The organism is Helicobacter sp. MIT 03-1616 (genome assembly GCF_000765685.2).
Lineage (GTDB): Bacteria > Campylobacterota > Campylobacteria > Campylobacterales > Helicobacteraceae > Helicobacter_C > Helicobacter_C typhlonius.
Map to the genome: position 1 here is coordinate 1 of NZ_JROY02000003.1, position 57,075 is coordinate 57,075.

Below are 57,075 nucleotides of genomic sequence, written 5' to 3' on the forward strand. Positions count from 1 at the left end.
CCCCAAAGGCTTTACGCCCTTGGGGGTTTAAAACTCAAAACTTCCTAAAATCTTTTAAATTTTCTAAAGACTTTTGATACTTTTTTGTTTGGAAACTAAAATCTTAATCTCCGTGATAGCCCTCAGTCTTGCCTGTATTTTGTAAATGAATCACTAGCTCATCATAAGTTGTTTGTGCATCTTGTAATGTATCTTGCAAAAGCTTGAGTGAGGCATTCATACCGCCTTGTTTTTCTGCCTGAACGAGTTTGGCATAAATATCATTCAAAAACGCCACACCCTGCTTACTTGGGCGGCGGCGCACGGAGTAATAACCGATGATTTTATTGTTATCATCATAAGAGGGTGTAATATTTGCGAACACCCAATAAATGTTATTGTTGCGTGATAAATTCTTTACAAATGCGAAAAACTCCTTGCCATTTTGGATATTATCCCACAGGAGCTTAAAAGCGATACGAGGCATATCTGGGTGGCGGATAATATTATGCGGTTTGCCTAAGAATTCATCTTCGCTAAAGCCGCTAAATTGCACAAAATCGCTATTGCCATAGGTGACGCAACCTTTTAAATCTGTTTTGGAAGTAATGAGTGTGTCATTTTGGAGAAATATTTCTTGTGCCATATCAATCCTTAAAACATCAAATAAAGCTTGATTATTACACAAGGACTATAAAATCTCCCTTAGAATACTGCTATAATACGCGCTTTTTACATAGCGTTTGCCCTGTCTCTATTTAGAGTCTTGTAGAATTTATTTAATGTTAAAAGGATAAATAATGAGTGTTTCAATGCTTATAGCTGCCTATAAGCCGCCATTTATTAGCTCAAATAGGTTTCTTTACACACTCAAAAAACAATTTTCTTGTAAAAAGGGCGGATTTCTTGGCACGCTTGACCCATTTGCCAAAGGCACACTTGTGATAGGCTTTGGCAGCTATACAAGGCTTTTTAGCCATTTGGTAAAATCTCCTAAAGTCTATCGTGCAACTTTGTGGCTAGGGGCACACTCACAGAGCCTTGATATAGAAAATATAGAATCTGTAAGCACACTTAGGGCTTTTACTATGCACGACATACAATCCGCGCTAGATTCTATAAAAGGCACTATTACCTATGCGCCGCCACGTTTTAGCGCAAAGCATATTAATGGCAAGAGGGCGTATGAACTTGCACGAGCGGGGGAGGAGTTTAGCCTCAAAAATATACAAATGACAATTTATTACATAAAGCTTTTATCGTATCGCCACCCATTTGTGAGTTTTGAAGTAAGTGTGAGTGAGGGTGGATATGTGCGAAGTATTGGTGAGATGATAGCCCAAAATCTTGGTGTAGAAGGCACATTGTCCTCTTTAGAACGCGTGAGTGAGGGGGCAATGAGTGTTAGTGCAATAGAGGGGATTAAGATGTTAAATCCGCTTGATTATTTACCTTATCCCTTACTTAGTAATAGCGATATAAGAGCGAAAGATATGTATCTTGGTAAGAAAATCGTATGTAAAAATATACAAAAAGGCAAATATAAAGTGTATTTTGATGATTTTTTCTCTATAATTGAGGTTTGTGAAAATGGTAATGTAAAATATATCTTAAATAGGATTGAATATGCTAATTCTCTCACGCAAGCAAGAAGATAGTGTTATTATAGGCGATGACATAGAAGTAAGGGTGATTTCTATTGATAAGGGTAGTGTGCGCCTAGGTTTCTCTGCTCCAGAAACTTGCGTAATTTTACGCGGTGAGCTAAAAGAGGCTGTGAGCCTAGCAAATAAACAAGCCTCACAGGCTATTGATAAGCAATCGCTCACACAGATTCAAAAATTATTAAAAGCAAAAAATAGAGACGCAAGTGATTTGTAAGATTTATCCAAAACTCAATATTTTTTTGAAAGTTATTGGATATGAAAATGGCTTTCATCAGCTCAATTCACGCTTTGTGAGGGCGTATGGGAATCTTTATGATGAAATGGAGATAAGGACACATTCTTGTTTTGTACTTTTGGGTGATTTTGGCTGTGCTGTGGAGGATAATCTTATTTTTAAGGCAAAATGTGCTTTGCAAGAGTATTTGGCGAGTTTAGGCAAAGGAGCTGATATTTTAGAAACCATAAAGGTAGAGGTGCAAAAGTCTATCCCGCAGGGCGCAGGGCTTGGCGGAGGAAGTGCGAATGCGGGGGAGTTTTTGCGTGTGATAAATGAAATGGGCGAACTGAATTTGAGTGATAAGGAGCTTATGGGTATCGCACAAGGTATAGGTGCAGATGTAAGTTTTTTTGCGAGTGGGGAGGAGAGCGCGAATGTATCGGGCAAGGGGGAAAAAATAGAGGCATTTATGGAATCTAGCGCGTTATATGAGATTCACACGCCCAAATTGTTTTGTGATACGACAAAAGTCTATCAAGCCTATGCAGATTTTATACATAAGTGCAAAGCCGCGTATAGCACACCCACAAAAGAATGGTTTAAGCTTACAAGCAGAGAGTTATTAGGGCAAAGTCATAGTAGGGAAGTGATGAATGATTTATTTCTTAGCGCAGTGAGTGTGTATCCTGTGCTACAAGAGATTGCACAAGAGCTAGGCAGTGAATGGTATTTTAGTGGAAGCGGGAGTAGCTTTTTTCGCTTGAAAAATATGCAGGGCGCGGGAAATTTGCAGAGTGCGCTAGATTCTAAAGTTACAGAATCTAGTATGAGATTTGGCAAAATAGGCGGATAGTATGCAAAAAAAAATCTTTGCTAAAAACAAAAAAGCCACATTTGATTACGAAATTTTAGAGACAATTGAAAGTGGCATAGTTTTAGTTGGAAGTGAGGTCAAGGCAATACGCGCAGGGCGTGTGAATCTCAAAGATAGTTTTGTGAAAATCATCAAGGGCGAGGCGTTTTTGTTTCATATGCATATTTCATTTTTGGAGCATACCTACTCGTATTTTAAGCCAAATGAACGTGCGCCACGCAAGCTTTTGCTTCATAAAAAAGAGATTGATAAGCTTTTTGGAAATGTGAGCACGCAGGGCTTAAGCATCGTGCCATTAAATATTTATTGTAATCAAAGAAATAAAATCAAGCTGACAATCGCACTTGTGAAAGGGAAAAAACTTTATGATAAACGCGAAAGCATAAAGAAAAAAATGCTAGAGCGCGAGGCGAGGGCGAATATGAAAAACTATGGTAAAAAAATATAGGGGTGAGGCAGTGAAAGAGATTGTAGATTATGGGGTGCTTGGTTTTTTGATTTTTTTGAGTGTAGTTGCGCTTGGCGTGACATTTGAGCGTATGTGGGTGTATTATCATATTGATGTGGCGAAGTTTGATGATAAAAGAATCTTGGAGCTTGTGCTCCATAAGCGTCTAACAATTATCGCAACGATTGGTTCAAATGCACCTTATATTGGTCTTTTGGGAACGGTGTTTGGGATTATGGTTACATTTGTGGAGATTGGCTCAAATGCACTTATTGATACACAAAGTATTATGGTGGGACTATCTCTCGCACTTAAGGCAACAGCAGCGGGGCTTATCGTGGCGATTCCATCGATTGTGTTTTATAACTTTTTGTTACGCAAAACAGAGGTGATTTTATCGCTTTGGGATATTGAGCATAACCCCCCTACAAAAGTCAAAAACCCCACAAAGTATAATGTATGAAAAAGATAGATTCGCTTAATCTTATCCCTTTTATTGATATTATGCTTGTGTTGCTTGTTATTGTGCTTACGAGCGCGTCATTTGTGGTGCGCTCACACATACAGGTTGATGTGCCTCGTCTTGAGGACACGCAGGGGCAAAATGCACAGCAAAAGAAAACGCATTCAATCACCATTGACAAGGAGGGGCGGTTTTTTCTCGATGACAAGCTGTTAGGCTTAGGTGAGCTTAAAGCAGAGATAAAGAGCTTTGAGAAGGATACGCAGGTGATTATTCGTAGCGATAGACAGAGTGATTTGGAGTATTTTTTGGAGGTTGCCACGACTTTACGAGATAATGGCATTGATGATGTGTATGTAACAACGGAGCAAAAATAGCATTTAAGGAGGATATATGCAAGAACTTGTTTGGCTTGTGAACATTTGCTTTACGATTTTAATGGTAGGGCTGTTTGTATGGGATTTTAGAAGCTTTGGTGAGCCTACGCATAAGGACTTTAAGGCAATTATTATGAGCACTGGTGTGCTGGGGACATTTGTGGGGATTTTTATTGGGCTTATTGGTTTTGATACGCTTGCCTTACAAGATTCTGTCCCCTTACTCTTAAATGGGCTAAAGACAGCGTTTTACACCTCTATTTTGGGTATGGGTTTGGCAATAGCACTCTCAATCACACAGAGGGTAAAGGGTATAAAAAGCGCACAAGATATGAATATGGACTATGTGGTAACGCAAATAGGACAGCTAGACCATTTGCGAGGTATTTTGGAGCTTAATAATAAGATTGTGAATCTGCCTACACTAGAGGATACACGCACATTGAATAATGAGACAAATGCACTTTTGCAAGATATTAATTCGTCTTTACAAGCGACAATCAAGCAATTAGCCTCTGGCGCTTCTAGGGAACTTATTAGTGCGCTTGAACTTGTGATTAGGGATTTTAATCATAACTTACAGAATCAATTTGGCGAAAATTTTAAGGAACTCAATAGCGCGGTGGGCAAATTACTCACTTGGCAGGAGCAATACAAGCAAAATATTGAACATACACAAGAACTTCTTACGCAAACGCATAAGGCGATGAGCGATAGTGCGAATGCAATGAATAGCACACAAAATACTTTAGAATCCATAGTAGCGCAAAATGCGAATGCTATGGCATTTTATACAAAGAGTATTGAAGTTATGGAGGATATGCGCTCTCGTGGCGAAATGCTGAATGCAAAACTGCAAGAAATCGCCACACTTGGTGCGCACGCACAGCATTGTTTGGATAGTATGGATAAATTTTTTATCACCGCTACGCAGCAAATGGGTGAACTAGAAAATACGACAAATAAGCATATTGATTTGTTAAAAAATCAGGTGGAGAGCTATTTTGCAGAGCTAGATTCACACGCTAAGGGGCAAATGGAGCATTTGGGTACATTTATTGCCCAAAGCACCGATTCGGCTAGGGAGCATATAGGCACGATTTTAGAATCTAATGCCACAGGCTTTAACTCGCATTGTAACAATCTTGTAGAGCGTAGCAGTGGGTATTTTGATGAGATTACAAATAGCGCAAGTGCGCATATCATAGCCCTTGGTAAAATGTTGGAGCAAAATATCGCGCAAAATACACAATCAAGCAATGAAAATGCGCAGGAATTTGCGCGCTTACGAGAGCATATAGCTAAAAATCACAATGCAATCGTGGAGAGTTTAGAATCTAGCCTTTCTTATCTCACTTCGCATAATGAAGTGATTATGCAGGATATGGCAAAGGATATGAAGGCTATGCAGGAGCAATACCTCACATTAGCACAAAGCAATATGGAAAGTATGCTTATTAAAGAGCAAGAGATGACAAGAGCACGGCTTGAAGCTTTGAGTGAGCTAAGTGCAAAAAGCGATGAATATGTGAATGCGCAATACGAGCAAGTGAGCGGATTTGTCAAAAAACTTGCGAGTGAGTATCTAAAAATTATACAAAAGCTTACCAAAGATTCAGTAGCCATTCCCAAAGATATGGGCGCGCAGGTGATAAAGGATTTTGGCACTTTGCAGCATAATTTACTTTCGCATTTAGGAAATCTCAATGCGCAGATTCAGCATAATAGTATGCAGCTCATTGAGCTTTATCGCAATGTGCAAAATACAATTAACGAAAACATTGAGGGCAACAAGCATTTACAAAATGAGATTAAGGATACATTCAGCACACTTGATACGCAAATGAGCGCGAGTATGGAGAATTTCAAGGAGAATTACGAGTGGTTTTTGCGCCGTGTGCGTGAAATTATTGGCTCGAGATAAGATAAAGGGCAACTATGAGAGATAATCAATGGATTAGTATTTCTGATATGATGGCAGGCATTATGATGATTTTTCTGCTTATTATGGTGTCTTTTATGCTGATTACGCAAAAAACGCAAGAGGATTTGAAGATTCAAAATCAAAAGCTTTTAGAACTCAATGATGCTATGAGCAGTATTGCAAAGAATTATTCTAATTTACAGCAAGAGCTGTATGAGGCGTTACTCAAGGAGTTTGGCAAGGATTTGAAGGCGTGGGAGGCATCTATTGATGAGGATAATACGATTAGATTCAATGAACCCGAAGTGCTTTTTGATACTGGGGCAAAGCAGGTGAAAAAGCGTTTTAAGGATATTTTGGACGATTTTTTTCCACGTTATGTAAAGATTCTATCTTTGGAGAAGTTTAAGGGGAATATTGAGGAGATTCGCATAGAGGGACATACTTCACAGATTTGGTTTTCAGCTCATAGTTTAGAGGAGAGATATTTAGGAAATGCCGAACTTTCACAGGCAAGGGCATTAGAGGTGCTGAAGTATTGTTTTAATCTCACAAGCATTGATGGGTATAAAGAATGGCTCATTAAGGTTTTTCGTGCCAATGGGCTTTCTTTTGCCAAACCACTTGAGGACGATGACAAATCGCGCCGTGTGGAGTTTAGGGTCATCACAAAGGCAAATAAAGATTTGCTTAAAATCCTTGATATTAGTAAAGAATTTGAGCCAAAATAACCTATTTTTAAGCATAAAATCGGCATAATCGCCAACTTATTTTACACTTAAGGCTAGAAATGAAAAGAACTTATCAACCTCACAATACACCCAGAAAACGCACTCACGGCTTTCGCGCAAGAATGAAAACAAAAAATGGTCGCCGCGTGGTTAATGCTAGAAGAGCGAAAGGGCGCAAGAGACTTTCTGTGTAGGCTTAGTATGTATGAAGTTAGATTCACTAAAAACAAAGGCTGAATTTGACTTTATCTACAAAAATGCGAGGCGATTTTTTCATAAATCCTTTGTGCTTTATGCACTTAGAATCTCGCACTACAAACCCAAACATTTCAAAGACAAACGGATTTTAGAAGGCATAAAATCTCATCAAGCTACACTCTATCTCGGGTTAAGCATTTCGCGTAAAATCGGCAAGGCAAATAAGCGTAATCTTATCAAAAGACGCGTTAGGGCGATTGTGTATGAAAATCGTGCCACATTCGCGGATTTTATTTTTGTTTTTGTGGCAAAAGAGGGCATTACTAATGTTGATTTTGCAACTTTGAGGGCAGATATACTTTTTAGTTTTGTAAAAATTTGTGAAATGTATGCCAAAGCACCCAAAGCCCCAATAAGCAGGATAGAATCTTAAATGTGTCTTTTGTATAGAGTATCCCACATTGTGCATTATGCTGTGTGCAGTGTTTTGCATATTTTGCGCCAGATATTTATCTTAAGTGTAAGATTCTATCAAAAGAGTCTTTCATCGCTAAGTGTTGGGGCGTGTAGATATTATCCAAGCTGCTCGGAATATACTTTGTGGCTGTTATATTTTGATAATCCCTTTATTGCCTTATATAAATCATTACTACGAATTCTAAGCTGTAATCAATTTTTTGTAGGGGGTATAGCATATCCTAAGGCACGCCTCAAGTTTAAAAATATTGTGTTTGTGCGCAAAAAGGTAAAATATTGGTTTGTCCCTACCGCAAATACAAGTTTTTTAGATATAATGCGCGTTTCTAGTCAAACTTACATTATGCGAGTTTATATTATTAAATCAATTTTTTAAAGGTTATATCGATGTATCGTCCAAATGAACAAGATAGTGGCATATCACTTTCGCGCGTACTCATAGCAGTTGGTTTATCAATCGCGTTTTTTGCTGTGTATGCGTATTTTTTCCCTCAAACGCCCACTCAAGTCGCCGAGAAAACACAAGCTACTTCAAGTGAAGTGAGTGGTGCAGATGTGGCAGGTATAGAATCTCAAGATAGTATCTCATCTCCTCACACTCCTAGCAAAAGCAGTGCTACACAGGCGAGTAGCACTTCTGCGCTACCTACTTCACAACCCCTCAAACAGACTATTATCGCGCATATTCAAAGCGATGCCTTTGAAATTGAAATTGACGCATTGGGGCGGATTAAGCAAGTTTATCTTAAAGATGAGCAATTCACGCGCGGAGAACAAAAAAGCCTCTTTGGTATGGTGGGCGAGGTTTTGGGATTCAAAACTTCCCATAGAGAGGCAGTAGAAAAGCTCCCATTGTTTGATAATGGCGGACTACACACAATGGAGGTGCGCTTTAGCGATAGCAATCTTAACCAAAGAGCCTTTAATACCCCTTATACGACAAACCTTAAGCATATCGAGTTGGAAAGTGCACCGATTGAAATTGTCCTCACACAGGATCTTGACGATGTCGTGCTGACAAAATATCTTACAATACACCCAAATTTGCGTTACGATGTGCGCATAGAGCTTGATAAGCCAAATGTAGAATATTTTGTAAGCAATGGTATGCGCCCCACTGCCGACCCTGATACCTACGCATTTCGCGGTGTAGTAACGCGTAATGCCTTTGATGGCGTTTTGACAAAAATCGAGGATGGTGATGCAAGTAGTGATTATCTTGCAAAAACTGCCGTAGATATGCGTAATTCAAGCTTTATAGCAAGTGTGGATAGATATTATACAAGCCTATTTTTTACTAAGGAATCGCAAGGATTTTATGTTGTGATGAGTGGAGACAATGCACATAATCCTATGCCCTATGTGCGCTTTGAGGGGAATGCGAATTTTGCCGGATACATAGGACCAAAGATTTATAAAGAGCTACAAAGGATTGATGAGAGCCTTACTGATGTGGTAGAGTATGGGCGCATTACATTTTTTGCTAAGCCACTTTTTGTGCTGCTCGAATATTTGTATAATCTATGTGGGAATTGGGGCTGGGCGATTGTATTCTTGACGCTGATTGTGCGTATTGTGCTGTATCCTCTCACTTATCGTGGTATGATGAGTATGCAAAAACTCAAAGACTTAGCACCTAAGATGAAAGAATTGCAGACGCGTTATAAAGACGACCCGCAAAAGTTGCAAATGCATATGATGGATTTATACAAAAAACACGGAGCAAATCCGCTCGGTGGCTGTTTGCCTCTGCTCCTACAAATTCCTGTGTTTTTTGCAATCTATCGTGTGCTACATAACGCGGTGGAACTCAAAAGCTCGGAGTGGATTCTATGGATTAGCGATTTATCCGCTATCGACCCGTATTTTGTATTGCCTGTGCTTATGGGAGGGAGTATGTATATCTCTCAAAAGCTTACACCCTCAAATTTCACAGACCCAATGCAGGAAAAGATTTTCAAAATGTTGCCTATCATTTTTACAATATTTTTTATTATCTTTCCTTTTCCAGCGGGGCTCGTGCTGTATTGGACGATTAATAATGTATTTTCGATTTTCCAGCAAATGTTCTTAAATAAAATTATGGAAAAGAGAAAATTCAAAGAAATAGAGCAACATCAACATCATAATGAAACATCTCATAAACAAAAGGGGATAAAGTGAAAAAGATTGTAGAAAAAAGTTTAGAAGCGGCTTTAATCAAGGCTTCTACGGAGCTTGGTTGCTCGGTGGTTGATTTGGAATATGAAGTGGTGCAAAATTCTAGTAATGGTTTTTTGGGGCTAGGTAAGAAAGAGGCGGTTATTATTGTTGATACAAAAAATAAGACTACGCAAAAAACAGAATATGCAAAACCAAAAGAATATAAAGAATACAGCCATCATAAACCATACAAGGATTCATATAAAGATTTTGAATCTAAAGAGGTAAGAGAGCCTAAGCTTCCTAAGGAAGTGGGAGAATCTAACATAGCATCACGTACAGACTATGAGGACTATCACGCGGAGCAAGATTTTTCACAAGATATTTGGGGTAAGCAAACCCCCTCTACACAGCAAGATGATGATAATGTAGCGCAGATTCGTGCAGAAATTGAATCTTTGTTTGCGATGTTGCCATTTGAGATTGACACATTTGAAGTGCATCTTGAGGACGATAATACGCTCTCTGTCTATATTGATGGGCGTGATTGTGCGTTGCTTATTGGTGAGCGAGGTTATCGCTACAAGGCACTTTCTTACTTGCTTTTTAATTGGATTAATCCTCGATATGGTTATACATTACGCCTAGAGATCGCAGAATTTTTGAAGAATCAAGAAGAAATGATAGATGTGTATCTTAAGGATATTGTGCGGCTTGTAAGAAGCAATGGCAGGGCGCAGACAAAGACACTTGAAGGGATTCTTGTCTATATTGCGCTGAATAAATTGCGTGATATTTTCCCAGATAAATATGTCTCTGTTCGACAAAATGAGGCTGATGAAAAATACATTATCATCAATGACTTTAGACGATAGCACCATTGTTGCCATTGCCACACCTGTGGGTGTGGGGGCGATTAGCATTGTGCGACTAAGTGGTAAAAACGCTTGTGAAATTATTTTACGCCTAACACATAGAGATTCGCTTAAAGCGCGTTACGCGCATTTATGCCGTATTTATGATACACAGGGGGCGAGTATAGATGAAGCCATAGTGCTCTACTTTCCAGCTCCACGCAGCTACACGACACAAGATGTATGCGAGGTGCAGTGTCACGGCGGGATTGTGAGTGCTCGGGCGATTGTCGAGCTATGTGTATTTTTGGGTGCTAGAGTGGCAAATCCGGGGGAATTTACCAAACGCGCCTTTTTGGGTGGGCGGCTTGATTTGTCTCAAGCACAAGCGGTTGCAGGGCTGATTACCTCGCAAAGCCTCGAAGCAAATAAGATTCTAATGCGTCATCTAAAGGGCGATGTGGGAGCTTTTGTAGAGCATACAAGAGAATCTTTGCTCGAAGTCCTTGCTTTTATCGAGGTCAATATTGATTATAGCGAGGAGGTGGAGGAGGATTATAGTAATGATATACTCACTCGCTTAAAGCGCATAGAGGATACTTTGTGTAGGGTATATGAATCTTCTTTAGCACGCAGTGGGCTAGTTGATGGATTCACACTTAGCATTGTTGGTAAGCCAAATGTTGGTAAAAGTTCCCTGTTGAATGCGCTATTAAGCTATGAGCGCGCCATTGTGAGTAGCATAGAGGGGACGACTCGCGATACCATAGAGGAGAGTTTCTATGTCAATGGTGCGTTGGTGCGTATCATTGATACTGCAGGTATTCGCCAGAGCGATGATGAGATTGAGCGGCTTGGCATACAGAAGTCAATAGAGGCGTTGCAACGAAGCGATATTATCCTCGCACTTTTTGATACTTCACGTCTATTTGATGACAAGGATATGCAGGTGCTTGATATGCTCAAAAACTTTAGCGACAAGCATATACTCATTGTTTGCAATAAAGCCGACCTCCCCCAAAGTTTTGAGCAGGAGAAAATCGCGCAGTTTATAAATGCGTGTGATAAGGCTATACTTCCCACACCACTCTACATCAGCGCACACAATGATGGGGCACAGAAAGTTATAGAATCTTTGAAAGACATTATCAACACGCAAAGTGGTGATGAGAGCTTGATACTTACAACCAGCTATGCGATTGAATGCGTAAAAAATACGCTCGATTCTATATGTGAAGCAACTAAGGTGCTAAAAAGCGGTGAGTTGGAGTTATGTGCGTATCATATAAGGGACGCACTCGATTTACTTAGTCGTATTACTCATTCGTTTGAAAGTGCGGAGCTGCTCGACAAACTTTTTGGCACATTCTGCCTAGGCAAATAATGCTTGATTTTTCGCTCTCTATAATGGAGCAGAAGCGATTGTTTGGGCGCACATTGTGGCTTAAACGCGATGATTTAATCCATCCTATTTGCAATGGCAACAAGGCGAGAAAATTTGCATATTTATATGAATCTAACCCAGACTTTGCGGAGGTTACCCAGCAGTGTGGGGATTCTCACTTGAACCTTGCCCCACAGAGCGTGGATTCTTGTTTGTGTTTTACCTCGCAGGTAGATTCTCTCAATTTAGAATCTATTAAAGTCCCACATAAAACTTGGATAAGCTATGGGGGCAATCAGTCTAATGCAATGTTCGCTTTGGCTTATCTTGCTAATCTTAAAGGCGTGGCTTTTAAGTATGTAATGCCTATGCTACCACCACATTTAGAATCTTTGGGTGAGGGGGCAGATTCTCTTTTGATGCAAAATATGCAAGATTTTATACATCTCCTTTCTATGAGCGCAGATACCACGCGTGAGGAAATTGATAAGGATTTGCTTGTTAGACTTGATTTTATACGAGATTCTATAAATGCGCAAAATCTCTCGCACAAGGGCAATCTTTACTATGCGTTCAAATATGGTATGTCCGCCTTTGCCTTGCCGGTGGGGAGCAATCGCGCGAGTTTAGAATCTTATGCGAAAAAGCTTGTCGATAAAAATAGCCTTTTTATTCCACAGGGTGGAAGTGTGGAAGATGCTATGAGTGGTATGAATGCGCTTGCAGGAGAGTTAGCCCAAAGTATTGGTGGCGCACCTGTGATTTGTTGTAGTAGTGGGAGTGGAGTAGGGGTAATTGCTTTGCGCAAAGCTTTAGATAGATTCTTGCCAAAGGCTACTTTGGTGGCTCTTAATATTGCGGGGAGTGAGGCGGAGCTAAGGGCAAAGTGCAAGACGCACAATGTAGCACATATACAGATTTTGCAATCACCTTTCACATTTGCTAAACCTCACAAGGAGATATGGGCGATGAGGGCATATCTGCTAGAAAATGGAGTGAGGGCGGATTTGGTCTATGACAGCCCCGCATTTTGCCTTTTGCAAAGGCATTTAGAATCTTTCAAGCATAAGGAGATTGTGTTTATCCTCTCTGGCGGACTGCTCGGTGATATAACACAGCTTGACAGGTATGCGAGGATTCTAAAAACTCGCTTGGTTTCAAAGCATTAGTAATTTCTAGGGCTTTTATAGACAAAGTGTAAAGAGTGTGCTAGAATCGCGCTTATGTGTAGTTTGTGATATGCGTAGGTTTTTCTATGGATTCTAAATATTTTAGAATCTTAAGGTGCGTCCATAAAAATATAAAATATAAATTACGCAAAAGCTCTTCCAAAGGTTGTTTATGAAATCTCATATTCGTAATTTTTCGATTATTGCCCATATTGATCACGGCAAATCTACCCTCGCAGATAGACTCATACAGGAATGTGGGGCGGTAAGTGAGCGTGAGATGAAAGCGCAGATTATGGATACTATGGATATTGAAAAGGAGCGGGGCATTACGATTAAGGCGCAGTCTGTGCGCTTGGGCTATCCATATAAGGGGCAAGAATATATACTCAATCTCATCGATACGCCCGGGCACGTGGATTTTAGCTACGAGGTTTCGCGTTCATTAACTTCGTGCGAGGGTGCGCTGCTTGTAGTCGATGCGAGTCAGGGCGTGGAGGCGCAAACAATCGCAAATGTCTATATCGCTATGGAAAATAATCTTGAAATCGTGCCCGTGATTAATAAAATTGACTTGCCTGCCGCTGACCCCGCGCGGGTATGTGAGGATATAGAATCCACCATTGGCTTAGATTGTCAAAATGCCCTCAAGGTAAGCGCAAAAAGTGGCGAGGGTATAAAGGCTCTTATCGAGTATATCATCGAGCATATCCCCGCACCTAGTGGCGATAGTAGCGCACCTACAAAAGCGCTTATCTATGATAGCTGGTTTGATAATTATTTAGGGGCATTAGCCTTAGTGCGTTTAAAAGACGGGAATTTGCGTGTGGGGCAGGAAGTGATAATGATGAGTAACGGCAAAAAATATGAGGTGCTAAGTCTCTACTACCCCCACCCTGTGCAGAAGATTCCAACACAGCTTATAGAATGTGGCGAGATTGGCATTATCTCTCTCGGGCTAAAAACTCTAACTGATATGGCAGTGGGCGATACGATTACTGACGCAAAGACACCAACGAGCGAAGCGATAGGTGGCTTTAGACCAGCAAAACCCTTTGTATTTGCTGGAATCTACCCCATTGAGACGGATAGATTCGAGGAGTTGCGTGAGGCGTTACATAAGCTAAAGTTAAATGATTCGGCACTTAGTTTTGAGCCTGAAACAAGCGTGGCTTTAGGCTTTGGCTTCCGCGTGGGGTTTTTGGGGCTTTTGCATATGGAGGTGGTAAAGGAGCGACTCGAGCGGGAGTTTGGGCTTTCACTCATTGCTACTGCACCAACGGTTGTGTATGAAGTGTGTCTCACAGATGGCGCAAAAGTGCTTGTGCAAAATCCAAGCGAGTTACCCGAGACACAAAAAATAGAATCTATTTTCGAACCCTATGTAAGGGCGAGTATTATCACGCCGAGCGAGTATGTGGGGAATATCATCACGCTTTTGTCAAATCGTAGGGGTGTGCAGGAGAAAATGGAATACCTCACGCAATCGCGTGTTATGCTTGTGTATGCCTTGCCGAGCAACGAGATTGTAATGGATTTTTATGATAAGCTCAAATCCTGCACGAAAGGCTATGCGAGTTTTGATTATGAGCCTATTGGGTATCGGCAGGGGGATTTGGTGCGCCTTGATATACGCGTGGCGGGAGAGGTTGTCGATGCGCTCTCCATTATTGTGGATAAGTCAAAAAGCTACGAAAAGGGTAGGGCATTGGTAGAATCTATGAAAGAAATTGTTCCGCGACAGCTTTTTGAGGTGGCAATTCAAGCGAGTGTGGGAAGCAAGATTATTGCGCGGGAAACAATCAAATCTATGGGTAAAAATGTAACCGCAAAATGCTATGGTGGGGATATAACGCGTAAGAGAAAATTGCTAGAGAAGCAAAAAGAGGGCAAAAAAAGAATGAAAGCCATAGGGCGCGTGGAGCTACCACAGGAGGCATTCCTAGCTGTGCTTAAGATTGACAGCTAGAGACAAGAAGCGCGATAATGACGCATAAGCCTAAACTCACTATTATTATGCCAACCTACAATAGGGAGGCTTATATAAGGGACGCGCTAGATTCTATTTTGATGCAAGAGTGTAGCTATTTGTATGAAATTATCATCGCCGATGACTACTCAAGCGATGATTCACTATATATTACTAAGGAGTATCAAAGTAAGCATAAGGACAAGATAAGAATCCTTACTTCTGCGCATAATCAAAAGCTTTTTAAAAATATCTCGCGCGTGTATGCGGATATAAAAAGCGAGTATTTTTGCGTTTTAGACCCTGATGATTTTTGGATAGATAGGCACAAGATTCAAAAGGCAATTGATTTTTTAGAATCTCATAAAGATTTTAGTATGTATTTTGGCAATACGGCTTACAAATACGAGGTAGAGACACATAGCCAAGACCCCGAGCAGCACTTTAGGGATTGCAAACCTCACATTACCGATTTTGCTGCACTCCTTGATAAGCGTAGAATGTTTCCGCATACTTCGAGCGTAATATATCGAAATGTCGTCTTTTGTAATGGACTGCCGCAGCAGCTTTTAAATGTGAGCGCAGACAACGAGATTACCTTTCGTGGCGATACTTTCCGCAATGTTGTGCATTTGCAAAAAGGTAAGGCGTATTATTCTGGCGAGGTAGATTCTGTGTATAGAATTGTCTCAAGCGGGATTTGGACTTCTCTTAGCGCATATGAGCGTGTTTTGATAAATGCGATGTTTTGGCGCGATATGTGGCTGTATTTTGACAAAAAATATCCGCAATTTTTGCTTTTTTCGCAAAAAGGGTATATGAGGTATAGCCCTACTCAATTTATCGCTGGGGAGGGGGAGCTAGAGATAAAAAGAAAAATATCACAATGCGAGGAGCTAGAGGCTACATATAAAAGTCATAAGCACGAGTTAGAGCAAATCGCCTTGCAAGGTGCAAATCTCAAGGATAGAATCTTTTTTACTCTGTATAGGGTTTTAGGCAAAAAACTTCGCAAGAAAGGATTTGTTAATGGTTGAAAAGGATTCTATAATGGAGGGTTGCTTGATAGTCTCTCTTACATCATATCCGCTTAGAATCCCAACTCTGCATTACACGCTTTATTCGCTTTTTACTCAAACGCTAAAACCTCATAAGATTATCCTTTGGCTCTCACGCGATGAGTTTTTATATAAAGAAAAGGATTTACCACAAAGTGTGCTAAGATTCACAAACTATGGCTTACAGATAAGGTGGTGCGAGGGGAATATCAAATCCTATAAAAAGCTTATACCTACTCTGCGAGAATATGCGGATTGTATTATCGTAACTGCAGATGATGATGTATGCTATCCACACGATTGGCTTTTGCGCCTGTATAGTGCGTATAAAACTGCGCCGCAGTATATCCACTGCCACCGTGCACATAGGATTATTTTTGATGAAAATGGCGAAATCCTGCCTTATATGAAATGGCAACTTAGAATCTCACACAAACACACTTACCCTTCATTTTTAAATTTTTTCACAGGCGTAGGCGGTGTGTTGTATCCACCTCATTGTCTTTATAACGATGTATTAAAAGAGGAGCTGTTTTTGCGCCTCGCCCCTTTACAAGATGATTTTTGGTTTTTTGCTATGGCATTATTGAATGGTGTGAAAATTAATGTGGTTAAGGATAATTACACGGAGTTTGAAAGCTATGTTGATACAAGCGTTACAGGTGCGCTGTGGTTGCAGAATGCAAAGAGTGCAAATGATGAGGTGCTCTCATTACTTTTGGCGCATTATCCGCAGTTACGAGAGAGGATTAAGGCTTGATAGTGATGAGGTTGCATTTTCTTTTGAAAGATAAGAAATTTATAGAATCTTGCTAAAATGCCGCGTAAAACAAAGCAAGAATCAAAAAAGAGGTTTGTTTATGGAGCAGATTCCATTTCTTGATGTGAGGGCGATTAATGCGCGATTTGCAGATGAGTTTGAATCTGCCTTTAGTGCGGTGCTCAAAAGTGGTTGGTATATTTTGGGGGAGCAGTATAAAGGCTTTACACGCGAGTTTAGCGCGTATTGTGGCACGAAGTATAGCGTGGGCTGTGCGAATGGCTTAGACGCATTGCGCCTTAGCATTAAGGCTTTGGGATTTGGTAGCGGCGATGAGATTATTGTCCCGGCAAATACTTACATCGCCTCAATTTTAGCCATTACCGATAATGGCTGCACGCCTGTGTTTGTCGAGCCAAAACTTACAACTTATAATATTGATGTGGATTTGATAGAGGCGCATATCACGAAACGCACGAAAGCAATACTTGTCGTTCATCTCTATGGACAGGCGGTGAATATGCAAAAGGTGTGGGATTTGGCGCGAAAATATCATTTGAAGGTGATTGAGGATTGCGCACAGGCACACGGAGCGATATATCAGGGTAAAAGAGTAGGGAATCTTGGCGATGTGGGCGCATTTTCGTTTTTTCCGGGGAAGAATCTTGGTGCGCTGGGCGATGGTGGCTGTGTAGTTACAAATGATGAGGATTTAATGTATAAAATCCACGCGCTGGGGAATTATGGCTCACATATCAAGTATGAAAATCTTTATAAGGGGCTAAATTCTCGGCTCGATGAGGTGCAGGCGGCATTTTTGCGTATTAAACTTAAAGTCCTTGATAGCGATAATCAAAGGCGATGTGAAATCGCAAAGGCTTATAGGGAGCAGATTTTTAATCCTTATATCGTGCTTCCGCAAGTGTTAAACGAGGAGGGCGCAGTGTGGCATCTCTTTATTGTAAGGAGCGAAAATCGCACAAAATTGCAGGAGCATTTAAGTGCAAATGGTATTCAAACGCTTATTCACTATCCTATACCACCGCATAAGCAAGAAGCCTACAAAGAGTATAATCATCTCTCTTTGCCTATCACAGAGCGTATTCATAAAGAGGTGCTATCCTTGCCTATAAGCCCGGTGATGAGTGAAGCGCAAGTGCAGCGAGTGATAGAATCTGTCAATGTGTTTAAGCCGTAAAAATTAAAAAAGGAGAGGGAATGGAATATAAAGTTGTGTAGATTATGGGGGGGGACTAGGCAATCAAATGTTTCAATACGCCTTTGCAAAGGCATTACAAAAACATTTGCAAATACCAATTTTGCTTGATAAAAGCTGGTATGATAAGCCAAAATACGCAAAAATGTTGAGCCTAGATATTTTTCATATGGATTTAGCCTGTGTGACAAAGGCTCAAATTATTGAAGCCCTAAAGCACCCAAACATAGCAAACCTGACAGAATCTAGGGCGTTTGAGCGCAAACCGAAAATCCTAAGGAGCATTATGAAACGACTAGGCTATGCAAAGCCGACTTTTTCCTTACCACCTTTTGATGAGTATGATGAGGAGTATCTCAAGCCAAATGATATTACTTATTTTTGTGGCTATTTTCAAAATCAGCAATATTATCAAAATATTGATGACTATATTAAAGAATCATTATCCCCCCCCCCCATTAAAAGTCTAGAAAATTTACCTAAGCTCGAGCAGATTCTAAAGAGTAAAAATAGCATTTTTATTCACATTAGGCGAGGAGATTATACAGGGCTTTCGTGGCAGCTTGATACGAGTTATTATAAAAAAAATGCGCGGTAAATTTTCTAGCAAAGATTCTATGTAGAATCGAGCAGGGGCAAGGCATTTGACATTTTTATAGGTTTTTAAAGCATATAAAATCTGTTGTCGCTTTTAGCACCATTTTTGCCATTGAGAGAAACCTGCTGTGTGGAAAAGTTTAAGAAAAAATTAAAAAATTGCTAAAATATCGCGTCTTGGGTATTTTAAATGCTTTTTTAATCTCTTAAAATATTTTTGAGATATTGAGTAGTGGCACGCCCGAAGGGAGTCGAACCCCTAACCCCCAGATCCGAAGTCTGGTGCTCTATCCAATTGAGCTACGAACGCAAAAAAATAAAAGGATTTTATGGGGTGGGTGATGGGGTTCGAACCCACGACCCTCAGAGCCACAACCTGATGCTCTAACCAGCTGAGCTACACCCACCATAAAAAAGAAGAATGGTCGGGGCGAAAGGATTCGAACCTTCGACCCCTTGGTCCCAAACCAAGTGCGCTAACCAGACTGCGCTACGCCCCGACATAAAAGCGTGTATTATAATATAACTCCTAAGGCTTTGTCAATATTTTTATATTGAATAGTTCTTGCTATCAAGATCCTAAGAATATATCAAGTGCGAAACGCAGCTTATCTGCAGAAAGATATATGCACTCTTGCTGTGGGTGCATTGAAGTATCTTGCGTATCGCCGATGAAATAGGAGTATTGGCATTTTTGAGCAAGTGCGACAAATTGCGGACCGCGGTCGTGGTAATATTGAGGAAAAATCTCTAGCACTTTGGTTTGCTCCTTGGCAAATACAAGATTTTCTAGTGCTGCTCCGTGAGGGCTTACAACATATGCTGCCTCCCTGATTGTATGTATTTGCTCTTCCACACTAAGAGAATCTGGCATAATAATTTCAAATCCATACTCCCTCATCACTTTTTCTATCTCTTGGTGATTTGTAAAATTACGATTAGAATGAGCTGGACGTGCAAGAAAGATTTTTCTTGTGGGTTTTAGTGTATGCGTGATAGAGAGTGTTTTATGAAATAGCTCCTTATGCATTGTGTAGGTAAAAAGTGGCAAAATATGTGAGCCAAAATGCGTATATTTGCGGTATTCAAGGATTTCATAGTCTGCAAGGAGTGTAGGGATAATCAATTCTTTTGCACGGATAAGTTTGCGTGTGTGTGAGGGGATAATGCGCTTTATATCGATATTAAGCAGTTGATATACTTGTTTGTGAAATGGCATTTCAAGTGGCAAAATATAGAAATCCGGCTCTTTTTTGGCAAGTTTAAGCTGATAGTATTCTGCGAGTGTTTCATTTAAGAAATGATAATAATTATTTGCCACCTCTCGTGTCAAAAGTGCGACTGAAGTATTATACCGCTTGGCAAAAAGAGATTTTGTATAAAAAGAAAACCATTGCTTTATGAGATAAATGTAACTCAGTGTGCGTTTTATGAGATAAATATAATTCTTTATGTTGCTTGTGTTAGATAGGGGAGGACTAAAGGGGTGTCTGCGGAATGGAGTGTGATCTATGAGTGCTTTTTTACTCCTAGTAAATACGATTTCTTGGTGCGTGTAGGCGTAGGCGTAAGGGAGGATTCTAACTTTACATTCAAGTGTGTGGTGCGTATAGGCACGAAAAAAGCGACTAAGTTTTCCAAAAATATCACGAAAAATGAAATATTCATCTGTGAAATTTTGCAAATTATCGTTTTCATCTTGCTCCCCCCCCCCCTCCGTTAAATGATTAGAATCTGAAAGTTTTATAATGCCTTTTTGGCTTACAAAAAGATGTTGTGATTCATATACAGGTATTTCAAGTGAGATTTCACCATTTGCGAGTGCTTGTTGGTAAGTTGTTGTTTTCATTGTTTTCCTTTTTTATTGTGAAGTGTATAGCACATTTTAAGAGCTTTTTGAGTATGCGCTGATGGGCGGCTTTATATCAAATACAATCTCAAAATTTATGAGGTGGGTAATGAGATTTAAACCTTTTTCAACCCTAAACCAAGTGATGGTATTATAATACAACGCTACTTTTTTTTCAAGGATTGCAGAGACTTAGAATGTTGCGTATGCTAGGCAACAGCTATTAAACACATTTTTTTGTAACGCAGTGCGAATGCTTACTAGGTATTTGTCTATCAAATTTGCTATAATGCACCCTCAATATGTTTTTATTAAAGGACTATAAGGATTCATTATGGAGCTAGATATAAGCTTGTATGCGCTTGGTGCTTTGGTGCTTGTAGCATTTGTAGCTGGGTGTATTGACGCAATAGCAGGTGGTGGTGGTATGATTACAATTCCCGCTCTGCTTATGGCTGGAATCCCTCCGCTTGAAGCACTTGGGACGAATAAACTTCAAAGCAGTTTTGGCAGTTTTGGTGCGAGCGTGCATTTTTATAAACGAGGGCATATTGAGCTAAAAAAATATTTCCCTTTTGTGATTGTTGTTTTTTGTGCCTCTATGCTTGGAAGTCTCTGTGTGCAGAGCTTTGAAGTTGATTTTTTGCGTAAATGTATCCCGTTTTTGCTTATCCTCTTTGCGTTCTATTTTCTTTTTTCTCCAAAAATTACGCAGGATTCACAAAACATTGTATTGATTGGGGTTTTTCCACTTGCGTTTATTCTAGGGGCGATTGGCTTTTATGATGGTTTCTTTGGTCCCGGGACAGGCTCGTTTTTTATGTTAGCACTCATCACGCTTGGTGGATTCAATTTGCTTTGCTCTCTTGCCCACGCAAAACTTTTTAATTTTGCCACAAATCTCGCCTCTGTGATTATCTTTGCACTAGGAGGGAAGATTTTGTGGATTGTGGGCTTATGTATGGCGTTGGGGCAGTTTGTGGGAGCGAATGTAGGCTCACATCTTGCCATTGGCTATGGTGTGCGTATCATTAAGCCTTTGGTGGTGATTGTATCACTTTGTGCAAGTGCGAATCTACTTTATAAAGAATATTTTTAATTCACTTTGATTTCATACTTTTGTTTTAAGATTCATAATGTCTTTCAAAGACAATTCTTTATTGAGGAGTTTATGATGAAGTGTATAAAAAGATGCGGAATGACTTTGGCTTTGCTCTGCTGTGGCGGATTATTTAGCGCACTTAGTGCAGCAGATTTTAGCAAAAAAAGTGATGATGAGTTGATTAAACTTTCAGGCAGCGTGAAGGCGGTGGATTTTCCTGACTATAAAATTGAAATTGCAAAGCGCATAAAGCAAAAGAGCGACAAAGACGCCCAGGTATTCAAGGAAGAACTTAAGGCACAATACGAGAAGGCTACCGAAAATATGAAAGTCAAGGAATTGAGAGAGTATAGAAAGGCGACAGGCGAGGCGATGAAAAAGCGTGTATCTACAATGAGCAAAAAGGAGCGAAAAGAGCTTGGATTCTGTGAGGTAAAGGACAAAAAAGATAAAAATGCGAAAAAAGGCAAAGATTGTCATAAAACTTGCAGATTCTAAAAAGTAATTGATAATGCCTCTAAGATTTTATCGTAAAACTTAGAGGTGGCTATAAATACAAAATTTTAGAATCTAAAAAAATGCAAAAATGTGTAAAATAATGTGAGCTTTCAAGCAAAAATATAAAATCTAAAAAGTGCAAAGAGGAAGGAGAAATGTCAGCTAAAATTTTGCTACTTGAAGATGACTTTGTACTATCTGAAATTCTGCTAGAATTTTTACAAGAGCAGGGCTATGAAGTAAAATTGTATGATAATGCCAAAGAGGCGCAAGATGAGGCGTATGAGCAATATTTTGATTTGTGGATTTTAGATGTGAAAGTGCCCTTTGGCAATGGCTTTACTATGCTCAAGGAGCTACGGGAGTGTGGCAAGAAAACACCAGCGATTTTTATTACCTCACTTGATAGGGTAAGCGATTTGCAAAGTGGCTATCAGGCGGGTTGTGATGATTATCTCAAAAAACCCTTTGAACTCTTAGAATTGCAATATCGCATAAGCACATTACTTAAGCGCTCGTTTTCGCATACACAGCAAGACTATATCTTTTTATCAAATGGCTTCAAATTTGGCATTATCACACAATTACTCTATGATAAAGATGAAGCGATTGTTCCGCTTACGCAAAAAGAGATTCTGCTTTTATCGCTCTTATTGCAGCACAAGGGCAAATATGTGTCTCAAGAAGTGATTTTTGATACATTATGGGGGTATAATCAAAACCCTAGTGAGATGAGTCTGCGCGCATATGTGAAGAATCTGCGTAAGCTTTTGGGTAAGGATAGCATTGTGAATCAGCGCGGATACGGGTATTGTTATATCGAAAGCATAAACGAGGCACACAATGGATAATGCAAAAAAGGCGATTATTAAGATTTTGTGTTTATATCTTGGCACAAGCGGGGTGTTTCTCTGCCTTTTCTTTGGTTTTTTGTATGCAAAAGAGAGTCGGCATTTACTCGCCCAGCAGATAAGCAAATTGCGTGAAATGAGCCTTGAGGTGTATGATATTTTATACACAAATAAAGATGATTTGTCACTTGCTCTTGCTCAAATAGAATCTAATATCACCTACCCCATAGCAATTTATCATCACAAGGGGCAGGTTATCTATAATAGCCTAGAAAGCCCTTTGAGTGAAAATGAGCGTGCAGATGGTATTGCGATTCGCGGCGATAAGGTTATTATCGAGCCTTCAATGCACGAGTATTCTCCTAAGCCTTTGCATAGACAAAAGAAGCGAGATGAGACAAAAAAGCAAGGCAAAGATTCAAATAAAGTAGGTTTAGAGGATACAAAAGATAAAAATACCAAACTTCATAAGCTTTATAAGAGCCCACGTTATCAAGTTTTTATACAAGATGATAGTTTAGATTCTGATATGTTGTTTTTGCGCCTTAGACTTATTGCATATTTTCTTTTATCATTTTTTGCGATGGGAGTTATCGCTTATTTTCTCGTGCGTCTCTCGCTTAAGCCTATGCGTGAAAAAATCGATTTGCTTAATAGCTTTATCAAGGATTCTACGCACGAGATAAACACGCCTTTAAGCATTATTTTGATGAGTATAGAGACTTTACAGAGGGATAATCTCACCCAGTCGCAGATTCAAAAAATTGAACGCATTAAACTTGCCTCAAAGAGTTTAAGTCATTTGTATAAAGACTTGGTCGCGTATAATTTTCCCCACACTATTAGTGATAAAAATGAGAATCTTGCATTGCATTTGCTTTTACAGGAGCGATTAGAGTATTTTACGCCATTTTTTGAACAAAAATCCATTGTGGTGCAAAGCAGATTAGAGGAGAGATTTATCAATGCAAGTGCGGAGAAAATCACCTGCGTAGTTGATAATTTATTGCATAATGCTATTAAATACAACAAAAAAGGTGGCAAAATTCACATTGTGCTAAGGGAAGGTTTTTTAAGTATTAGTGATAGTGGCTGTGGCATAAATGAAAAAGAGTGTAAAAAGATTTTTGAACGATATGTGCGCTGCAATGACTTTCAAGGCGGCTTTGGCATAGGCTTGACGCTTATTAAGCGCATTTGTGATGAATATCATATTGATATTGAGGTGCAGAGCGAAGTAGGGGAGGGAAGCTGCTTCACACTTTTGTGGGATAATACAAAAAATCTCAAGTAATGATAATGTAAAAAAAGATAAAATACTGCTTTTTAAGGAGTGTGTATGCAAGAACCCATTGTGATGATTGAAAAAATTGTCCTCTCATCTATCTTTTTCTCGCCCGAAAAATTTGAAGAAATCACTGCTGAACTTAAAGCCGATGATTTTCTTTTGCCTGTGCATAAGGATATTTTTGATATGTGCCACTTCCTTACTAAAAACAATCTCCCTATTGATAGTGAGTTGCTCTTAAGCAAGAAGCCACCGCATAAGAAAATCACGCAAGAAGAATTGCTCGAGATTCTAGCGATCAATCCAATTGCGAATATTGAAGTTTATGTAGATGAGATAAAAGAGGCGAGTATCAAGCGTGAGCTGCATCAATTAGCGAATTTTTTGCGTGAAAAGTCGCTTGATAACAATCAAAATGTGGTGGAAATCATCAATGAGATTGAGCGTAAGCTGAATAATGTCTCTTTGGGGAAATCTCAAGAGAATATTTATGAAGCACCGATGATAGCAAATAATGTGATTAGCCATCTCACAAAGTTAAAAAATAGCGGTAATAATGTCGTGGTGGGGCTTGATACGGGCTTTAGAGAGCTTAGTCGCCTAACGACAGGATTCAATCCGGGCGATTTGATAATCATTGGTGCGCGCCCCTCAATGGGTAAGACGACTTTTGCCCTTAATATCGCCCAGCATATTTTGGATTCTCATAATGGAGTGGTGATTTTTAGTCTTGAAATGCCCTATTTACAACTCGGTATGAGAATGCTTAGTGCGAAAAGCTCAATTGCTTTGCAGAATCTCCGCACTGCAAACCTCACAAATGATGAGCTTGGTCGTTTGAGTGAAGTAGCAAATACAATGTCAAGCCAACCTCTGTATATTGTCGATACCTCGTCTTTGGGTATCGCGCAGCTCAAGGGGATTTTGCGCCGACTGAAAAAACAGCACCCTGAAATTAATGTGGCGATTATTGACTATTTGCAGCTTATGAGCGGTGGAAAGGAGCAGAATAAGCAAATAGAAATTGCTGAAATCTCGCGTGGGCTTAAGATGTTAGCGCGTGATCTTGAAATGCCAATAATAGCTCTCTCACAGCTTAATCGCCTTGTGGAAACTAGAGATGATAAACATCCTACGCTTTCGGACTTACGAGATTCGGGTGCAATAGAGCAAGATGCTGATGTGATTTTGTTTCTATATAGAGATGATATTTACAAAAAGCGCGAGGATAGGGAGCGATACGCGAGGTTAAAAAAGGAGGGCAAGGAAAAGGATTTTAAGCCCGAGCATCAAGAGCGCGAGATTGAACCTGCCGAAATTATCATTGCCAAAAACAGAAATGGAGAGGTAAAAACCATTGAGATTCAATTTAATAAACGCTTTACGCGCTTTGAGGATAAGCCGCGTGAGCCAGAATATGATACGAGCGGTGGCTCGATTAATATCGAGGATATTATCGGTTCTCCGCAAGTTGATATGCCAAATATTTTTTAATCGTGCAAGATTCTATAAAAGCTTCGCATTCTCCCTTTGATGTGGAGCTTTTTAGCACAAGGGTGCAATGGGTTGTTTTTGTGTGTGCTTGTGTGATTGTATTTGCTTTGAATTTGTGGCAGGAATACCGCGCGTATAGGGAGTTTAGCACAAAGGAAAATAAAGAAATATACGCACAAGTTATCAATCAATACACGAAGCATAAAAATGGCAAAACTTATGAGGTGCTTAAACTTAAAACAAAACAGGGTGAGATATTCTACACAACAAGCAGGGAGGATATTAAGGACTTGTCGCATAGATTTGTGAGAATTTATGGCAAGGGGCTTGAGTGCTCGTTTGTATCCTACTTGCAGCATTGTTTTTTTGTCTCTTATCGCATTTCCTTGCTGAATGAGCGGGATTATAGGGATTTTCTAAGGGAATGGATAGAAACCCAACATACTGAATCTGCTATCGCCTCTTTGTATAAAACACTTTTTATGGCAGATGCTTTGCCGAGCATTTGGCGAGACTTGAGTGCTAGGCTAGGTATTGCGCATTTAATTGCTATTAGCGGCTTTCACTTGGGGATTTTGAGCTTTGTGTTAGGGTGGATTCTTAGTAGTATTTATAGAATCTTCCACCATAGGCTAAGCTATCGTAACAAATACTTTGATGTGGGATTTATGGTGCTTGTGGGGCTTTTTGCGTATTTGTTGCTGCTTGATTTTACACCCTCGTTTTTACGCGCTTTTACAATGGCAGTGTGTGGATTTTTAGTCGTATATAGTGGGATTAAGCTTTTTAGCTTTAGACTCCTTGTTGTTGTGGTGTGCGTGTGTGTGGCATTCTTTCCACGTCTTATATTTAGTATAGGCTTTGGATTGTCTGTAAGTGGTGTGTTTTTTATCTATCTCTTTGTAAAATATGTGCGCTTAGATTCTAAAGTGCTATATGTGCTTTTATTTAATACGCTTATTTTCTTTGATATGCTCCCTTTGACACATTGGTTTTTTCCTTACTTCACTTCTTTATCTTTACTAAGTATCCCAATTAGTTTGCTTTTTGTCGTGTTTTTCCCGGCTATGTTGATAGCACATATTGTGGGAGTTGGGGCATTGTGTGATGAGTTTTTGCAGTGGGCTATGAATCTGCAAATTAATTCTATCGAATTTTATACGCCTTGGTGGTTTTTGTGTATTTTTACTTTGTGCGCAATCGGGGCAATTTATACAAAAAGGTTGTATTACACACTTCATTTGCTCGCGCTTTTGTTTTTTGGTTATATGGTTTATAAAAGCGTATAAGTAAGGATTGCCTTTTAATCGTGTTTGTCGAGTACATAAACAAGTGCTACGATATTTTGAAAACTTTACTGGTATCTAGGGGGCTAAAGCCCCATGATGAGGATTATTTTACCTCAAAATGCACCGGGTCAGGCACGAGAGCCTTGAAATTTGGTAAATCTCTACTTGCCTCTGTGCGAGATTTATAAGGACCAATGAGATACTTTGTAGTGGCTTGTCCATTTGTTGAAGTCCCCATATACACGCGATAGCTATAATTGCTAATTTGCTTTAAAAACTCTGCATTCGGCTTATTTGTGAAAGATCCCACTTGTAAATAGAATCCTTTCTCTGCGATTTGTCCATTTTTTGATGTATCCATTTGTGGCGTGGAGACATCACTAAATATACTTGCGATATTGTTAGGATCGCTTTGGGTTGCTTGTGCGGGTTTAAGCGGTGTGGCTGTGGTAGGCGTAGTAGTCGGCTTAGTTGTTGCTGGTTTTGGCGCAGCTGTTTGAGCCGGTTTTGTAGGTTCTTTTGTCGTGTTTGTAGTAGCTGTCATATTTGCAGGTTTTACAGGCTTTGCGGGTTGGGTTTGCGTGGGCTGTGAAACCGGTTTGCTAGGAAGCACAGGCTGTTGAGTTGGTTTGTTCTCGACAATTGGTTGTCTTGGTGGTGTAGGCTCTTGGGTTGTTGTAGATTGTGCCACTTGATTATTTTCTGCGCGGTTACGAATATCCTCTAATACTTGTTGAAATGGATCTTTCTCTGTTTCTTTGGTCTCAAGTGGAATCTGCACGAATGGATCTGATGGCTCTAAAGGAGTTAAACCACTATTGGCAGCCATTTGGCGTTCGCTTAGCTCCTCTTCATCACGTGTAACGACAAAAACAACCGCAATCAAAATAAATAAAAAGATGAGTGCCATTGCAATCATCATCATCAATCTTTTTGTGCGGTTTTGCTTTTGCAAGTCATCATCGTTGATTAAAATATCATTTAGTTCTCGTTTTGTTTCCATTATTGCTCCTTAATTTTATATTGGTAGGCTTACATATGCCTTGCCCACGCTGCTCCACGCTCTTTGGCATACACATCATAGGGTAGGACTAGAATATTGAAGTTTGCAGGCACCTCATCACTTGGAAAGATTTTCCATTCTTTTGGGCAGTGTTGCGCTAACTTAAGAGAGAGAGTTTTGGCTAGTCGCTTTCCCTCATTGATTTCTGTGTGTCCCTTATGCACATAGAGGTGCAAATGCCCGGGTGTCTTGGAACGAAACGCGGTAAAGTTCAAGAAGCCCTCCTCACGCAAGAGTAACTGCGCACGGTGGTAGAATCTCTCTGGATTGCGCCCATTATAATCAAATACGATATTTTCCACTTTCGCCCCTTTGGCAAGTAGGAGTGAGTGTGCAAGGACGATTTCTTTTTTAAAATGTTTGCTAATAAGCATTGAAGTAAGCATCGCATCGACTCTTTCATATTTGTCATACAAAATCCGTCCCATATGATTGACTTTTGTCCCCAAGCCATTGACACGTTTATAGTAATGTGATGTGTCCATTTTGATGAGTTTAAGATCCATCTCTGTCACGACTTCCCCTCCTGCTAAAAAATTGGTTTATCATAGATTCTAAAACTTTTTGAAAAATCTTTGATTTGAGTTTTAATCTTGGCTTGCAAGTCTGTATTGTGAATATCATCAAGGATATCCGCAATTTTTTCTGCAATCCACTCAAACTCTTTTTCTTTCATACCTCGCGCACTCAAAGCCGGCGAACCGATTCTAATACCGCTTGTTACAAAAGGTGAGCGAGTTTCGCCCGGCACGGTGTTTTTATTGACGGTGATTCCGGCATTACCCAAAGCCAAATCCGCCTCTTTACCACTAAAATCGTTGTTTAAGAAACTCATAAGCACCAAGTGATTGTCGCTCCCACCACTCACAAGGTTATAATTGCGCTTTACAAGCACTTTTGCAAGGGCTTGAATATTTGCTTTGACTTGTTTTGCGTATGTTTTCCACTCTGGCTTTAGATTCTCTTTGAAACCTACTGCTTTGCCGGCAATCACGTGCATAAGCGGTCCCCCTTGGATACCGGGAAACACAGCTTTATTGATTTTTGCGCTTAACTCCTCATCGTTTGTGAGTATCATACCACCCCTTGGTCCGCGTAAAGTTTTGTGTGTAGTTGTCGTAACGACGTGGCAATGTGGAAACGGATTGGGATATTCTCCAGCGACGACAAGCCCGGCTACGTGCGCTACATCACCCATAAGTAAAGCTCCTACTGAATCTGCGATCTCGCGCAATTTTTTGAAATCAAGCTCTCGCGTATAGGCTGAAAATCCACATACAAGGATATTTGGCTTGACAACTTGTGCTTGAAGCGCAAGTTTATCATAGTCGATATAGCCATTGAGTTCCACACCATAAAAGAAGCTTTGGTAAAGCTGTCCTGAAGTGCTGACTTTTGCGCCGTGCGTGAGGTGTCCGCCGTGGCTTAGATCCATACCGAGTATTTTATCGTAAGGTTTAAGGAGGGCAGCATAGACTGCTGCATTGGCTTGTGAGCCTGAATGCGGTTGCACATTAGCAAAATTTGCCCCAAAAAGCCTTTTTGCTCTCTCAATGGCAATTTCCTCGATTTTATCCACAAATTCGCACCCACCATAATAGCGCTTGAAAGGGTAGCCTTCAGCATATTTATTTGTCAAAACGCTTCCCATAGCCTCCATAACGCTAGGAAATGTGAAATTTTCACTCGCTATCATCTCTAAATGCTCGTTTTGCCGCTCTAGCTCTTTCTCTATGAGTTCAAAAATCTCACTATCCTGCTCTTTAATGATGTAACTCATCTACCCTCCTTGTTTGGTTGCGTTTTCGCCTGAATCTTGAAAATGTATTGTATCAAAATTTGTTTTAGTTAGCTTTAATGCAGGAAATAAAATTACATCTTTAATTGTTTTTGCATTACTTAAAAGCATTACTAAGCGATCAATTCCTATGCCCTCGCCCGCGGTGGGTGGCATTCCGTGAGCAAGCGCCCACACATAGTCTTCATCCATATATTGTGCTTCCTCATCGCCTGCGTCTTTTGCTTTTACCTGTTCTTTAAATCTTTCAAATTGGTCTAGTGGGTCGTTGAGTTCGCTAAAGCCATTGGCAATCTCCCGCCCACCGATAAAAAGCTCGAATCTATCGGCGATATTAGAATCTCTATCATTGCGCCTTGCGAGTGGGCTAATCTCAATGGGATATTGCGTAATAAAAGTTGGATTGATGAGTTTATGCTCAACAAATTCATCAAATGCCTCGCCCAAAAGCTTACCATAGGGCATTTGGCTATCGACTTTGAGATGTTTTTCTTGCAAAAGGTTAAGGAGCGCATTTTTATCATTTATAAGTTCTTTATCGAGTCCGCCGATTTGCACCAAAGCGTCCTTGTAGCTAATAATGCTCCACTTGTTAAAGTCTATCTCGTGGTCATTAAAATATAGAATCTTGGGGAGATGAAGAGATTCTAAAATAAAGCTAAAAAGCTCCTGTGTGAGAGTGATTAAGTCCTCGTATGTTTTATATGCCCAATAGAATTCAATCATACTAAATTCTGGATTATGTGAGTGGTCCATTCCTTCATTGCGGAAGTTACGATTGAGTTCAAAAACCGCTTCAAATCCTCCCACGATAAGCCGCTTTAAATAAAGCTCTGGTGCGATACGTAAATATCTGTCGGCATTCAGGGCATTGTGATGAGTAATAAAAGGTTTTGCATTCGCGCCACCGGGGATTGGGTGGAGCATAGGTGTTTCGACTTCTAAAAAGCTTTTTTGCTCAAAAAATCTCCGCACACACGAGATAATCTTGCTCCGCATTTTGAAAAGCTCTTTTACTTCTTCATTGACGATTAAATCTACATATCGTTGGCGATAACGTAGCTCTACATCGCTTAGTCCGTGGAATTTTTCAGGTAATGGCACGATGCTTTTTGTGAGTATGCTAAAGCTTTGTGCGTGAATGCTTAACTCGCCCGTTTTGGTTACAAAAGCAAAGCCCTTAACATTGATAATATCCCCCACTTCAAGGATTTTTTTGATATATGAAAAGTTCTCGTCGACATCATTTTTTGATATGTATGCTTGAAGTATCGCACTCTCATCTTGAATCTTAATAAAACACGCTTTTCCCATAAGGCGGATAAATCTCACGCGCCCAACTATGCTTTCCGTCTGACTCTCTAGTGGATTTTCTGTATTTTGAGAATGTGCGGTAGGGTTTGGTTGTGAATCTGGCGCAGCAGATTCTAAAAGATATGTGTATTTATCTAAAAACGCGTGATTGCTTAATGTGCGTGAAAGCTCATTGCTGTAAGGGTTTAACCCTAAATCCTGCATAAGTTGCATTTTTTTGATACGTTGCTGGACATAAAAATTTGAAAACATAGCTTTAAGTAACCTTTAATGAGAATTTATCTGCTCTTGCAGATTTTGTGCGCCCTCTTTTATTTCCTGTGTGATGTTTTTCGCCTCATTTTTTACATTCTCTATTGGCTCTTTTACTTTATCGATTTGTTCGTTAATGGTTGCTTCTATATTCTTTTGTGGAGATTGTAAATTCTTTGCTACCTCTTGCACTTCATCAAGATTCATAATATGCACAGCGAGATTCTTCATTAGGGGAAAAATGGAGCTATTTTGCTCAATATTTTGGGAAAAGTTTTTGAGCCAACCAATCTGTGAGATACCAAAGACAACGATAGAGAGGAGCAAAAACGCCTTACAGAATCCAAAAGCCAAGCCAAAAGCCCTATCAAGCACGGCTAGAGGCGTGAAGTGTAGCACACGAAATATGATTTCGCCCACAAGCAAAAATACAGACCAAATGAGCGTGATGAGAATAACAAAGCCGACAAGGGCATTTAGATCTGTGGAGTTGAAATCATAGATTGTATGAGCAAACCACTCGCCCGCATCTGTATAGAATCTTGAAGCAAAAAATATCCCAAGCAAGATGCCTAAAAAACTAGCCAACCCTCTAATAATGCCCTGCCAAATGCCCTTGATAGAGAGCAAAATAAGCAAAACTAAAATTCCTATGTCAATATAGCTTAATGTATCCATTGTGATAATCCTTTTTGTTGCATTCTCTTTTTTTTGTCTTTGGTAGATGAGAGAGACAAGAGGCAAAAAAATGCAGTAATATTAAACGATTTTGCCTTATTTTGCAAGAGTTTTAGCTTATTTTTTGGTAAGGTATTTTAGAATCCCCCGTTTTTTGCTGTAAAATATTTTCACAGAACCTAAGATTCTATATAAAGCAAAGTGTAAGGAATGTAGCGTAATGAGTATGTTTAGAACCTTTAAAATGCAATTAAAAAGTTTTAGCGATCTTGTAGCGTTTGAACATACGATTTTTTCAAGTAGTTTTATTCTTATCGCAATGGTCGTGGCAAGTATGCAAATGTATGGGATTCCGTGGTGCGGGTGGGGGACACTCCTGCTGTGTACTTTGGCACTTATTAGTGCGAGAAATTTTGCTATGGGGTTTAATCGCCTCAAAGATAGGGATATTGATATCTTAAACGCACGCACAAAGGCTCGTCCTAGCGTTGATGGGCGCATTAGTTTAGCGTGGCTCATTATCTTTAATGTCTTTAACGCACTCCTTTTTGTGTGTGTTTCTTATTTTATCAACAATCTTGCATTTTACCTTTGTGTGCCATTTTTAGCAATTTTGGCATTTTATTCTTATACCAAACGTTTTAGTGCCATAGCGCATTGGGTGCTTGGCGTGTGCTTAGGATTAGCCCCCATTGCTGGAGTCATTGCGATTATGGGTGAGATTACACTTTGGAGTGTGCTTTTATCTGCTGGTGTGCTTTTTTGGGTGGCTGGATTTGATTTACTTTATTCATTACAGGATATGGAATTTGATAAGGCAAATGATCTCCATTCAATCCCTGCGTATTTTGGTGTAAGGGTTACCTTGTGGATTTCAAGATGCTGTCATTTATTTGCAGTGGGATTTTGGGCAGGTTTTGTATATGTGGCAGAGCTTCATATCATTGCGCAAATTGGCGTTTGTCTCGCTGCTATGATTCTATGCTATGAGCAGTATTTAGTGAGTGTGCATTTGAAAAATATCCCTAAAGCTTTCTTTGTAACTAATGGTTATTTGGGTATTATGCTCTTTTTATGTATTTTGGCAGATTCAATAGGGGTTGTGTATGGATATTAAGGGCATTTTGGAGCAATGCGGGATTTACACACGTATCGTGCCCTGTGAGCTTGAAGTGGCGTTTTCAAAAATAGATGAAAGCAACAAAATGGCTTGTGATAGAGAGTTTGTCGCACTTTCGCAGTATCGCTATGGTTCTATAATGCAATGGCTTAATAAAAATAAATCAAAAAATCGCACACAAGATACTGATGAAGTGCTGCTCGAGCTACTTGTAGAGCTATATCAAAAGGTTGAAAATATCGAGCAGATGTTGCGTAATAAAACAACGCAGTATTTACCGCTGGATTTTGGGGGTGTAGCGGATTTTGTGGGGCATAGTGTGCTGTGTATGCCTCAAGATGTATTTGAGGAGGGGGCAGAGTATTATATGCGTATATTTTTGCCTGTCTTCCCGCAACGATATATTGGTATTTTTGGTAGTGCGATTCATAATAGAATCATAAAATTTGAACGTATGCACTACAATGATACGGGGGATTTTGATAATTTTGTAGCACAAATGGAGCGTTTATCTATCCTCAATGCTAAAAAAATATACACAACAGAGGAGTGAGGGAATGTTTGGAATTTCAATGAGTAGTATCAGTATGATTGTGGGGCTTATATCGCTTGGTATCGTCTGCTTGGCGGCATTTTTCAACTACACACGCAATTTTGATGTGAGTAAGAGGATTAGACGCATTGAAAAGGGTATGGAGGATATTAATAACGAAATTTTTAAGATTCACAAATGGATTAAGGATAGTGAGCTTGAAAATCAGCTTAGCACTACCGCCTTGCATAATAAAATTAAAACAGAAAGCATTGATGTAGTGAATAATGCGCTTGTTAATGTATATCGTCAAGTGGAGATTCTAGAGGCACAGGTCAATAAAGAGCGCGACTATATAGAGGAAAAAATAGTTAGCATTGAGGAGAAAATACGAGAGTTTGGCTACTTTTCAGGCTCAAGCGCAACAAATATTGATGAGAAACGTATTATTGGTATGTTTCGTGATGGTTGGAGCATTGATGCGATTGCAAAAGAAATGCGCTTAAGCAAGGGTGAGATAGAATTTACGCTTAAACTTGCAGATATTAAAGAATAGCTTAAGGAGGAGAAAATGGAAAAATCAATTTATGCAAGACGAGTAGAACTTCTACAAGAATCTACGACAATCGCTATTAGCACACTTGCACGTGAACTAAAGGCATCAGGTAAAGATGTGCTAAGTTTTTCGGCAGGTGAGCCAGACTTTGATACGCCAGAGGTGATAAAAAATGAGGCGATTAGAGCATTAAAGAGTGGATTCACAAAATACACTGCCGTGGCGGGGATTCCGGAGTTGCGTGAGGCGATTAAAGAAAAGCTAATGCGTGAAAATAATCTATCCTACGAAACGAGTGAAATACTTGTGAGTAATGGTGCAAAACACTCGCTTTTTAATGTATTTCAGGCATTAGTAGATAATGGTGATGAGGTGATTATCCCCTCTCCGTATTGGGTAACTTACCCCGAGCTTGTAACTTTTAGTGGTGGGAAGCCTCTCATTGTGCAAACAACGCAAAAAAATGATTTTAAAATCACACCAAAACAACTCCAAAATGCTATAACTGATAAAACAAAAATGTTTGTGCTCAATACACCCTCAAACCCTAGTGGTATGGTCTATACCAAAGATGAGCTAAAGGAATTGGCGGAGGTGCTTAAAGGCACAAATGTGTGGGTGGTGAGTGATGAAATGTATGAAAAGCTCGTGTATGGAGTGGAGTTTGCCTCTGCGGCTGCGATTAGCGAAGATATGAATAAGCGCACGATTACCATTAATGGTTTAAGTAAGTCTGTGGCGATGACAGGGTGGCGCATAGGCTATCTTGCTTGTAAGGATAAAAAGCTTATCAAGCTTATGGATAATCTCCAAAGTCAATGCACTTCTAATATTAACTCTATCACACAAAAGGCGGCGATTCTAGCCCTCAAAGGCGAGGCAGACGCTGATATAGAGGATATGCGCAAGGCATTTGAAGAGCGTATGAATTTTGTCGTAGATTCTATTAATAATATACAGAATCTTAGCGCACTTAAGCCTCAAGGTGCATTTTATCTCTTTATCAATATTTCTGCATTGCCCAAATATGGCAAAGATTCTATGAATTTCTGTAAGGCTTTATTGCAAGAGCAGGGTGTAGCACTCGTGCCGGGCTCGGCTTTTGGTATGGAAGGATTTGCGCGTTTATCTTTTGCGTGTTCTCTCGAGCAGCTCAAAGAGGGAGTGGAGCGCATTTCACACTTTGTAAAATCACTTTTATAAGTATTTTTAAGTGCGACAATATAAAAAACATATCGTTTTTGCCCTGCTTTTATGCCTGTGTGCTACTTGGAGCATTCTTAGCGATAAGTCGCCTAGTGGGTTTATTGATTTGTCGCGCTATAATCTTATAATACCGCAAGATAGACTAAATGAAGCAGATTCTATTACTTATTTTGATGTGCTAAATGCACAGCCTCAAGCACACGCGAGTGCGATAGTGAATGTCTCGCAAGTGAGTGATGCAGACTTTATGCTTTTGTATTTTGCCGGGAGTAGGGAGGGTGCGCGAGATGTAGGGATTTACCAAAGTTTTTTTTATATGGATAAAAATGACTCAAGCATAGAATCTCGTAAGAATGCAGATTCTCAATCCCTCTCAATCCCACATACTGAAAATACAGATTCTGTTGCTGCGAGTTGGCACTTAGATTCTAAATCAGTGGGGCATTGGAGTGAGCCGCAGCTCCTGCTAAGCGCGCCTATGCTTTCGAACCTAAGCGGAAAGTTTATCAAAAAACTAGGCAATCCCGTAAGCTTTGTAGATACGCAGGGCAGGGTGCATTTATTTGTCGTGGGCGTGAGTATGGGTGGCTGGGCGACAAGCAAAATCTATTGGTTGCAATTAGAATCTACTCCTTATAATGGCGTAGATTCACACATTAAGATTTCACAGAGCAAAGCCTTGCACGATGTAGATTCTAAAACTCATATAGATTTGAATCTTCACTCACAAAAAGCCTCGCAACATAACAACTTGCGCCATTTGCGTTATATCAAAGAGCTACATTTAAGCCCATTTTTGAATTTCTCTCATCTCGTGCGCACACCACCTATGCTTAAAAGTGATGGGGGATTTATCCTGCCAATCTATCACGAGCTATTAAGCAAATATCCACTCTTGCTTGATTTTAGCTCAGCACTCACGCTTCAATCTTCTATGCGCCCTACCTATCTTCAATCACAGCTTCAGCCAAGCTTTGTGCCGCTAGATTTACATTCAAGCGTTGGTGTTTATCGCAATCACAAAGCCTATGAAAATACACTTTTTGTGAGCGAATGTGGTGTAAAGTGTGCGGAGGCAAAGCCGAGCAATCTCAAAAATTATGATTCCTCCTCTGTGCTTTTTAATGCACTTGATTCGGTGTTTTTGCTTCATAATCAGCCAAATGTGCAGGGGGGTAATAATCGCGCAGAGCTGTGGCTATATGAACTTAAAAAAGAAAGTCTGTTAGATGCTAAAATTATCTTTGTGCCCGTGCTTTTGCTCGATACTCTACCTCAAAATGAAGTCTCCTATCCTAGCGTGGCTATCAATGACGAGTTTGTGCATATTGCTTATACCTATGGGCGCAAACACATAAGAAGTGCGCTGTTGCCAAAATCTGTGCTTAAAACTCTTTCATTTCAAAGTGCGCTCGAGCAGTGGGATATGGATAAGATTCACAAAATGCGTGTTAATCGTAAAATACAAGAGAATCTGTATAGAATCGATAATATGCAGAATGAAATTCAACGCGAGCTTTACAGGGCAAAAGAGTATTTACTTGAGATGCAAGATGGCAAGATTCACACAGATAATACGAGTAGTGCTGATGAATTAAATGAGCTAAATATAGATTCAAAATCTCACACAGGATTTGAAACGAGCTTTTTGCACGATACAAGTTTTGTGTGTAGGAGTTGTGCGTGAGTATAGTAGCAGCATTAATGATAAATATCATCGCTCTAGGTGCTATCGTGGCAATGTTCCAAAAGTGCAAAATGAGCTTTATTTTTGCGATTTCAATAATATGGCTTTTCGTTTTTAATATGCCAATTTTTGAATGGAGCTTGTGTGCGTATGCTTATGCACTTTTTGATATGCCAAGTATGATTCTTGTCTCTTTGTGCGCTGCGTGGCTCGTGCGCTTTGTCTTTTTACGGATTCTAATCTCTAAAGATTCTGCAATACACCAAGATTCGTATCTTTTGAGCCTGTATAATGCTATGCAAAGAATCTTCCCGCCAAGCATTCAATATATATGGATTTTTATGGGTGCAATAATTTATGCAGACTTTACCTATGGTTTTATTGATATTTACCATTTAGAGTTTAAAATTCACCTTTTTTTATTTCTTGTGCTAACACTTGTGTGCTACCTTTTGTGTGCGTCTATGGGCTATATAATGCTATTTGTGCTTGCTACTTATAGTTTGGGGATTTTAGGGGATATTGCTCTTATAAATTATATCTTAGACCCATTTTTGTTCGTGGGCTGTATAGCGGCGCTTCTATGTCGGGCGAGCGGGGTATTGGTTAGAAAAATTTAAGGGGGTTTAATGGAAGCAAAGTGGTTTGAAAAGCTGCTTGTGAAGTCAATCATTTTTAGTTTATTTTTGTTTGTGCTGTTTTTTGTGATGAAGCTGTTTTTTGTCCTCTATATCGGCGTGTATCATAATGCTATAGGCGAGGGGGTGGGCTTTGGCGAATATATCGATACTTTTATTAATGGGCTGCGCTATGATTCAAGGAGTATCGCGGCTTTTAGTATTGCGTATTTTCTTCTTGGAATCTTATTTTTTTGGACAAGGGCGCGGTGGTTTGTGCTACTTTTTTATGCGATTTGTGTCGTGCTTTTGACGCTTTTTGTGGGGATAAGCGAAGTTGTCTTTTATCAAATTTTTGATGATGTTTTTAATGTGAATTTGCTTGGCTTAATCTTTGATGATAGAAAGGCAATTTTTCATACCGGCATAAGCGGACAATACAATATTACTTCAAAAGTGATTTTATGGCTTGTGTTCGCCGCGATTTTCATATATTTTTATGTGAGGATTTTTGGCAAGGTTACGCGTGAGTATGGCTATGACCCCTTAAGCTCCATTCACTCGCGTTCCACACGCAAAGAATCTACTATCGCCACCATATTTTTATTTGTCATTTTTGCACTTTTGATGATGTTTTCTATCAACTCTGCCTTTAGTTTCAAGGGTGCTAGTTTAGACCAAGTGATTAAGCCAGTGGAAGATTCATTTTTGCGTAAAATCTCACCCGGTGCATTTCGCAATCTCTACCTTGTATATAGAGGCTACGCGAGAATCTTAAACTCTCACTTTAGCGACTACACCTCGCAAAGTCCGCTTGAAGTCGTGCGAGAATATTTTGAGCTTGATGACAAAAAAGAATCCTATGATTTAAAAGAATTATTGGCAAAAAAAGTAACAAATATGAGTGAAAAGAAAATCGACCATATATTCTATATAGTGGCTGAATCATTGAGTGAGTGGCATTTTGATAAAGAATTTGACGATATTCATCTCACCTCTGGGTTGAAGTCTTTACTTAATGATGAGCACGGGGTAAAAATTGGTGTATTTTTGCAAAATGCAGGTTCGACAATCAAAAGCCTCGATGTGCAACTCACGGGATTATTTCAAACAGAAATACCGGTAAATTCTATTTTAGGCACTCTGCAGCCCTTTATGACTGCACCGGGTGTGATTATGAAAGATTTAGGTTATAGGACAAATTTTTACTATGGTGGCAGCGGTATTTGGCAAAAGCTTGACCAATACACTGCGACACAGGGCTTTGATAATATGTTTTATAACACTAATGTTATAAATAATGCAAAACTTAATGACTACTCTGCGCCTTATGAGGGATTATGGGGTGCGTATGATCATTATCTTTACACTTTTGTGCGTGATGAGGTTTTTAAATATAGAGGTATGCCTAGCTTTAATATGATTTTGACAACTTCAAATCACCCGCCCTATGATGTGCCACTCGAGCAGTTTGATGTTCCACTTGATGAGATTAGACAATTTCTCGCAAAGCAGAATTACAATAAGCAAGATGCGCGGCTTTTCGGGCATATTTGGTATCAAGATAAGCAGATTTTACATTTTATACAGGAAATATCACGTGTGTTGCCAGATTCTATTTTTATCATCACAGGCGATCATTACGATAGGGAATATCCAAAAACAGCTTCGCATAAGGTAAGCAATACAATCCCGCTTATCATCTATTCGCCGGTGCTTGAGATTACCAAAAATACAAATATCGGCTCACATATTGATATTACACCAAGTATTTTGGAGCTCATAGCACCGCATAATTACACATATCATAGCTTTGGCACACCACTTGTGAGTAATAATAATATTATCGCATTGAGTGAGAAAAATACCGCGCAGGGTTATTTTGCAGTCGCCACAGATAGATATATTTACACGAAAGATGATGTGATAGAGTATTTTCACAGCGTGGCGACTTATGAGGACGATAAACAAAATGCGCAAAATCTCTACAAGAGGGCGCAACAAGCCACTGCACTAAGTTGGTGGATTCTAAAAAATGGATATGTGATTAAAGATAGTGAGTAACAATCGTTTTTGTGCGCGGAAGTTTTAGTAAGTGATAAGATTCTAATATATTAGGGTAAAGTGTGCTTTTACGCGAAAGTAGTGATGGGAGTTTAAGTGCGTATAATGCACTTTTTGATGAATGTTATCATAGCCTGAAAGATGGCGCACTCAATGAGACTTTGCATAAGCATATTTATCCCTCCTTGGCGCATTTGACTTCTATAAACACCACAAATGCTATTTTAGAATCTAGCATTGCCAACATAATAAAGAAAGAGGATTTTCCTAGTGCGCTGCCACAGCATATTTACGCACTAGATATATGCTTTGGGCTAGGATACAATAGCTTCGCGCTCCTTGCAACATTAGCCACAATGGGCTATGAGGGCGAGATAAGTATTTACTCGCCAGAGCAGGATTATAATATTTTTGACAACTTGCTTGATTTTACATATCCACCTTTTTTGAGTGCGTATCAAAAGCCCATAAATGAACTACTAAGATTCTGTGCTGCTACGCCAAATTCTTGCGTGTGCGTCAAAAGTATGGCATTTCATACGCTAAAGCTTAATTTTTATATATATAGGGGCGATGCCCTTGCTATGTTGGCTCTGCTCCCAAAAGATTATTTTTATATCATCTATCAAGACGCCTTTAGCCCGAAGAAAAATCCCGCTTTGTGGAGTGAGGCATATTTTCGCACACTTTTTACACTACTTGATTCTCAAGGCATTATTACAACTTATTCCCAAAGCTCTGCTATTGTGAAAAACGCTATAAACGCGGGGTTTAAAGTGTATAACTATGAAAGCAGTCTCGTGCGCCCAAGCACACTAATGGGTAAAAATGCGCTCACACTTAATGATATTAAGCAAAGATTTAAAAAATAGAATCTTGCCATAACACAATGTTTGAAATAGTAGAATTTAATCACCTAGCCTTAAGTATATCCGCCATAACACCTAAAGTAATGCAAATTACATATTAATAAAAACTCATAGCATTTTCACTTGCGAAAAAGCGCACTCTTTTTGCGCCCAGCTTTGCGCAGGATTTGGCTGTATCGCTATCGTTTATGATACCCTGCTCTTGCACTTCACAGAGGAAATCTTGAATCACATTGCGATTAATAAAGACAGGTAAATGTCCATTGCCTACCCTGCTCATTATCCCCAAAAACACATTCTTTTTATCGTAAAATGCCCTTCCATAAGTGAATTCCTCATAAGAATCCCGCTCCATTTCAAAACCATACACATTTTCTTTTTTTTGCATATAGTCATAATAGGTAGCAAATTTTTCAAGCTTTAAGCTTTGAGCGACAAACAAATACGCATTATTAAGATATGGGTAAAAAGCCTCTGTATGTTTAGCCACAATGGCATTTGAGGCAAACACATCAATGCCAAATCGCTTATAGATTCTATCTTGGTAATAGCTTTTTTGTTCGCGCATTTGACAGGAGCTATCCACATAGTCGGTAACCTTAAGTAGCGCAAGTCCTGAATCTAAATCAAGTGCTTTAATGCTTAAACTCGCCACACACATCATATTTGCGTTTAAATCATCTTGCATTTTCGCATAAATCTTTTTAGGCACAATCCTACCATTATATATCACATCAGCAGAAGTAATATATAATCCATTGCGTAAGAGTGTCCCAAGCCCCTTTCTAAATGAGCCATCAAAAAAAGAAGTTTCAATAATTGCAGTAGAATAAATCCATTGGGGTTGAGAGGGTAACTTCATATCTCTAGGGTCAATCTTTGACTCTCCCGCGTTTGTGTTACTTGCATTTTTTTGTGTGCTAGATTCTGTTTTAGAATCTGCATTTGGAGACTTGATGTCTGCAAAAAGCTTTTGCGGACTTTCATAGCCCTCCATCACTGCATCTACTGAATCTTCAGAGGCATTAAGCAGGGCTACACACGCGCACATCATACACGCACATATATAAAAAATACCCTGAAAAACATCTCGCCTTAGCACTCTGTATCCCTTCTATTCAAAAATGATTAAGTTAATATCGGTAGAATCCGCACATTTTTTATGCTTTTTTAAGGTAACTCATACGACATAAAGGAGAAAAAATGCGAGAGGAATTAAAGGTATATGAGATTAATCAAGATGAGTTAGAAAAACTCAATTACGCTCTTATAGAAGTATGCAAACCAAGCGGAGAATCGCTTGGCACAATGACTTGCAAACTTTTCAAAGAAGCACCACAGGCTGTTACAAATTTTGCCACTTTAGCCCAAAGCGGATTTTATAATAATCTTGCCTTTCATCGTGTGATACCTCACTTTGTCGCTCAAGGTGGTTGTCCTATTGGTAATGGCACAGGAGGTCCGGGCTATCGTATTAAGTGCGAACTAAGCGATAATCCCCACAAACACACGAGAGGTGCGCTTTCTATGGCTCACGCTGGGCGGGATACAGGCGGGAGTCAATTTTTTATCTGTTTTGCCCCACAACCCCATCTTGATGGAGAACACACGGTTTTTGGTAGGATTGAGATAAAAGATAAAAAAAGCCTTGCTGTGTTAGATTCTATTAGTCAAGGCAATGTGATAAAAACAATTACCATTTGCGAAACACTCCCCGAATCTTAGGCAGTAGCACGATGAAGCATTTACTCCCTCTCACACTTATTTCTAGTCTGCGATTTTTTGGGCTTTTTATTGTTTTGCCTATCATTGGGCTTTATACCGATGAATTTCACACGAGCGCATTTCTTGCTGGTTTGGCTGCGGGTGGTTATGCGATGACACAAATCATCTTTCAAACGCCCTTTGGCATTTTAAGCGACAAATATAATCGCAAACATATCGTTGGCATTGGGCTATTGATTTTTTTACTTGGTTCTTTAGTTTGCGCGTTTTCTACAAATATTACTATGCTTATCATCGGGCGATTTTTGCAAGGGGCTGGGGCGATTGGTGGGGTGGTAAGCGCACAGATTGCCGATTTAGTGCGTGAGGAGCAGAGAAATAAGGCTATGGCAGTAATGGGGGCAGGGATATTTATAAGCTTTATCCTCGCTATGTTTTTAAGCCCCGTAGTTGCTAGTTATTTTGGGCTCAATACCCTATTTTTTATCACAAGCGCACTTTGTGTTGTCTCTATTATCATTTTATATACAAGTGTCCCGGACACGCCGCGTGTGCAGTATCAATTTAATGATAGCAGTATGCAGCAGATTCTCACAAATAAGAATCTGCTTATTATGAATCTAAGCGCGTTGTTGCAAAAATTTTTGATGATTTTTGCCTTTATATGCGTGAGTATCACGCTCACTCATCATTTTGATTTGGACGAATCTCAATTATGGTATATCTATGTCCCTGCTGCACTCGCTGGGGTTTTTGCTATGGGTCCCTCATCAATTTTTGCGCAAAAAAAGGGACAATTTAAATCCGTAATGCTCTTTGGTATTATCGCCTTTGTTATCTCGTATTTTCTTATGGCGTATGCGGTGAGTAGCAATACACTTATACTTTTTGGTGTGGCAGTGCTTCTTTTTTTTGTAGGCTTTGCGATACACGAGCCTATTATGCAGTCTTTGGCTAGTCGCTACCCAAAGGCACATCAAAAAGGTGCAGCACTTGGTGTTTTTACCACGCTTGGATATGTGGGAAGCGCACTTGGTGGAGCCTGTGGCGGGTGGCTCTATGACAAAATTGGGCTTTTTAGCCTCTCAATCATTATTGCGCTCGTGTGTGTTGTATGGGCATTGCTATTGATAATATTTTTACAGAATCCAAAAAATCACAAGAATATTTATCTGTCGTTAGAAGAAGTGGATTTATCGTGCCTTAAGTTACTCGATAATCAACCCGGTTTGATTGAATGGTATATCAACCAAACCGAAAATGTTGCCATTATCAAATATGATGACACACTGATTCAAAAAGAGCAGATTCTATCTGTCTTGCACAAGGGGTAAATATGGAACTATACGAAAAAATCATCATTGCCTCTGCAATGGGGCTATACTTATGCTTTTTAATCTATCAAAATAGAGATTACTTCACGCGTTCGCGAAAAGGCGATCATTCAAAGAATGGAAGTTGGGTTTTAGATGATGGAGAGACGATTATAAAAAGAGGTAATACAGACACCGATAAAGCAAATGACACACAAGAAGACAATGACAAGTATGAAACAATAAGAATAGAAACACAAGATGGGAGTAAAGATTATATAGAAATTAAATTCCCAAAAGAAGATAAAAATCAAAATGACAAATAACCCTATCCAAACTCAAAAAAAGAATCTCGCACAAATGCCCACAATAAGCAAAAAAATTCTGCGCCTTGTTGGCAAAACAAATGCGCAGTATAACCTTATCAAAGAGGGAGATAGAATCCTGCTAGGCTTGAGTGGCGGGAAAGATTCTATACTTTTAGCCACAATCCTCGCCTATATGCACAAACACGCACCATTTAAGTTTGATTATAAGGCGATTACTATTGATTATGGCAGGGGTGGGGAGTATGAGTATATTTTCGAGTATTGTGAGAATCTTGGCATTCCCTACGAGCTTTACCGCACCGATATTTATGAGATTTTGGAGCAAAACAAGCGGGAGGGGACAATTTATTGTAGCTTTTGCTCTCGTATGAGACGCGGTGCTTTATATAGTAAGGCATTAGAGGGAGGATTTAATAAACTTGCCCTTGCACACCATCTTGATGATGCGGCGGAAAGCTTTTTTATGAATCTCACTTATAATGGGGCAATGCGCTCTATGCCACCGACATATCGTGCGCAAAATGGTTTGGAGGTTATCCGTCCTTTAATCTTTGTGCGAGAGAGACAAATAATTGATTTCATTGCAAGTAATCACATTTATATTGCACCTGATTGTAATTGTCCCATTAATTGGTTAGATTCTGATAAAAAACCATATGTGCGCGAACAGACAAAGCAATTCTTAAAAAACATAGAGGAGCAAAATCCCTTTTTTTTTAAATCACTCAAAAATGCCTTTAGCAATATCCACGCGGAGAGCTTTTGTGATGAGCGGTATTTTAAACTTTGAGATTGTTTAAAGTATTTGCAAACAAAAAAATTATAGAATATCGCCCAAAGGATACAAAATGGCACAAACTATTAAGACAATAGCCTTAGCACGTATTTATGAGATGTATGGGCTCAAAGAGGACGCGCTGAATATTTATCGCGAGATTCTTTTAGAATCTCCAGAGAGCAAAGAAGCTCAAAGAGCGATAAAGCGCCTAATGCTTGTGCAGCAGACATTTCCACAAGTCAATCAAGCCCAAAGAGAATTTTTCATAAACGCGCAATCTCAAGAGGATTTAATTCAATTTCAAAGGTGGCTACTACGATGGACATCAAAGATTTAGTGCTGCAAACAATTGATGAGCTTTCCCAGCCTAGCGAGGATTCTTATACTCATCAAAGTGTTACTATACATTCAACTTCAGCGATAGACACGCAAAATATGCAAAGCATTCAGGGTATGCCAAGTGTGCAAAATATACGCGCTCCTTTCGCACAGGCGCAAAGTGAGGCTTTGCGTGAGGAATGCGAGTTTTTAGAAATGCTCCAAGAGCGACTTTTAGTACTTTTTGAAGGGCTCAAGGCAGAGCATAATAAAGAATTACAAACAAAGCTCAATCTTACTATAAACTTTTTAGAATATGAATTGAGTGTGATTACTGAACGATTAAGTGATATTAAGAGATAGTTTGTTAAATCTACATTTAATAATCTCGCTTACAATTTGACCCAGCCTTTGACCCGAATGAGATAGGGTGAGGTGATGGATTAACCCATTTAGGTGAGTATCATCTCAAAGGGAGGTTATCCCCCTCCAACTCCTCCCTTACTGGATACTTACGAAACAACCAAACCTTTATTGAGCCGCCCACTACCCCACTTGGGCGGTGTCTTTTTAAGAAGCTACGCACTTGTGAATCCTTACAATACAATAAATCTCACAGGTATTTAAGTTTTTTGTATGTGTGTAAATAAGCTCACAAAAACAAATTATGCCTTTCACAATTTACTTAAGCTATCTAAAAAGTGTTTTATTATAGAATCGCGCATTTTACTTGAAGCAAAGGTTTGGATTATGTTAGAAGTTCTAATGATTGAAGATGATTTAGAGTTGGCAGAAATTATCACAAGCTACCTAAAGCAATATGATATGAATGTAACCAATTATGACGAGCCTTATACTGGTATGAGTGCGGTAAATGCAAAACATTTTGATGTCTTGCTACTTGATTTGACATTGCCAAATCTTGATGGCTTGGAGGTGTGCAAAAGGGTGGCGAAGCAAAATAGCGTTCCCATCATTGTTTCTTCTGCAAGAAGTGATATTGATGATAAAGTCGAGGCTTTAAAATCCGGAGCTGATGATTATATTTCAAAGCCTTATGACCCAAAAGAGCTTGTGGCGAGGATTCAATCTCTTCTTAGACGCTACAATAAAAAAAGCGTGAAAGAGCAAGATAAAGAGAAAGACAGCGTTTTTAGAATCGACAAGTATAGTCGCCAAGTCTTTTTTAAAGAAAAAAAGCTTGAGCTTACACGCGCAGAGTATGAGATTCTCACTCTGCTTATTAGTAAAAAGGGACATGTTTTCTCACGTGAGGCTATCGCCATAGAATCCGAATCTATTAATCCAGAAAGCTCAAATAAAAGTATTGATGTGATTATTGGGCGATTGCGCTCAAAGATTGAGGAAAATCCACGAAACCCACAATACATTATTTCTGTGCGCGGAGTGGGTTACAAGCTTGAAACATAGCCACAAAGTTTAAGATACAATGTTTCAATTTCGCCATTCTATTTTTTTTAAAATTGTCGTTTTGTTTCTATGCGCGTTGTTTGGCTTCTTTGCTGTCTCTTATTATTTTATTCAGGACCATATTAAAAATGAGGAGCTTCTCTCGCAAGTGCGCTATGGGCAATTTACCGCTACGATTAATGAGCTTATGCAGTTTGGCGCAGATCTCCCTACCATAAAGCAATATCTTAATAATATACACTTTACCCCTGTGAGCGAGGATGAGATTAAGCGCGTGCTGCAAGAGATTAATAAAATACCATATGATTTTGATGGTATATTTGCTAAGGCGATTAATACGCAAAATGGCATTTATATCCTCCTTGAAACAAGCGATGAGGCGACACTCTATAGGGATAATTCGCACAAATCTTATGAAAATTTTTATATTATCACACTTATTGGCATCGTGCTACTCACTTTTGTGTTTTTTATTGTGCTTAAAAGCCTTATGCCAATAAAAGTGTTGAAAGGGCAAATTAAGCAATTTGCAGAGGGGCATTTTGATACCTACTATGAGCAGGATGCAAAAGATGAAATCGATGAACTTTATCACGAATTTTATAAGGCTTCAAACAAAATTAAATCCTTGAATGAATCTCGTAGCTTACTTTTGCGTTCGATTATGCACGAGCTAAAAACCCCTATCACAAAAGGGCGCATTGTCGCAGAAATGGTGCAAGATTCTAAACAAAAACAACAGCTTTGCTCGAGCTTCACGCGTCTCAATGAACTTATTAATGAATTTGCAAAGATAGAGGAAATTAACTCGAAAAACTACCACATCAACAAGCAGGAGTTTTTACTCAGTGATTTGATAGCCCACACTGAAAATATGCTCCTCATTGATGAAGCGAGTGAATCTAGTCCTATCACATTTCTTTCGCCAAATGCCCTCATAAAAGCGGATTTTGATTTGTTTGCGATTGCTCTAAAAAATCTCCTTGATAATGCTATAAAATACAGCGAGGACGGCAAGGTAAGTGTATATGTGAAAAATGACCGCCTTTATACAAGCTCACGAGGTGAGCCTCTAACCCACCCGCTCAAAGATTATTTCAAGCCATATTTTAAAAATGAAAAAAACCCTTCATCTCAAGGCTTTGGGCTTGGTATGTACATTATCAAAAATACGCTTGACAATCAGGGATTTGACCTTAGCTACAAACACGAAAATGGTTGCAATATTTTCATTATTCATCACTGCGTAGTGGAGGATTACTGCCCGATAGAAGATAAACCAAACTAAAAGGAGATGTGATGTTTAGACGATTAAGAAGAATGCGCTTAAAAGAGTCAATGAGGACATTAGTGAGGGAAAATTACCTTAGAAAAGAGGATTTTATCTATCCGCTTTTTGTCATAGAGGGAGAAAATATTAAGAACGAAATCCCTTTAATGCCACAGGTGTATCAGCTTAGTATTGATAATATACTCAAAGAATGTGAGGAGCTCCTTAGTCTTGGCATATATCATATTATACTTTTTGGTTTGCCCTCACATAAGGATTCTTGTGGCAGCGAGGCACTTAGCGATAAGAATATTGTAGCACAGGCGATAAAGGCTATCAAAAAGCAGTTTCCGCAAATGATTGTTACGCTTGATTTGTGCTTTTGCGAATACACAGACCACGGGCATTGTGGGATTATCGATAAGAAACTTAATAGTGTTGATAATGATGCAACACTTGAGATTTTAGGACAGCAAGCGGTGGTGCTCGCAAGCTGTGGGGGCGATATGATAGCCCCGAGCGCGATGATGGACGGAATGGTGGGTGCTATACGCGCTTATTTGGATAAAGCAGGATTCACACATATACCCATTATGAGCTATTCTACAAAGTTTGCGAGTGCATATTATGGACCATTTCGCGATGTGGCAAACTCCGCGCCTAGTTTTGGCGATAGACGCTCGTATCAGCAAGATTGTGCTAATCGTAGAGAGGCGATTTTAGAGAGCCTTATTGATGAGGCAGAGGGCGCGGATATTTTGATGGTAAAACCTGCACTTGCCTATCTTGACATCGTGCGTGATATACGAGAGCAGACTTTGCTACCTTTAGCGGTATATAATGTGAGTGGCGAATACGCTATGCTTAAAGCCGCTCAAAAGGCTGGGATAATCGACTATGAGTGTGTGATGCTTGAAACATTACTAGGCTTTAAACGCGCCGGAGCGGATATTATCATTAGCTATCACGCCAAAGAAGTAGCGAAGCTTTTATAAAATCTCAAATGCAAAAAAAGTTTCGCTTGGTTTTGTAAGTGTGCGCTAAAAATAGTTGCTCAAAATGCTTTCTTGGATTTTAGCCTAAGATTCTAAAGGCGGCTGTATGGGGTGTTTATATCTTTTGGCAAATGCAAATTATATAAAGCAGATTCTTAAGAATCTAGCTTTTAGGGCGAAAAATCTTTATTTGCTCCTCATTAGCGTGGATATAACCCGCCTCAATCAAATCAAGGCAATAAGGCACAGCGGGAAATACCGCTTCTAAGCATTCTTTTATGCTTTTTGGCTTACCCGGCAAGTTGATAATCAGCGATTTATTTCTAATCCCCGCACTTTGGCGCGAGAGAATCGCCGTTGGGACATATTGCAAACTCACACTTCGCATAAGCTCCCCAAAGCCGGGTAGCATTTTTTGGCATACAGATTCTGTCGCTTCTGGGGTTACATCTCTTTTGGCTGGTCCTGTGCCGCCTGTGGTAACGATTAAATCACAATCTTTTTCATCGCTTAAATCTTTGAGATAAGATTCTATAAGCTTTTGCTCATCGGCAATGATATGATAATGAAACTCGCAAGGATTAAGAATAAAGCTTCTTAGAATCTCCTCTATTGCCTTGCCGGAAATATCCTCATATACGCCTTGAGAGGCTCTATCACTTAGCACAAGCACCCCGATTTTGATTGTTTGCATAGTGTGCATTTACTCTCCTTTCAATGAAGCAGATTTGGAATAAGCATTGATAAATGCTGCAATTTGTGCCACATCGTTGAGATTAAGAATAGGCAAAGCAGGGGGGAGAATATGCGTATTATTCACGCTCTCATCAATGGCAAAAGCCTGCGCATAGGGAATATATGAAGATTCTATTTGCCCTCTTGCTACCACAATGCGCGGAAAAGGCAAGGTTTTAAGCCCCTCAATAAAAATATAATCATAGTTTTTAAACTGCTCCAACACAGCATAAAAAGCATTAGATTCTATCTCTTGTGCGTTTTGGGAATCTTCATCGTGCTTGATTTGCAAAATCGTGCGGGTAGGGGAGAGTATAGCCACTGCATTAGAGCGTTGAAAAAACTCATAAGAATCTTTGCCCCGTGTATCAAAATGTGCCTTATCTTTTGGGTCGTGCTTAATTACAGCAACTTTTGCTTTTGGCTTTAAATACTCGCAGAGTTTGCAAATAAGTGTCGTTTTGCCACTATTACTTTTTCCACTAAATGCAAAGATAATGGGCGTGTGCATGAGTTTGGCATTATGTGTCATTTTGGCTGCCTAAAATACCGCTACCTTGCAAAGGTTTGCTGCGCTCTTTGGCGTAGATTCTTTGATGATTGATAACATCATATTTCCAAATAGGCGCATTTGCTTTAAAATCCTCTATAAAGTCCTCATATACACCAAGCGCACCTTTGCGTTGTGCGGAGATAATGCCACACATAAACGAGCTTTGGCTGCAAGGCACATCGCCTATGCTGTGAGCCATACAAATATATGTATTATATTTGCTCTGTGCTTTTTGTTGCCATTTATCAAACCATTTGAGTAAAAGCGGCTCATATATATCAAAACTCAATGCGCTTATGTTATTTTCCGTGCGCACGATACCTGTAAAAATACTCAATGCCCCAGCATTTTTACTTTGGGCGAGATTCTCCCATTTGGCATAAATCTCACAGGTAGGCAATGCTCCCTTATAAAGATTGAGCATTAGCCACCGCATACAGGAGGAAGAAGTGCCACTTTATCGCCATAAGAAAGAGGATAGGAGAGGTCTTCAATAATTTCATCATTGACTGCCACAGCACTAATATCAAGCCACGAGTGTAGAGATGTATCCTTGCTTAGCAGTTCCTTAAGCTCTGCGAGACTTTGTGCCTCTAGTTCGCGCGCGGGAATGTTGCTTATTGGTCCTAGAAATTCCACCCTAATCATCGCCACTCCTTTAAAATATACTTCACAATTTATGCTTTTTACAATCCCAAAAGCATAGCAAAACTTGTGTTAAAAGTGATTTAAAAACATCACTTTTAGTTTCGCACCCGCCTTTAAATCACTGCCATTTTCCTCTAAAATCGCCACGGCAGTGTTGTGTGTAAGATTATTTATCATTGAGCTTTGTAGGGATTTTTTATTTTTGAAGCTCACTTGTAAGATTCCATTATTGTTATGAATCTCACAGGCGCGGAATTCCAAGCGCGAATCACTGCGCTTAATATCCTCAAGTAAGGTAGCTTCAAAAATATAGGGCTTGTGGATTCTATTTTGCAAACGCGCAAGAAGCACAGAGCCAAACAGGAGGAATGTGAGGGCGCAGGAGTTTGGAAATCCGGGTAGCCCTAAAATAGGCTTTGCTCTCTCTAAAACTCGTGTGTTTTCTATGGTTTTAGAATCTTGCCCCTCTTGCGTGGATTTTAGACTATCCGCATTTTTTAAATTTTGCATAGATTCTAAATCTATGCTTTTTCTCCCGCTATACAAGGCACAGGCGACAGGCTTACCCGGCTTTAAGCGCACTCCCTTAAACACCATATCTGCGCATTCTGTAATGACAACTTGTGTGAAGTCATAGTCCCCCATACTCATACCACCCGCACTTACTACCATATCACATTCTTGTAAGGCGCTTTGGTAGGTGGATTTAATCTTATCCTTATCATCTTTAAGCAGTGGATAGACGATAGGTTCTTGCCCCATTTGGAGTAGCAAAGATTCTAAAAGATGTGTATTCACGCTTCGCACAATGTTTGCATTCTCGCTTATCTCGCCTACCTCAATAATTTCATCACCTACGCATATTATACCTACACGCACTTTTTGATAGACTTGGATAAAGTTACAATTGAGCTCGGCGAGTAGCCCTATCTCAAACGCACCGATTTTATCGCCTTTATGGAGTAAAACTTCACCTTGCTTGTAGTTATCGCCTACTTGGCGCACCCATTGCGCTTTATGAATAAAATCTTTATGGGCTTGAATGTTTAAGAAGATTCTATTCTCTCTTATTTCAATATGCTCTACAATCACGAGTGTATCGGCATTATGAGGCATTATAGAGCCTGTGAAAGCCTTTATCGCACAACCCTTTGTGAGTGTGGGGCGCGTTGGATTCCCTGCTTTATTAATTTGTGAAATTTCTAAGCCATCACTTTCTAAAAGTGCCATATCATCAAAGTTTATCGCATAGCCGTCCATTGCTGCGGTGGGGTAAGCGGGGACATTGCAGGGGGCTTTGATTTCTTGGGCGCAGATTCTATTGAGCGCATTTTTGAAATGCACGCGTTGTGTGCCAAGAGGTGTGAGCGGAAGGGATTCTAAAAGCTCCAACGCTTCCTTATAGCTTATCAGGGTAGGGTATGCCATAATCGCTCCTTGTGATAAATTTGCGCTCTAACATTGTGAGGGCAGATTCTGTATTGCAATAGAATCTAAACGCCCATATTCTCAAGTGCATTTTAGATTCTAAAGCAAATGCCCGAGTTTTTGCTTTTTGACTTCCAAATAGGCTTCATTATGAGGATTTGTGGGCGTGATAATGCTATGGCGCACCACTTTTGCATAAGGTTCTATCGCACTTACCTTGCGTGGATTGTTGGTAAGTAGGTTGATTTGTGTGATATGAAAATGCTTAAAAATTTCTCCCACAATGTCATAATTTCTTGCATCACTTTGGAATCCTAGCTTTTCGTTTGCTTCCACCGTGTCATAGCCTTTATCTTGCAGGGCATAGGCGTTTATTTTGTTAAAAAGCCCAATACCTCGCCCCTCTTGACGCAAATAAATAAGCATTCCTCCTTGAGCATTATGTGCGATTTGCTCCATTGCAAGGGCAAGTTCATTGCCACAATCGCATTTTTTAGAGCCAAAAACATCGCCGGTAAGGCATTCGGAGTGGATTCTCACAAGTGGAACTTCTCCTAAGTTTTGCGTAAAAACAACCAAATGTTCGCTCGGTGTGCTAAGTGGGTTAGATTTTTCTAAATATTCCCTAAAGCTTACAGCCAGAAAATCCCCAAATCGCGTGGGTAGGTGCGCTTGTTGAGAAATATCATATTTCATTTTTTTTCCTTTATCTTTGTATATTAGGTTATATAATTGAAGCCGCGCATTGTAAAATATTTTTTTAAATCTTTTGTTTTAAAACATTTATGTTTGGTGGAAAATATGAGCTTTAAAATTAAGAAATATTAAAAGATAATAATTATCCATTAATTATTGTGGGTTATATTATCGCTTCATAACTTTAACATTAAAAGGAGACATTATGAGTAAAAAACTCACAACAGCGACAGGCACACCATTAGGCGATAATCAAAACTCAATTACAGCAGGGAGCAGAGGTCCTACACTTTTGCAAGACACTTGGCTTTTAGAAAAACTCGCTCACTTTGATAGGGAGAGAATCCCCGAACGCGTAGTGCACGCAAAAGGAAGTGCTGCCTATGGTGAGCTGACAATCACAAATGATATTTCAGCATATTCTAAGGCGGATATTTTTAGCAAAGTGGGCAAAAAAACAAAGGCGTTTTTGCGCTTTTCCACCGTTGCAGGTGAGCGAGGCGCAGCCGATGCGGAACGAGATGTGCGAGGCTTTGCACTTAAATTTTACACAAATGAGGGAAATTGGGATATTGTAGGCAATAACACGCCTGTGTTTTTCATCAAAGATGCGGTGAAATTCCCAGATTTTATCCATACACAAAAGCGAGACCCAAAGACAAATTTGCGCTCTGCAACAGCAGCGTGGGACTTTTGGAGTTTGCACCCAGAGAGTTTGCATCAAGTAACGATTTTGATGAGCGATAGGGGGATTCCACGCAGTTACCGAGAAATGCACGGCTTTGGTAGCCATACATATAGCTTTATCAATGCCAAAAATGAACGCTTTTGGGTAAAATTTCACTTCAAATCAATGCAGGGAATCCACAACCTCACAAACAAAGAAGCGGAGGCGATTATTGCCAAAGATAGAGAATCTCATCAAAAAGATTTGTTTGAAAATATTGAAAAGGGTAATTTCCCTAAATGGAGATTCTGTGTGCAAGTAATGCCCGAAAAAGAGGCGGCAAACTATCGCTTCAATCCTTTTGATTTGACAAAAGTGTGGAGTCATAAGGATTATCCATTGATTGAAGTGGGAATCTTGGAGCTAAATAAGAATCCAGAGAATTATTTTGCCGAAGTAGAACAAGCCGCATTTAACCCCGCAAACATTGTGCCCGGCATTGGATATAGCCCCGATAAAATGCTACAAGGACGGCTTTTTAGCTATGGTGACACGCAGCGATACCGCTTAGGCATTAATCATTCCCAGCTTCCTGTGAATGCGAGTATCGCCCCTGTGGCAAATACACACCGAGATGGTTATATGCAGCGAGGTGATTTTGGCGGGGAGAGAAATTATAATCCAAGTATTTTTAATGACTATGCCGAAGATTCTAATGCGCTTGAACCTGCACTACGCACAGAGGGTGGCGATGTAGCAAATCGTTACAATCACCGCGACACAGAGGACGATTATTTCGTGCAAGCAGGAGATTTGTATCGCTTGATGAATACAGAGCAAAAAGAGGCATTGTGCCAAAACATCAAAGACGCAATGGAGGGTGTGCCAAATGAGATTAAAAAGCGTCAAATTGAGCATTTCAAAAAGGCTGACCCAGCCTATGGCAAACGCGTAGAAGAGCTTGTGCTTTAATTGCACCTTAAAAAGTGTAGCAAAGTGGCAGAATGAATGGCAAGGAGTGGCAATGAGTAAAAATACTCAAGGTAGCATAAACAATATAAGTTTCACGCAAGAGGAGGAGGCGAAGCTTATGGAGCTTTGCCAATATGCACTTGATTGTGCGCGTCATAATGATGTAGAATCTTTGCAAACCCTGCTTGATGCAGGGCTTAATGTGAATCTTAGCAATGAAAGTGGCAATACACTTCTTATGCTTGCCGCATATAATGGGCATTTTGAAGCCACAGAGCTACTTTTGAAGCGCGGTGCATTAGTTGATAAGAAAAACGACAAAAATCACACACCACTTGCAGGTGTGTGCTTCAAGGGCTATGATGATATAGCCGAGCTTTTGTTGCAATATGGTGCAAATCCTAATGGCGATGGCGGTATGGGTTTAAGCCCGATGAATTGCGCTTGTTTCTTTGGGAGAAAGCAGATTCTAAAGCTCCTCCTGCAATATTCACACACAAAGCCCACATTTTTGCAAAAACTCGCTTTATTTTTCTTCAATATCAAAAATACCAAAAGGGTGCGAGAGATGTAAAATATTTTAGAATCTTATAGAAATTTAATGAGAGCTAAAATATTTTAGAATCTACCTAAAAAAGTGATTTGTTGGACCATTGCCTTTGCCAAGATTGAGTGAATACAAAATTGCATTAAAAATATATTCTTTTGCCCTTTGTATCGCAGTGAGGCTATCAAAGCCTAGAGCGAGGTTACAAGCGATTGCCGAGCTGAGTGTGCAGCCTGTGCCGTGTGTATTTTTGGTATCAATTTTTGGCGAGGGTAGGATATGAAATTCTCCATTATAAAACACATCATCGGCGTTTTGCTCACTATGTCCGCCCTTAAGTAAAACAGCCTTTGCACCCATATCATACAGCCTTTGCGCCGCTTTTTTCATATCTGTTACATTATGTATATCAAACCCGCAAAGTTCTTGTGCCTCTGGGATATTTGGCGTAAGCACATTGCAAAGTTTGAGAATCTTCTCCTTAAAGTAAGCGCGTGTCTCTTTAGGCATAAGCGGGAAGCCATTTTTGGCAAACATCACGGGGTCAATCACAACATTTTGGGGTTTGTAGAAAAGTAGATTCTGTTCTATGCAGTCAATAATTGCATTTGAGCCGAGCATTCCTATCTTTGTGGCATTTGGTGGAATATCTTCAAACACTGCTTCAAATTGTTCATCAATCGCTTGAATGGGTATATCATAGCTAGAAATTACACGCGCGGTATTTTCAGCCACCACGCTTAAAACCACGCTCATACCAAAAAGTTTATGTGCGCTAAAAGTCTTTAAATCCGCTTGAATCCCTGCTCCACCGCTGCAATCACTCCCTGCGATTGTGAGGATTGGAATAGCATTTTGCATTTGAGGCTGTATGATATTTGACATTTGAGAATCCTTTAAGATTTTGATTTTTGCGTGTAGCGGTAATAGTAGAGATAGCCCACCACGCCCACGAGCACGAAGCCAAATACCCACAATCCCGCCTGTTTGACGAGGCTTTTAAGCTCGAGTTGTTCTGCGGAGGGATTACTTGAAGTAAAGGCTTGAATGATAGAATCTAGGCTCATCTGCGTGAAAAATGCCCCCGCATAATAGCCGATAATAGTGAGGATAATCACCCAAATCCCTGCGCCAAGCGAAGTATAGAGGCAAAATTTCGCAAGATTCATACGCGCAAGTCCGGCAGGTAGGGAGATGTATTGACGCACGATAGTAATGAGACGCCCCACAAAAGTGCTGATATGCCCGTGTTTTTTGAAAAATATCTCCACCTTTTGCATTGTCTCCTCTGTGAAAAAGACATATTTGCCATAGCGGATAAGAAACTCTCGCCCGAGTTTTAAGGCAAGATAGTAGTTAAACAATGCTCCAGCAAGTGAGCCACCAACCCCGCATATCACGGCGATAAAGGCATTCATCTCGCCTGTATAAACCAAATATCCCGCAGGAATCATCACCACTTCGGAGGGAAAGGGAAAAAAGCTAGATTCTAAAAACATCATTATGAAAATTCCCGCATAGCCCAAAGTCCCTACAAGTTCCACAATCCAATTAATCATACTGCTTAAGATTTCGCCCATTTATACACTCCTAATTAATGCACACTTTAAGGTGTTTAAGATTTTATTAATTTTGATTATTTTAGTTTGATATAATGCCATAAGTTTTTTACAGAATCTGTTATTTTAAAAAAGAGAAAATCAACTAAGTGAGGATAAGAGGGTAATGAAAGAGTTGTTTGAAGGGGCAGTGAAATTTCGCGAGGAGGACTATAACGAGCATAAGGCTTTGTATGAGAGCCTCAAAAAGCACCAAGAACCCCATACTTTACTGATTACCTGCACCGATTCGCGTGTCGTGCCAAATCTTATCACAAACACTTTGCCCGGCGATTTGTTTGTAATACGCAATATGGGGAATCTCGTCCCGCCATATTTGGGGAAAGACAAGGGCATACGCGGTGGGTATCTCGCAACGACTTCAGCTATCGAATATGCTTTAAGTATTCTTAACATAAAAAATGTAATTATTTGCGGACA

62 protein-coding genes and 3 tRNA genes (1 of these 65 only partly in view) are annotated in these 57,075 nt (G+C 39.7%); 46 read left to right on the plus strand and 19 right to left on the minus strand.

Annotation, left to right across the window (positions count from 1 at the left end; all coding sequences use genetic code 11):
• Window positions 1-103: 103 nt before the first annotated feature.
• Window positions 104-625: a PAS domain-containing protein gene (locus LS67_RS02400; protein ID WP_034327578.1), complete on the minus strand. Its 522-nt coding sequence runs from the start codon at window positions 623-625 to the stop codon at window positions 104-106.
• 154 nt (window positions 626-779) lie between these two features.
• Between LS67_RS02400 and truB the strand changes: the two genes are divergently transcribed.
• The 20 genes from truB to LS67_RS02500 all read left to right on the plus strand — a co-directional run bounded on the left by truB (window position 780) and on the right by LS67_RS02500 (window position 18,505).
• Window positions 780-1,637, plus strand: coding sequence for a tRNA pseudouridine(55) synthase TruB (truB, locus tag LS67_RS02405; protein WP_034327580.1), 858 nt, complete (start codon window positions 780-782; stop codon window positions 1,635-1,637).
• Window positions 1,606-1,860, plus strand: a complete 255-nt coding sequence (locus LS67_RS02410) for a carbon storage regulator (RefSeq protein ID WP_034327582.1) — start codon at window positions 1,606-1,608, stop codon at window positions 1,858-1,860. The genes truB and LS67_RS02410 overlap by 32 nt, the downstream gene beginning before the upstream one ends.
• Entirely contained in the window at window positions 1,850-2,716 is an 867-nt protein-coding gene (locus LS67_RS02415) for a 4-(cytidine 5'-diphospho)-2-C-methyl-D-erythritol kinase (protein WP_081953936.1), read from the plus strand. Before LS67_RS02410 ends, LS67_RS02415 begins: the two co-directional genes overlap by 11 nt.
• 1 nt (window position 2,717) lies before the next feature.
• On the plus strand, window positions 2,718-3,185 hold the full coding sequence (gene smpB, locus LS67_RS02420; RefSeq protein ID WP_034327583.1) for an SsrA-binding protein SmpB: 468 nt from the start codon (window positions 2,718-2,720) through the stop codon (window positions 3,183-3,185).
• Window positions 3,186-3,195: 10 nt separating this feature from the next.
• Window positions 3,196-3,648 (plus strand): TonB-system energizer ExbB, encoded by a 453-nt coding sequence (gene exbB / locus LS67_RS02425; protein ID WP_064504579.1) that lies wholly within the window; start codon window positions 3,196-3,198, stop codon window positions 3,646-3,648.
• Window positions 3,645-4,025, plus strand: coding sequence for an ExbD/TolR family protein (locus LS67_RS02430; protein ID WP_034327586.1), 381 nt, complete (start codon window positions 3,645-3,647; stop codon window positions 4,023-4,025). Before exbB ends, LS67_RS02430 begins: the two co-directional genes overlap by 4 nt.
• Window positions 4,026-4,041: 16 nt before the next feature.
• Window positions 4,042-5,949 (plus strand): hypothetical protein, encoded by a 1,908-nt coding sequence (locus LS67_RS02435; protein ID WP_034327588.1) that lies wholly within the window; start codon window positions 4,042-4,044, stop codon window positions 5,947-5,949.
• Window positions 5,950-5,963: 14 nt separating this feature from the next.
• Window positions 5,964-6,680 carry an OmpA/MotB family protein gene (locus tag LS67_RS02440; RefSeq protein WP_034327589.1) on the plus strand — a complete coding sequence of 239 codons (717 nt, stop codon included), beginning with the start codon at window positions 5,964-5,966 and terminating at the stop codon, window positions 6,678-6,680.
• Window positions 6,681-6,739: 59 nt separating this feature from the next.
• A complete protein-coding gene (gene rpmH, locus LS67_RS02445; RefSeq protein ID WP_034327591.1) occupies window positions 6,740-6,874 on the plus strand; it encodes a 50S ribosomal protein L34 in 135 nt (44 codons plus the stop codon).
• An 11-nt stretch (window positions 6,875-6,885) separates the two neighbouring features.
• A complete protein-coding gene (gene rnpA / locus LS67_RS02450) occupies window positions 6,886-7,311 on the plus strand; it encodes a ribonuclease P protein component (protein ID WP_034327593.1) in 426 nt (141 codons plus the stop codon).
• Window positions 7,312-7,731 (plus strand): membrane protein insertion efficiency factor YidD, encoded by a 420-nt coding sequence (gene yidD / locus LS67_RS02455; protein ID WP_081951328.1) that lies wholly within the window; start codon window positions 7,312-7,314, stop codon window positions 7,729-7,731.
• Between the two features lie 11 nt (window positions 7,732-7,742).
• A complete protein-coding gene (yidC, locus tag LS67_RS02460) occupies window positions 7,743-9,518 on the plus strand; it encodes a membrane protein insertase YidC (RefSeq protein ID WP_034327597.1) in 1,776 nt (591 codons plus the stop codon).
• Window positions 9,515-10,372: a Jag N-terminal domain-containing protein gene (locus LS67_RS02465; RefSeq protein WP_034327598.1), complete on the plus strand. Its 858-nt coding sequence runs from the start codon at window positions 9,515-9,517 to the stop codon at window positions 10,370-10,372. Before yidC ends, LS67_RS02465 begins: the two co-directional genes overlap by 4 nt.
• Entirely contained in the window at window positions 10,335-11,735 is a 1,401-nt protein-coding gene (gene mnmE, locus LS67_RS02470) for a tRNA uridine-5-carboxymethylaminomethyl(34) synthesis GTPase MnmE (RefSeq protein ID WP_034327599.1), read from the plus strand. Before LS67_RS02465 ends, mnmE begins: the two co-directional genes overlap by 38 nt.
• A complete protein-coding gene (locus LS67_RS09880; protein ID WP_052082024.1) occupies window positions 11,735-12,904 on the plus strand; it encodes a hypothetical protein in 1,170 nt (389 codons plus the stop codon). Before mnmE ends, LS67_RS09880 begins: the two co-directional genes overlap by 1 nt.
• Before the next feature lie 172 nt (window positions 12,905-13,076).
• Entirely contained in the window at window positions 13,077-14,873 is a 1,797-nt protein-coding gene (gene lepA, locus LS67_RS02480) for a translation elongation factor 4 (RefSeq protein WP_034327600.1), read from the plus strand.
• 17 nt (window positions 14,874-14,890) lie between these two features.
• On the plus strand, window positions 14,891-15,910 hold the full coding sequence (locus tag LS67_RS02485) for a glycosyltransferase family 2 protein (RefSeq protein WP_034327601.1): 1,020 nt from the start codon (window positions 14,891-14,893) through the stop codon (window positions 15,908-15,910).
• Window positions 15,903-16,691: a hypothetical protein gene (locus LS67_RS02490; protein ID WP_052082023.1), complete on the plus strand. Its 789-nt coding sequence runs from the start codon at window positions 15,903-15,905 to the stop codon at window positions 16,689-16,691. The genes LS67_RS02485 and LS67_RS02490 overlap by 8 nt, the downstream gene beginning before the upstream one ends.
• Before the next feature lie 100 nt (window positions 16,692-16,791).
• Window positions 16,792-17,889 carry a DegT/DnrJ/EryC1/StrS family aminotransferase gene (locus tag LS67_RS02495; RefSeq protein WP_034327602.1) on the plus strand — a complete coding sequence of 366 codons (1,098 nt, stop codon included), beginning with the start codon at window positions 16,792-16,794 and terminating at the stop codon, window positions 17,887-17,889.
• A 67-nt stretch (window positions 17,890-17,956) separates the two neighbouring features.
• Window positions 17,957-18,505 carry an alpha-1,2-fucosyltransferase gene (locus LS67_RS02500; RefSeq protein WP_052099890.1) on the plus strand — a complete coding sequence of 183 codons (549 nt, stop codon included), beginning with the start codon at window positions 17,957-17,959 and terminating at the stop codon, window positions 18,503-18,505.
• A gap of 232 nt (window positions 18,506-18,737) precedes the next feature.
• On the opposite strand, the gene LS67_RS02505 is transcribed toward LS67_RS02500, so the two are convergent.
• The 4 genes from LS67_RS02505 to LS67_RS02520 all read right to left on the minus strand — a co-directional run bounded on the left by LS67_RS02505 (window position 18,738) and on the right by LS67_RS02520 (window position 20,353).
• Window positions 18,738-18,814 (minus strand) — tRNA-Arg (locus LS67_RS02505).
• Window positions 18,815-18,834: 20 nt separating this feature from the next.
• Window positions 18,835-18,911, minus strand: a tRNA-His gene (locus LS67_RS02510).
• Window positions 18,912-18,926: 15 nt separating this feature from the next.
• A tRNA-Pro gene (locus tag LS67_RS02515) sits at window positions 18,927-19,004 on the minus strand.
• Between the two features lie 71 nt (window positions 19,005-19,075).
• Entirely contained in the window at window positions 19,076-20,353 is a 1,278-nt protein-coding gene (locus tag LS67_RS02520; protein ID WP_138109563.1) for a glycosyltransferase family 61 protein, read from the minus strand.
• Window positions 20,354-20,687: 334 nt separating this feature from the next.
• Between LS67_RS02520 and LS67_RS02525 the strand changes: the two genes are divergently transcribed.
• The 6 genes from LS67_RS02525 (at window position 20,688) to LS67_RS02550 (ending at window position 26,875) form a co-directional block, all read left to right on the plus strand.
• Window positions 20,688-21,452: a TSUP family transporter gene (locus tag LS67_RS02525; protein ID WP_034326085.1), complete on the plus strand. Its 765-nt coding sequence runs from the start codon at window positions 20,688-20,690 to the stop codon at window positions 21,450-21,452.
• 75 nt (window positions 21,453-21,527) lie between these two features.
• On the plus strand, window positions 21,528-21,953 hold the full coding sequence (locus LS67_RS02530; RefSeq protein WP_052082111.1) for a DUF1104 domain-containing protein: 426 nt from the start codon (window positions 21,528-21,530) through the stop codon (window positions 21,951-21,953).
• Window positions 21,954-22,108: 155 nt separating this feature from the next.
• Complete coding sequence (locus LS67_RS02535) at window positions 22,109-22,804, plus strand: response regulator transcription factor (RefSeq protein ID WP_034326083.1); 696 nt, start codon at window positions 22,109-22,111, stop codon at window positions 22,802-22,804.
• Entirely contained in the window at window positions 22,797-24,098 is a 1,302-nt protein-coding gene (locus LS67_RS02540; RefSeq protein WP_034326082.1) for a sensor histidine kinase, read from the plus strand. The genes LS67_RS02535 and LS67_RS02540 overlap by 8 nt, the downstream gene beginning before the upstream one ends.
• Before the next feature lie 45 nt (window positions 24,099-24,143).
• Entirely contained in the window at window positions 24,144-25,586 is a 1,443-nt protein-coding gene (locus LS67_RS02545) for a replicative DNA helicase (RefSeq protein WP_034326081.1), read from the plus strand.
• Between the two features lie 2 nt (window positions 25,587-25,588).
• Window positions 25,589-26,875: a ComEC/Rec2 family competence protein gene (locus tag LS67_RS02550; RefSeq protein ID WP_081951428.1), complete on the plus strand. Its 1,287-nt coding sequence runs from the start codon at window positions 25,589-25,591 to the stop codon at window positions 26,873-26,875.
• 103 nt (window positions 26,876-26,978) lie between these two features.
• Here LS67_RS02550 and LS67_RS02555 read toward each other — a convergent pair whose 3' ends face one another.
• The 5 genes from LS67_RS02555 to LS67_RS02575 are packed head-to-tail and all read right to left on the minus strand — an operon-like array spanning window position 26,979 to window position 31,980.
• Window positions 26,979-27,878 (minus strand): SPOR domain-containing protein, encoded by a 900-nt coding sequence (locus LS67_RS02555; protein WP_034326079.1) that lies wholly within the window; start codon window positions 27,876-27,878, stop codon window positions 26,979-26,981.
• Window positions 27,879-27,907: 29 nt separating this feature from the next.
• Window positions 27,908-28,453: a DUF1882 domain-containing protein gene (locus tag LS67_RS02560; protein ID WP_034326078.1), complete on the minus strand. Its 546-nt coding sequence runs from the start codon at window positions 28,451-28,453 to the stop codon at window positions 27,908-27,910.
• A gap of 14 nt (window positions 28,454-28,467) precedes the next feature.
• Window positions 28,468-29,718, minus strand: coding sequence for a serine hydroxymethyltransferase (locus LS67_RS02565; RefSeq protein ID WP_034326077.1), 1,251 nt, complete (start codon window positions 29,716-29,718; stop codon window positions 28,468-28,470).
• Window positions 29,719-31,302 (minus strand): lysine--tRNA ligase, encoded by a 1,584-nt coding sequence (gene lysS, locus LS67_RS02570; protein ID WP_034326076.1) that lies wholly within the window; start codon window positions 31,300-31,302, stop codon window positions 29,719-29,721.
• A 15-nt stretch (window positions 31,303-31,317) separates the two neighbouring features.
• Window positions 31,318-31,980: a CvpA family protein gene (locus LS67_RS02575; protein ID WP_034326074.1), complete on the minus strand. Its 663-nt coding sequence runs from the start codon at window positions 31,978-31,980 to the stop codon at window positions 31,318-31,320.
• Window positions 31,981-32,206: 226 nt separating this feature from the next.
• On the opposite strand from LS67_RS02575, the gene mqnP reads away from it, so the two are divergent.
• The 8 genes from mqnP to LS67_RS02615 all read left to right on the plus strand — a co-directional run bounded on the left by mqnP (window position 32,207) and on the right by LS67_RS02615 (window position 40,634).
• A complete protein-coding gene (mqnP, locus tag LS67_RS02580; protein WP_034326098.1) occupies window positions 32,207-33,097 on the plus strand; it encodes a menaquinone biosynthesis prenyltransferase MqnP in 891 nt (296 codons plus the stop codon).
• Window positions 33,087-33,653: a hypothetical protein gene (locus LS67_RS02585; protein WP_034326073.1), complete on the plus strand. Its 567-nt coding sequence runs from the start codon at window positions 33,087-33,089 to the stop codon at window positions 33,651-33,653. The genes mqnP and LS67_RS02585 overlap by 11 nt, the downstream gene beginning before the upstream one ends.
• A gap of 4 nt (window positions 33,654-33,657) precedes the next feature.
• Window positions 33,658-34,188 (plus strand): hypothetical protein, encoded by a 531-nt coding sequence (locus tag LS67_RS02590; protein ID WP_034326072.1) that lies wholly within the window; start codon window positions 33,658-33,660, stop codon window positions 34,186-34,188.
• A 15-nt stretch (window positions 34,189-34,203) separates the two neighbouring features.
• The gene (locus LS67_RS02595) at window positions 34,204-35,391 is read left to right on the plus strand and encodes a pyridoxal phosphate-dependent aminotransferase (RefSeq protein WP_034326071.1); all 1,188 of its coding nucleotides are present in this window, start codon (window positions 34,204-34,206) and stop codon (window positions 35,389-35,391) included.
• 10 nt (window positions 35,392-35,401) lie between these two features.
• The gene (locus LS67_RS02600) at window positions 35,402-37,081 is read left to right on the plus strand and encodes a sialidase family protein (RefSeq protein WP_064504562.1); all 1,680 of its coding nucleotides are present in this window, start codon (window positions 35,402-35,404) and stop codon (window positions 37,079-37,081) included.
• Window positions 37,078-37,701 (plus strand): hypothetical protein, encoded by a 624-nt coding sequence (locus LS67_RS02605; protein WP_138109565.1) that lies wholly within the window; start codon window positions 37,078-37,080, stop codon window positions 37,699-37,701. Before LS67_RS02600 ends, LS67_RS02605 begins: the two co-directional genes overlap by 4 nt.
• A gap of 9 nt (window positions 37,702-37,710) precedes the next feature.
• Window positions 37,711-39,762, plus strand: coding sequence for an LTA synthase family protein (locus LS67_RS02610; RefSeq protein ID WP_231944736.1), 2,052 nt, complete (start codon window positions 37,711-37,713; stop codon window positions 39,760-39,762).
• A 62-nt stretch (window positions 39,763-39,824) separates the two neighbouring features.
• Window positions 39,825-40,634 (plus strand): MnmC family methyltransferase, encoded by an 810-nt coding sequence (locus tag LS67_RS02615; protein ID WP_034326068.1) that lies wholly within the window; start codon window positions 39,825-39,827, stop codon window positions 40,632-40,634.
• Window positions 40,635-40,728: 94 nt separating this feature from the next.
• Here the strand turns inward: LS67_RS02615 and LS67_RS02620 are convergent, their stop codons facing one another.
• Window positions 40,729-41,733: a hypothetical protein gene (locus tag LS67_RS02620; protein ID WP_231944735.1), complete on the minus strand. Its 1,005-nt coding sequence runs from the start codon at window positions 41,731-41,733 to the stop codon at window positions 40,729-40,731.
• A gap of 101 nt (window positions 41,734-41,834) precedes the next feature.
• On the opposite strand from LS67_RS02620, the gene LS67_RS02625 reads away from it, so the two are divergent.
• The 9 genes from LS67_RS02625 to hemB all read left to right on the plus strand — a co-directional run bounded on the left by LS67_RS02625 (window position 41,835) and on the right by hemB (window position 48,790).
• On the plus strand, window positions 41,835-42,356 hold the full coding sequence (locus LS67_RS02625; protein ID WP_034326067.1) for a peptidylprolyl isomerase: 522 nt from the start codon (window positions 41,835-41,837) through the stop codon (window positions 42,354-42,356).
• Between the two features lie 11 nt (window positions 42,357-42,367).
• Window positions 42,368-43,690, plus strand: coding sequence for an MFS transporter (locus LS67_RS02630; protein WP_034326066.1), 1,323 nt, complete (start codon window positions 42,368-42,370; stop codon window positions 43,688-43,690).
• A 2-nt stretch (window positions 43,691-43,692) separates the two neighbouring features.
• Complete coding sequence (locus LS67_RS02635) at window positions 43,693-43,995, plus strand: hypothetical protein (RefSeq protein ID WP_034326065.1); 303 nt, start codon at window positions 43,693-43,695, stop codon at window positions 43,993-43,995.
• Entirely contained in the window at window positions 43,985-44,788 is an 804-nt protein-coding gene (locus tag LS67_RS02640) for a tRNA 2-thiocytidine biosynthesis TtcA family protein (RefSeq protein WP_201274013.1), read from the plus strand. Before LS67_RS02635 ends, LS67_RS02640 begins: the two co-directional genes overlap by 11 nt.
• Before the next feature lie 58 nt (window positions 44,789-44,846).
• Window positions 44,847-45,113, plus strand: coding sequence for a hypothetical protein (locus LS67_RS02645; protein ID WP_034326064.1), 267 nt, complete (start codon window positions 44,847-44,849; stop codon window positions 45,111-45,113).
• Window positions 45,095-45,457 (plus strand): CiaD-like domain-containing protein, encoded by a 363-nt coding sequence (locus LS67_RS02650; RefSeq protein ID WP_034326062.1) that lies wholly within the window; start codon window positions 45,095-45,097, stop codon window positions 45,455-45,457. Before LS67_RS02645 ends, LS67_RS02650 begins: the two co-directional genes overlap by 19 nt.
• 387 nt (window positions 45,458-45,844) lie before the next feature.
• Window positions 45,845-46,525, plus strand: coding sequence for an acid response regulator transcription factor ArsR (gene arsR / locus LS67_RS02655; protein WP_034326092.1), 681 nt, complete (start codon window positions 45,845-45,847; stop codon window positions 46,523-46,525).
• Between the two features lie 19 nt (window positions 46,526-46,544).
• On the plus strand, window positions 46,545-47,813 hold the full coding sequence (locus LS67_RS02660; RefSeq protein WP_034326060.1) for an ArsS family sensor histidine kinase: 1,269 nt from the start codon (window positions 46,545-46,547) through the stop codon (window positions 47,811-47,813).
• 11 nt (window positions 47,814-47,824) lie between these two features.
• The gene (hemB, locus tag LS67_RS02665; RefSeq protein WP_034326057.1) at window positions 47,825-48,790 is read left to right on the plus strand and encodes a porphobilinogen synthase; all 966 of its coding nucleotides are present in this window, start codon (window positions 47,825-47,827) and stop codon (window positions 48,788-48,790) included.
• Between the two features lie 163 nt (window positions 48,791-48,953).
• Here hemB and mog read toward each other — a convergent pair whose 3' ends face one another.
• The 6 genes from mog to ribA all read right to left on the minus strand — a co-directional run bounded on the left by mog (window position 48,954) and on the right by ribA (window position 52,850).
• Window positions 48,954-49,484, minus strand: a complete 531-nt coding sequence (mog, locus tag LS67_RS02670; RefSeq protein WP_034326090.1) for a molybdopterin adenylyltransferase — start codon at window positions 49,482-49,484, stop codon at window positions 48,954-48,956.
• A 9-nt stretch (window positions 49,485-49,493) separates the two neighbouring features.
• Window positions 49,494-50,057: a molybdopterin-guanine dinucleotide biosynthesis protein B gene (mobB, locus tag LS67_RS02675; protein WP_052099827.1), complete on the minus strand. Its 564-nt coding sequence runs from the start codon at window positions 50,055-50,057 to the stop codon at window positions 49,494-49,496.
• Window positions 50,047-50,502, minus strand: coding sequence for a molybdopterin synthase catalytic subunit (locus LS67_RS02680; protein WP_034326056.1), 456 nt, complete (start codon window positions 50,500-50,502; stop codon window positions 50,047-50,049). Before LS67_RS02680 ends, mobB begins: the two co-directional genes overlap by 11 nt.
• On the minus strand, window positions 50,502-50,726 hold the full coding sequence (locus tag LS67_RS02685; protein WP_034326054.1) for a MoaD/ThiS family protein: 225 nt from the start codon (window positions 50,724-50,726) through the stop codon (window positions 50,502-50,504). The genes LS67_RS02680 and LS67_RS02685 overlap by 1 nt, the downstream gene beginning before the upstream one ends.
• Before the next feature lie 69 nt (window positions 50,727-50,795).
• Entirely contained in the window at window positions 50,796-52,154 is a 1,359-nt protein-coding gene (locus LS67_RS02690; protein ID WP_034326052.1) for a molybdopterin molybdotransferase MoeA, read from the minus strand.
• Between the two features lie 99 nt (window positions 52,155-52,253).
• Window positions 52,254-52,850: a GTP cyclohydrolase II gene (gene ribA / locus LS67_RS02695; RefSeq protein WP_034326050.1), complete on the minus strand. Its 597-nt coding sequence runs from the start codon at window positions 52,848-52,850 to the stop codon at window positions 52,254-52,256.
• Window positions 52,851-53,055: 205 nt separating this feature from the next.
• Here ribA and LS67_RS02700 point away from each other — a divergent pair, with 205 nt between their 5' ends.
• Window positions 53,056-54,489 carry a catalase gene (locus LS67_RS02700; protein ID WP_034326048.1) on the plus strand — a complete coding sequence of 478 codons (1,434 nt, stop codon included), beginning with the start codon at window positions 53,056-53,058 and terminating at the stop codon, window positions 54,487-54,489.
• A gap of 52 nt (window positions 54,490-54,541) precedes the next feature.
• Window positions 54,542-55,063, plus strand: a complete 522-nt coding sequence (locus LS67_RS02705; protein WP_236096329.1) for an ankyrin repeat domain-containing protein — start codon at window positions 54,542-54,544, stop codon at window positions 55,061-55,063.
• A gap of 51 nt (window positions 55,064-55,114) precedes the next feature.
• Here LS67_RS02705 and thiD read toward each other — a convergent pair whose 3' ends face one another.
• On the minus strand, window positions 55,115-55,909 hold the full coding sequence (gene thiD / locus LS67_RS02710; RefSeq protein ID WP_407927768.1) for a bifunctional hydroxymethylpyrimidine kinase/phosphomethylpyrimidine kinase: 795 nt from the start codon (window positions 55,907-55,909) through the stop codon (window positions 55,115-55,117).
• Between the two features lie 23 nt (window positions 55,910-55,932).
• Window positions 55,933-56,616: a DedA family protein gene (locus LS67_RS02715; protein WP_034326046.1), complete on the minus strand. Its 684-nt coding sequence runs from the start codon at window positions 56,614-56,616 to the stop codon at window positions 55,933-55,935.
• Window positions 56,617-56,761: 145 nt separating this feature from the next.
• Between LS67_RS02715 and LS67_RS02720 the strand changes: the two genes are divergently transcribed.
• Window positions 56,762-57,075, plus strand: partial view of a carbonic anhydrase gene (locus LS67_RS02720; protein ID WP_034326045.1) — the 5' end (the start) only. It continues 331 nt past the right edge of the window; only the first 314 of its 645 coding nucleotides appear in the window; the start codon lies at window positions 56,762-56,764; its stop codon lies off the right edge, out of view.

What these genes read in the sequence shown, in the direction of transcription:
- LS67_RS02400 (WP_034327578.1), bottom strand. Translation starts at nt 625, where the DNA reads ATGGCACAAGAAATATTTCTCCAAAATGACACACTCATTACTTCCAAA.
- truB (WP_034327580.1), top strand. Translation starts at nt 780, where the DNA reads ATGAGTGTTTCAATGCTTATAGCTGCCTATAAGCCGCCATTTATTAGC.
- LS67_RS02410 (WP_034327582.1), top strand. Translation starts at nt 1,606, where the DNA reads ATGCTAATTCTCTCACGCAAGCAAGAAGATAGTGTTATTATAGGCGAT.
- smpB (WP_034327583.1), top strand. Translation starts at nt 2,718, where the DNA reads ATGCAAAAAAAAATCTTTGCTAAAAACAAAAAAGCCACATTTGATTAC.
- LS67_RS02430 (WP_034327586.1), top strand. Translation starts at nt 3,645, where the DNA reads ATGAAAAAGATAGATTCGCTTAATCTTATCCCTTTTATTGATATTATG.
- LS67_RS02435 (WP_034327588.1), top strand. Translation starts at nt 4,042, where the DNA reads ATGCAAGAACTTGTTTGGCTTGTGAACATTTGCTTTACGATTTTAATG.
- LS67_RS02440 (WP_034327589.1), top strand. Translation starts at nt 5,964, where the DNA reads ATGAGAGATAATCAATGGATTAGTATTTCTGATATGATGGCAGGCATT.
- rpmH (WP_034327591.1), top strand. Translation starts at nt 6,740, where the DNA reads ATGAAAAGAACTTATCAACCTCACAATACACCCAGAAAACGCACTCAC.
- rnpA (WP_034327593.1), top strand. Translation starts at nt 6,886, where the DNA reads ATGAAGTTAGATTCACTAAAAACAAAGGCTGAATTTGACTTTATCTAC.
- yidD (WP_081951328.1), top strand. Translation starts at nt 7,312, where the DNA reads ATGTGTCTTTTGTATAGAGTATCCCACATTGTGCATTATGCTGTGTGC.
- yidC (WP_034327597.1), top strand. Translation starts at nt 7,743, where the DNA reads ATGTATCGTCCAAATGAACAAGATAGTGGCATATCACTTTCGCGCGTA.
- mnmE (WP_034327599.1), top strand. Translation starts at nt 10,335, where the DNA reads ATGAAAAATACATTATCATCAATGACTTTAGACGATAGCACCATTGTT.
- LS67_RS09880 (WP_052082024.1), top strand. Translation starts at nt 11,735, where the DNA reads ATGCTTGATTTTTCGCTCTCTATAATGGAGCAGAAGCGATTGTTTGGG.
- lepA (WP_034327600.1), top strand. Translation starts at nt 13,077, where the DNA reads ATGAAATCTCATATTCGTAATTTTTCGATTATTGCCCATATTGATCAC.
- LS67_RS02485 (WP_034327601.1), top strand. Translation starts at nt 14,891, where the DNA reads ATGACGCATAAGCCTAAACTCACTATTATTATGCCAACCTACAATAGG.
- LS67_RS02490 (WP_052082023.1), top strand. Translation starts at nt 15,903, where the DNA reads ATGGTTGAAAAGGATTCTATAATGGAGGGTTGCTTGATAGTCTCTCTT.
- LS67_RS02495 (WP_034327602.1), top strand. Translation starts at nt 16,792, where the DNA reads ATGGAGCAGATTCCATTTCTTGATGTGAGGGCGATTAATGCGCGATTT.
- LS67_RS02500 (WP_052099890.1), top strand. Translation starts at nt 17,957, where the DNA reads ATGTTTCAATACGCCTTTGCAAAGGCATTACAAAAACATTTGCAAATA.
- LS67_RS02520 (WP_138109563.1), bottom strand. Translation starts at nt 20,353, where the DNA reads ATGAAAACAACAACTTACCAACAAGCACTCGCAAATGGTGAAATCTCA.
- LS67_RS02525 (WP_034326085.1), top strand. Translation starts at nt 20,688, where the DNA reads ATGGAGCTAGATATAAGCTTGTATGCGCTTGGTGCTTTGGTGCTTGTA.
- LS67_RS02530 (WP_052082111.1), top strand. Translation starts at nt 21,528, where the DNA reads ATGAAGTGTATAAAAAGATGCGGAATGACTTTGGCTTTGCTCTGCTGT.
- LS67_RS02535 (WP_034326083.1), top strand. Translation starts at nt 22,109, where the DNA reads ATGTCAGCTAAAATTTTGCTACTTGAAGATGACTTTGTACTATCTGAA.
- LS67_RS02540 (WP_034326082.1), top strand. Translation starts at nt 22,797, where the DNA reads ATGGATAATGCAAAAAAGGCGATTATTAAGATTTTGTGTTTATATCTT.
- LS67_RS02545 (WP_034326081.1), top strand. Translation starts at nt 24,144, where the DNA reads ATGCAAGAACCCATTGTGATGATTGAAAAAATTGTCCTCTCATCTATC.
- LS67_RS02555 (WP_034326079.1), bottom strand. Translation starts at nt 27,878, where the DNA reads ATGGAAACAAAACGAGAACTAAATGATATTTTAATCAACGATGATGAC.
- LS67_RS02565 (WP_034326077.1), bottom strand. Translation starts at nt 29,718, where the DNA reads ATGAGTTACATCATTAAAGAGCAGGATAGTGAGATTTTTGAACTCATA.
- lysS (WP_034326076.1), bottom strand. Translation starts at nt 31,302, where the DNA reads ATGTTTTCAAATTTTTATGTCCAGCAACGTATCAAAAAAATGCAACTT.
- LS67_RS02575 (WP_034326074.1), bottom strand. Translation starts at nt 31,980, where the DNA reads ATGGATACATTAAGCTATATTGACATAGGAATTTTAGTTTTGCTTATT.
- mqnP (WP_034326098.1), top strand. Translation starts at nt 32,207, where the DNA reads ATGTTTAGAACCTTTAAAATGCAATTAAAAAGTTTTAGCGATCTTGTA.
- LS67_RS02585 (WP_034326073.1), top strand. Translation starts at nt 33,087, where the DNA reads ATGGATATTAAGGGCATTTTGGAGCAATGCGGGATTTACACACGTATC.
- LS67_RS02590 (WP_034326072.1), top strand. Translation starts at nt 33,658, where the DNA reads ATGTTTGGAATTTCAATGAGTAGTATCAGTATGATTGTGGGGCTTATA.
- LS67_RS02595 (WP_034326071.1), top strand. Translation starts at nt 34,204, where the DNA reads ATGGAAAAATCAATTTATGCAAGACGAGTAGAACTTCTACAAGAATCT.
- LS67_RS02610 (WP_231944736.1), top strand. Translation starts at nt 37,711, where the DNA reads ATGGAAGCAAAGTGGTTTGAAAAGCTGCTTGTGAAGTCAATCATTTTT.
- LS67_RS02625 (WP_034326067.1), top strand. Translation starts at nt 41,835, where the DNA reads ATGCGAGAGGAATTAAAGGTATATGAGATTAATCAAGATGAGTTAGAA.
- LS67_RS02630 (WP_034326066.1), top strand. Translation starts at nt 42,368, where the DNA reads ATGAAGCATTTACTCCCTCTCACACTTATTTCTAGTCTGCGATTTTTT.
- LS67_RS02635 (WP_034326065.1), top strand. Translation starts at nt 43,693, where the DNA reads ATGGAACTATACGAAAAAATCATCATTGCCTCTGCAATGGGGCTATAC.
- LS67_RS02640 (WP_201274013.1), top strand. Translation starts at nt 43,985, where the DNA reads ATGACAAATAACCCTATCCAAACTCAAAAAAAGAATCTCGCACAAATG.
- LS67_RS02645 (WP_034326064.1), top strand. Translation starts at nt 44,847, where the DNA reads ATGGCACAAACTATTAAGACAATAGCCTTAGCACGTATTTATGAGATG.
- LS67_RS02650 (WP_034326062.1), top strand. Translation starts at nt 45,095, where the DNA reads ATGGACATCAAAGATTTAGTGCTGCAAACAATTGATGAGCTTTCCCAG.
- arsR (WP_034326092.1), top strand. Translation starts at nt 45,845, where the DNA reads ATGTTAGAAGTTCTAATGATTGAAGATGATTTAGAGTTGGCAGAAATT.
- LS67_RS02660 (WP_034326060.1), top strand. Translation starts at nt 46,545, where the DNA reads ATGTTTCAATTTCGCCATTCTATTTTTTTTAAAATTGTCGTTTTGTTT.
- hemB (WP_034326057.1), top strand. Translation starts at nt 47,825, where the DNA reads ATGTTTAGACGATTAAGAAGAATGCGCTTAAAAGAGTCAATGAGGACA.
- mog (WP_034326090.1), bottom strand. Translation starts at nt 49,484, where the DNA reads ATGCAAACAATCAAAATCGGGGTGCTTGTGCTAAGTGATAGAGCCTCT.
- mobB (WP_052099827.1), bottom strand. Translation starts at nt 50,057, where the DNA reads ATGACACATAATGCCAAACTCATGCACACGCCCATTATCTTTGCATTT.
- LS67_RS02680 (WP_034326056.1), bottom strand. Translation starts at nt 50,502, where the DNA reads ATGCTCAATCTTTATAAGGGAGCATTGCCTACCTGTGAGATTTATGCC.
- LS67_RS02685 (WP_034326054.1), bottom strand. Translation starts at nt 50,726, where the DNA reads ATGATTAGGGTGGAATTTCTAGGACCAATAAGCAACATTCCCGCGCGC.
- LS67_RS02690 (WP_034326052.1), bottom strand. Translation starts at nt 52,154, where the DNA reads ATGGCATACCCTACCCTGATAAGCTATAAGGAAGCGTTGGAGCTTTTA.
- ribA (WP_034326050.1), bottom strand. Translation starts at nt 52,850, where the DNA reads ATGAAATATGATATTTCTCAACAAGCGCACCTACCCACGCGATTTGGG.
- LS67_RS02700 (WP_034326048.1), top strand. Translation starts at nt 53,056, where the DNA reads ATGAGTAAAAAACTCACAACAGCGACAGGCACACCATTAGGCGATAAT.
- LS67_RS02705 (WP_236096329.1), top strand. Translation starts at nt 54,542, where the DNA reads ATGAGTAAAAATACTCAAGGTAGCATAAACAATATAAGTTTCACGCAA.
- LS67_RS02715 (WP_034326046.1), bottom strand. Translation starts at nt 56,616, where the DNA reads ATGGGCGAAATCTTAAGCAGTATGATTAATTGGATTGTGGAACTTGTA.